A 57,148-nucleotide genomic window follows, 5' to 3' on the forward strand; every position below is an offset into this window, starting at 1 on the left:
GCCTCCTGAAGTCGCACTCTGCGTCGCCTGAACTATCGCGCGCTTAGAAGCCAAAGCAAAAGCAGAGCAAGAGCAAGAGCAAGAGCAAGAGCAAGCATTGCATCTGTATGACATTTGACGTCTCCCTCGCCCCGTGCTCTCCTTACGCCTTGCGTCAGGTGCCCCCAAACGGGGGTGAAACGGGAAATCGGTGCGTCGCAGGCCCTCCAGGGCCGGGCAAATCCGGTGCTGCCCCCGCAACGGTAAGCGAGCGAAGCGTCCAGACCACTGTGCCACGCAGTCCGGCATGGGAAGGTGATGCTTTTCAAGGAGCCCCGCTCCTCCTCGCAAGCCCGGAGACCGGCCTGTCGTCCATGAACACCCCGCGGTGGGCGGGCGCTGTCGCATTTTCCTCGGGCGCCTTGCCCCCGGAATTGCCGCGCCTGTCCGTTGCCCTTACAAAAAAGCAGAGGATCGCGTCATGCCCATCACCAGCGCCAAACATAGCATCGCCACCCCCGTCACCCTCAGCCAGCGTGTGGTCATTGCCATCGGTGCCAGCCTGCTCGGCTTGTGCCTGGTCTACTTCGCCGGGTTCTCGCACATCGAAGCCGTGCACAACGCCGCGCACGACACACGCCATAGCGCCGCCTTCCCCTGCCACTGAGGCTGCCATGATCAAGCGCATTGCCCGCACAGCCGGGTTCAGCGGCCTGCTCGCCGCTCTGTTGCTGACCCTGCTGCAAAGCTTCTGGGTCGCACCGCTGATCCTCGAGGCGGAAACCTATGAATCGGCCAGCCCGGCAGCCGCACACCACAGCCACGACGAAAAAGCTGGCGCTGGCCACACCCATGGCGAAGAAGCCTGGTCGCCAGAAGATGGCTGGCAGCGCACCCTCTCGACCACAGGCGGCAATCTGGTGGTTGCCGTCGGCTTCGCCCTGATCCTCGCCGCCCTCTACAGCCTGCGTGAGCCAGGCCGCACCAGCACCGGCGCGCTGTGGGGGCTGGCCGGTTTTGCCGTGTTCTGCCTCGCGCCTACCCTGGGTTTGCCACCCGAACTGCCAGGCACTGCCGCCGCCGATCTCGGTCAGCGCCAGAGCTGGTGGGTCGGCACCGCCGCCGCGACGGCACTGGGCCTGGCCCTGCTGGTGTTCGCACGCCATGGCCTGCTCAAGGCCCTGGGTGCAGCCTTGCTGGTGGTACCGCACGTGATCGGCGCGCCGCAGCCGGAGGTCCACGAAAGCCTGGCACCACAGGCCTTGGAGACCCGGTTCATGATCGCTTCATGGCTGACCAACGCGGCCTTCTGGGTGGCCTTGGGCCTGCTCAGCGCCTGGCTGTATCGCCGCACCAGCCACACCTGATGAGCGCCCCGCCAATGCCGGTGCTGTACGCCGGCTTCGGTTGCCGCCGGGGCTGTCCGGTCGACGTGCTCGAAGCGCTGCTGCAAGCAGTGTTGGAGCATCATGGCCTGAAGATCACAGCACTTCGTGGCTTGGCCAGCATCGCTGGCAAGGCCGACGAGCCAGGCTTGCAGCAACTTGCCGCACGTCACGCCTTGCCATTGGTGGTTTTCGCTGCCGGCCAGCTGCAGAGGTTCGAACCACAGCTCAGCCACCGCTCCGCCGTGGCCTTCGCGCACAGCGGCTGTTGGGGTGTCGCCGAGAGCACCGCCTTGGCCCTGGCGAGCCTCAATCACCCCAGCGTCACGCTCAAGGTGGCCCGCCAGGTCCACGGCCCCGCTACCCTGGCGCTGGCCTGCGCCGGATAATTGCTTCTTTTTTCAAGGATTCGCCATGACGGTCTACTTCATCGGCGCCGGCCCCGGCGACCCGGAACTGATCACGGTCAAGGGCCAACGCCTGATCCGCCAGTGCCCTGTGATCATCTATGCCGGCTCGCTGGTACCCGCTGCGGTACTCGAAGGCCACCAGGCCGAGAAGGTCATCAACAGTGCCGAACTGCACCTCGAACAAATCATCGACGCCATTCGCGCCGCACACGCCAACGGCCAGGACGTGGCCCGGGTGCACAGTGGCGACCCCAGTCTGTATGGCGCCATCGGCGAGCAGATTCGTCATCTGCGCGAACTGGGCATCGGTTACCAGATCATCCCCGGGGTCACGGCCACCGCCGCCAGCGCGGCGCTGCTCGGCTGCGAACTGACCCTGCCACAGGTGGCGCAGACCGTCATACTCACCCGATACGGCGACAGTTCACCGATGCCCGCAGGCGAACAGCTCGGCGACCTGGCCCGGCACGGCAGCACATTGGCCATTCACCTGGGGGTCAAGCATCTGCCGCGCATCGTCGAAGAATTGCTTCCGCACTACGGCCCCGACTGCCCGGCCGCCGTCGTTCATCGTGCCACCTGGCCAGACCAGGACGCCGTGCGCGGCACCCTGGCCGATATCGTCGAACAGGTCGCCAGCAAAGGTTTCAGACGCACCGCTCTGATCCTCGTCGGCCATGTACTCGGCGACGCACCCTTCAGCGAGTCAGCGTTGTACCGCGCCGGCCACGCGCACCTGTACCGCCCCGGCGACTAGCATTGCCAAGCCGGCGAAGGGCGGAGCAGACTGCGCTTTCCACCACCGGAGGACTGTCCATGCTGGAGCTGCGCCCTAATTGTGAATGCTGCGATGCCGATCTGCCGGGTGATAGCCCTGACGCCATGATCTGCTCGTTCGAATGTACCTTCTGCCGCCGCTGCGCTGACCTGCGTTTGCAGGGCCGTTGCCCGAATTGCGGCGGCCAGTTGCTGGCCCGCCCGACGCGGGTGGGCCAGGCCTTGAACAACAACCCCGCCTCGACCCAGCGTGTGCTCAAGCCTCACCCGACCTGCGCCTGACCCTCGGCCGTTACAGGCCTCGCCGCTTGCGACAAGGCTTGTAACGGCATTTTTGTAGGAACTTTCTACAATACCGGCTCACTTGTTCAACACATCTATACTCGCCATTACCACGGATCCGGAATGGTCGTATCGTGCTGCACAGCAGAAAAAGCTTGCAGACGTATCCCCTGATTACTTCAGGCAGCCGACCACATTCCGACAGGAGTTAATGACATGACAACCGTGCTGATCGTTGATGATCACGCCATCGTTCGTTTTTCCCTGCGCATCCTGCTTGAGCGCGAGCGCTTTCGTATCGTCGGCGAACTGGACAACGGCAGCGAAGTGGCACAGAAGGTGCGCGAATTACGCCCGGATGTAGTGGTGCTGGACATAGGGCTTCCCGGGCTGGATGGCATGGAAGTCATCAAGCGCCTGCAACAACAGGAACCGGCACCGAAAATCATGGTGCTGACCGGGCAAGCCACCGATCTTTATGTGCGCCGCTGCCTGGATGCCGGTATTGGTGCCTTCGTCACCAAGGGCGAAGACCTGGAGGCCGTGGTCTTTGCCCTCAAAGCGCTGATCAAGGGCTACTCGACCTTCCCCCAGATGGCGGTGAACAGCAATACCCTGGAGAGCGAGCCCGCCCGCCTGGGCAGCCTGTCCAACCGAGAGATGGAAGTACTGCGGCGCCTGAGCCGTGGTGAGAACAACAAGAACATCGGCGCTTGCATGAACCTCAGTGCCAAGACCATCAGCACCTACCGTGGCCGGATCATGGAGAAGCTCAAGACCGAGTCCTTGGTGGAGATGGTCGATCTCGCCAAACGCAACCACGTCAACTGAGCGCACGGCGCGCATGAAACCTGTCCTGGCTGGCCTGATCCTGTTCGTCGCCCTGCTGGCCTGCCCGCTCCTGTCGCTCGCCGACGGTGAACCGCGGCAGTTGCTGGCACGCGCCACCAGCGCCGCACAACCGCTGCAATTGAACGATGCCGACCGCCAGTGGCTGCAGCGGCGCGGTGCATTGCTACTGGGTACTTCACGGCCGGATTATCCGCCCTTCGAAATCAACGTCAGCCTGGACGCTTACGAAGGGCTCAGTGCCGACTATGCCGGGCTGATTGCCGAACAACTGGGGGTACCGGTGGAAGTCAGGCGTTATGCCAGCCGCCACGAGGCGATCGCCGCTCTGCGTGCTGGCACGATCGACCTGCTGGGCAGTTCCAACAGCTTTGAGGCCGCCGATGCCATGCTCAGCCTCAGCCTGCCCTATGCCGAAGACCTGCCCGTCATTGCGACACGCAAGGATGCCCCGCTGAGGCAAGACAAGGGGCTGGCCGGCTTGCGCCTGGCGATGGTCGATCACTACTTGCCGGGCGAGGCCGTCCGGGCGCGCTATCCAGAAGTGCAACTGAGCCTGTATCGCTCCACACTGGCGGGCCTGGCAGCGGTCGACCTGGGTGAAGTCGACGCTTATCTGGGCGATGCCATCAGCACCGACTACCAGATTGGCAAAAGCTACCAGGGCACAGTGAAGATCGACCACTTTTCCCAGATGGCATCCGGCACCTTTGCCTTCGCCTTCGCCAATGACAACCTGCGGCTGCGCCGCCTGGTCGATAGCGCCCTGGCCAGGATCTCCGAAAGCGAGCGCCTGAACATCCTGCGCCGGTGGAGCAGCGGCAATGCCAGTTTGTTGCTGGAGCGTCACCTGTCAGCGCTGACCGAGGAAGAAGAAAACTGGATCGCCCAGCATCCGACCGTGACCGTCCTGGTCGACACGGCCTTGGCCCCGCTGACGTTCAATGACGCCCAGCAGCATGTCAGCGGAATCACTGTCGATCTGCTCAAGCAAATCACCCTGCGCACCGGCTTGCAGTTCAAGTTCATCGAACAGGACACCGTGCAGCAGATGGTTGAAAAAGTCACCCACGGCAAGGCACAGATGATCGGCGCACTGGGTTATGGCACAGAGCGCGCGGCGCAGCTGCGCTACACCCGCCCCTATCTGGTCAGCCCCAGGGTGTGGGTGACGCGCAACCAGGAGCCCTCGCCATTGCAAGCCAGAAACCTCGACGGGCAGCGCATCGCGCTCCTGCATGGCTCGCACCTGCGGGCTGAGGTCCTTCGGCGCTTTCCACAGGCGAAACTGGTGAAGGTCAACAACCCCCTTGGCCTGATGGAAGCCGTGGTCAATGGTGAAGCAGACGCTGCCTATAGCAGCTATATCAATGCCTCCTACTACATCAACCAAGTGTTCAAGGGGCAGTTGCGTATCGCCAGTGTCATGGACGACGAGCCGGCCGTCGCCGCATTTGCCGTGGCCCCTGACCAGCCGCAGCTGCAAGCTATCCTCGACAAGGCACTGATAAGCATTCCCCCCGATGAGCTGGACCAGCTGTTGAACCGCTGGCACACCAGCACCTTGGTCAGCGACAGCCCTTGGCGCGACTATCGCACGCTGGCCCTGCAGGTGCTGGTGCTCTCTGCCCTGCTGCTGGCGGGGGTAGTGTTCTGGAACAGCTATTTGCGCAAGCTGATCCAGCAGCGCACCGAAGCGCAACGGGCGCTGCAGACGCAACTGGCATTCAGCCGGGGGCTGCTGGAGCAACTGCGCCAGGCCAAGGACGAAGCCGAACAGGCCAGCAAGACCAAAAGCGCGTTCCTGGCAACCATGAGCCACGAGATCCGCACGCCCATGAACGCGGTCATCGGCCTGCTGGAGCTGGCACTGGAAGACAACCGTACCAGTCGCTGCGACACCCAGACCCTGCAGACCGCTCACGACTCCGCCATCGGCTTGCTCGGGCTGATCGGCGACATTCTGGACATCTCGCGCATCGAATCCGGGCAGATGACGTTGCAGCCGGTGGCAACCGACCTGCTGGAGCTGGTCCGCAGTACCTTGCGCGTGTTCGAAGGCAATGCGCGGATCAAGGGCCTTCACCTGCGAGGCGAGCTGCCTGAAGGGCAACTCTGGGTCCTGGCTGACCCACTGCGGATCAAGCAGATCCTCTCCAACCTGTTGAGCAACGCGATCAAGTTCACCGATCGTGGCGAGGTCTTGGCCCAGGTCAAGTTCAACGCCCCGGCGGCAGGCGATAGCGCAATGGTCGAACTGGCGGTGAGTGATACCGGCATCGGCATAGCCGCAGAGGACCAGGCTCGGCTCTTCAATACCTTCACTCAGGTCTCAGGCCCAAGGGCCAGCCAAGGGGCAGGCCTGGGTCTGGTGATCAGCCGGACCATGGCCGAACTGATGGGGGGCAGGCTCGACCTGCAAAGCGTTGAAAGCGTCGGCACCCGCGTGCGGGTGCAGTTGCCGCTGCCGCTAAGCGAACAACCCCTACCCGTGGAGCACAACGCAGCCGACGACGAAACCGACGTCAGGCGATTGAAGGTGCTGGTGGTCGATGACTATCCGGCCAACCTGCTGTTACTGGAAAAACAGCTCAACAACCTCGGCCACCAGGTGACCCTGGCCGAGCATGGCGAAGCGGCGCTGGCCTTGTGGCAAGCGCACACTTTCGACCTGGTCATCACGGACTGCAGCATGCCGGTCATGGACGGCCATGAACTGGCCCGCAGGATTCGCCAGCTGGAGCAACAACGCGGGCAGCCCGCCTGCAGCATTCTCGGGGTGACCGCCAATGCCCAGGCCGAAGAGCGTCAACGCTGCCGGGAAAGTGGCATGGACGATTGCCTGTTCAAGCCGATCGGGCTGCGAACCCTGAAGGCTTACCTGCCGCACGTACGGGTCACCGCACCGCACCCGACGCCCAGGGTCAGCGGGTTCAACCTGGACGAACTGCGCCACCTTACCCAGGATGACCCACAGTTGACCCGGCGCCTGCTTGAGCAACTGACGCAAAGTGCCCGCGAAGACCTCAACGCCTTGCAAGCCCTTGATGAATCCAGCGACCGCGAGGCATTGCGCGCCCTTGCTCACCGCATCAAAGGGGGGGCCAAGATGCTGCGCGTACGCGAGGTGGTGAAGGATTGCGAAGCCATCGAACAGGCACATGCCCAAGGGCTACCTACCGGCACACTGCATCTGCAGCTGGAGGCAAGCCTGCAGGCCTTGCTGCGTGAACTGGGTGATACGCTCAGTGCAATTGCAGCGTCGAGTTGATCTGGCTGATGGCATCGACCACATGCCGGGAGCCTTGCTGGATCTCCATGATCACCGTCCCCGCCTCGTTGGCCAGGGCAACGCCACGCCCGGTGCGTGACAGGCTCGACTGCATGCTGGCCACGGCGGTCAGCGACAGGTCATGGTTCTGCCGCACCACATCGACAATCTCCAGTGTCGCCTTGCTGGTGCGTGCCGCCAGGCTGCGCACCTCGTCGGCCACCACGGCAAAGCCGCGGCCATGTTCACCGGCCCGGGCCGCCTCGATGGCCGCGTTCAGCGCCAGCAGGTTGGTCTGGTCAGCAATGCCGCGGATGGTCAGCACGATCTGCCCGATCACATCCGACTGCTTGCTGACCGCATCGATGCTGCGCGCAGCATCATTGAGCTCCTGGGAGATCTGCTCGATGACCGCTACGGTCTGCTGGACGACTTCGGTGCCTTTACGCGCGCAGGCATCGGTCTGCACCGAACTGGCATGGGCTGCATCGGCAGCACTCTGCTGGGTACTGACCTGCGCCGTGATGTCGCTGGCGAACTTGACGACTTTGTACAAGCGGCCTTTGTTGTCGAAGATAGGGTTATACGAAGCCTCCAGGTAAACCGTCTGGCCTTGCTTGTTGATGCGTTCGAAGCGGTGCGAGTGATACTCACCACGATTGAGCGAGGCCCAGAACTCGCGGTATGCGCCCGATTCACGTTCATGGGGCAGGCAGAACAGTCCATGATGACGCCCCACGACTTCCTCCAGGCGGTAGCCCATGGTCGCCAGGAAGTTCGGGTTGGCCTTGATCACCCGGCCTTGCGGCGTGAATTCGACCACTGCCATGGAGCGTCCGATTGCCTTTAGCAGGCTTTCGCTTTCGTGTTCGTCCTTCACCCGCTGACTGATATCGGCCGCTACCTTGATCACACTGGTCACCTGCTGGTGCTCGTCGAGCACCGGCATGTAGCTGGCCTCCAGCCATACCTCGCGCCCCGCCTTGTCGACACGCTCGAAGGTACCGCTGATGGCCTTGCCCTGCCCCAGTTCACGCCACAACTGCTGGTATTCGGTGCTTTTGGCGTAGGTCGGGTCGCAGAACAGGCGGTGATGCTTACCACGCAATTCGTCGGCACTGTAGCCCATGGCCTGGCAGAACTGGGCATTGGCATCAACAATGGTTCCGTCGGGGGCGAACTCGATCATCGCCATGCAGCGGCTTATCGCCGCGAGCTTGGCCTGGGCTTCGGCCAGGGCCTTGCGGGTGCGCTGAATCTCGATCAGATCAGATTTGCGGTGGAAGTCGAACATGGCGCCAGGATCCTTGATGCCCAGTGTTTTCTGAGCATAGATCGGCTTTGATAGCGTGCAAGCCACTTGATATCACGTTGTGATTAGCCAGTTAGCGACGTTTCCTCAGGCATTTCATGAGCTCTCGCGCACCATCAGTTCAAAGCCCAAGTCCTGCTGTTCGGTCGCTACCCGTTTGCCATCGAGCAGCGCCAAGAGAGCCTGGGCAGCGCCCCGACCAACGGCAGCCCTTGGGGTGCGAATGGAGGTCAGGCGCGGCACCATGTGCGCCGACGCCGGCAAATCGTTGAAACCGACCATGGCCACCTGCCGCGGCACTTCGATCCCTTGCCGCAATGCCTGCAATACCGCGCCCTGGGCAAGGTCGTCGTTGCAGAAGAAGATCCCATCCACATCCGGCGCCTGTGCCAACAACTGGCTGAACAGTTCGCTGCCCAGTGCAATGGATGACGGTTGCGGCGCCAGAATCTCCAGCTCGGTGGCCTGCATGCCGGCTTCGGCCAGGGCCTGGCGAAAGCCTTCGGCGCGTTGCATCACCCGTGGGTCGAGCTGCGCGGCAATGAACGCCAGGCGCCGTCGGCCGCGCTCGATCAGGTGCGTTGCCGCAGCCCGCCCGGCCTGCTGCTGGGAAAAGCCCACCGACAACGCGCCAGCCGCTCCACCCAGCTCCATCATATGCACGCAGGGTACGCCGCTGGCTGCCAACATCTGCCGCGCGGCATCGCTGCGATCGAAGCCGGTCAGCAGCATGCCGCACGGCTGATAGGCCAGGTAGTTGCGGATCAGGTTTTCTTCTTCGTCGAGATCGTAGTGATAGTTACCAATCAGCACCTCTAGCCCACGGGGGCGCATCACCTCGTGGATGGCTTCCAGGGTGTCGATGAACAACTGGTTGGACAACGAGGGAATCAGCACCACCACCGACTGGCTGCGCGCCGATGCCAGCGCCCGCGCCGCCGGGTTGGCGACATAGCCCAGGGAGGCGGCGGCCGCCATGACCTTTTCCACCAGCTCAGGGGCAACCGTGCTGACCCCGCGCAGTGCACGCGAAGCAGTGATCGGGGAAACCCCGGAAAGCCTGGCAACTTCAGCCAGTGTGGGACGTCCTGTGGTGCGAGAGCCTGTGCGAGACATGGATGTTGTAATTTTACTACTTGCAGGAATAGGGAACGGCCACTAAGGTAGCGCTGTCTCAGGACGCAGGCAATGTAATCTTTGGTAGTGGCCACTGCAGCATGCTGCCAAGCGTCCATACTGCGTAAGGACAAGATCAATAACACCGGGGAGCTGGCGCTTCGTTTGCAACGGGACAGCGCTATCTCACCCCGCAGGAGGTACTGATGAATTCTCCCCTGTCCGCCATCGTGGTGATGGGTGTGGCCGGCTGCGGCAAAAGCTGCGTCGGCGATGCAATTGCCAAGCGAAGCGGCGGTCGCCTGATCGAAGGCGACGCGTTCCACCCTGCCGAAAACATCCGCAAGATGAGCGCCGGCATCCCGCTGGACGATGACGACCGTGCCGGTTGGCTGGTGCGCCTGGGCCAGGAACTGCAAGCGACGGTGCAAGCTGGCGAACGGCCGATTCTCACCTGCTCCGCCCTCAAGCGTCGTTACCGTGACACCTTGCGCGCGGCAATGCCCGAGCTGGTGTTCGTGTTCCTCGAACTCACGCCCGCCGAGGCGGAAAAACGCGTGCTCGCCCGCCCAGGCCACTTCATGCCGGCCAGCCTGATCGACAGTCAGTTCGCCGCCCTCGAGTCACCCCGTGGCGAGCCCCTGACCCTGCCGCTGGATGCCACTCAGCCGATTGCGGTACTCGCCGAAACGGTCGACGCCTGGCTAAAGCCCTGCGGTGAGCGGAATCTGGCGCGTACTGCCTGACCCGGCGGTTATCCAGCCCACCAAAGATAGCGCTGTCTCTGAAATTCACTCGCTACGCCCAAAACAACGATAAGACCGAGGCATCAAAACCATGTTCGGACTGGCTACAGATACCTACCTGCTGCTCGACGCGCTGGTCACCATCGTCGGGCTGATCCTGCTGATCACCCATTTCAAGGTCCACCCCTTCGTCGCCCTGACCCTGGCGGCCGGTTTCCTCGGCCTGACTTCCGGCATGCCGGTGGCCAAGGTCATGAAGTCGTTCCAGGACGGTTTCGGTGGCGTGCTCGGCTTCGTCGGCATCGTCCTCGCCCTGGGGACGATGCTCGGCAAGCTGATGGCCGACTCCGGTGGCGCCGACCAGATCGCCCAGACCCTGATCCGCGCCTTCGGCAAGAAGAACGTGCACTGGGCCATGATGTTCGCCGCCTTCCTGGTGGGCATCCCGCTGTTCTTCGAGATCGGCTTCGTGCTGCTGATTCCCCTGGTATTCATCGTCGCCCGGCGCTCGGGGGTGTCGCTGATCAAGATCGGCATTCCGCTGTTGGCCGGCCTTTCGGTGGTCCATGGCCTGGTCCCGCCACACCCGGGCCCGCTGCTGGCGATCGGCATCTTCCATGCCGACATCGGCAAGACCATCTTCTATGGCCTGCTGGTGGCGCTGCCCACGGCGATCATCGCCGGCCCGCTGTTCGGCAACTTCATTGCCCGCTACATTCCGGGCAGCCCGTCACAGGAGCTGATGGACCAGATCGCCAAGGAGTCGGACCAGAACAACCTGCCAAGCTTCAGTGTCACCCTGATCACCGTGCTGCTGCCGGTAGTACTGATGCTGCTCAAGACCTTGGCTGACGTGGTACTGCCGGCCGAGCACATCGTCCGCCAGTGGATGGACCTGATCGGCCACCCGATCACCGCGCTGCTCGCCGCCCTGTTACTGGCGTTCTACACCTTCGGCTCGGCCCGTGGCTTCAACCGTCAGCAGATCATGAAAATGCTCGACCAGAGCCTGGCACCGACCGCGGCCATCGTGCTGATCGTCGGCGCCGGTGGCGGCTTCAAGCAGATGCTGGTGGATACCGGCGTGGGCAACGTCATCGGGCAGATGGCCGTGCAGGCGCAGATCTCGCCGATCCTGCTGGCATGGCTGGTGGCAGCGGTAATCCGCATCGCCACAGGTTCTGCGACCGTGGCCACCATCACCGGCGCCGGCATCGTCGCCCCGGTGATCGACCTGGTGCCGGGGGTCAACCGGGAATTGCTGGTGCTCGCTACCGGCGCTGGCTCGCTGATCCTGTCCCACGTCAACGATGCCGGGTTCTGGCTGGTGAAGCAGTACTTCAACATGACCGTGGCAGAAACCTTCAAGACCTGGAGCATGATGGAGACGATCCTGTCCATCGTCGGCATCATCTTCATCATGGCGCTGTCGACGGTGGTGTGACCGCTGATCGGGGGAATGGCACCTGAGCAGCCCGGGTAGGGCCTAACGCAAGTATGCGCCCTACCCTACGCAAAGGAGCTTGCCATGCCCCGTTCAACCCTGCTGCTGGTTGCCCTGCTCACTTCACCGCTGGCCCTGGCGGTCGGTACAGGGCCAACCTACCCTGATGATCCGCACAACCCGGCGCCGCAGCCGGGTGTCGACAGCACCCTCAACCCGATCGAAAAGCCCATGCCCCGGGATACCGACCCGCGCATCCAGGGCAATGACCCGGAAAGCCCGCCGGCCAGGCAGAATGACAACCGCGACCTGCCGGGGATGGATGGCAGTGGCTCCGAGGGGACTGGGCGACAAGGTGGAAACAATTCAGGCGGTAGTCAGCAATAAAGTCCCGCAGAGTCATCTTTCGTTTGGGGCTGCTTTGCAGCCCCAGCCCCAGCCTCACCACTGACGCTTGTCAGGCCGGGTAAGCCCAAGCTTCTCGATGCGGTAACGCAGCATGTCCCGCGACAGGCCCAGCATCCGCGCCGACTTGGTGACGTTCCAGTCAGTCCGATCCAGGGTCTTGCACACCAGGTCGCGTTCCATGTCCGGCAGGCTGGTGCCAGGCTCCGGTTCATGGCGCGGCAATTCGTACACGGTCGCCGTGGGTTGGGCCACCAGCGGCTCATCGATCAAGGTCAGGCACAGGTTCAGCTGATGCGCCTGTATCACTTCATTGGGCGCCAGCAACACGGTCTGCTCCAGCATGTTGCGCAACTCACGCACGTTGCCCGGCCAGCTGTAGCTCAACATCAAGGCTTCGGCCTCGGCACTGAAGCGTAAGTTCGGCTTGCCATAGCGGCGCCCGTGATGCGCCAGGAAATGCCGGGCCAGCAGCAACACATCCTGGCCGCGGGCATACAGCCTCGGCACTTTCAGGGCGATGATGCGCAGGCGGAAGAACAGGTCACGGCGGAACTTGCCTTGCTGCACCATCTGTTCCAGGTTGCAGTTGGTGGCACTGATCACCCGCAGGTCAACCTTGCGCTCCTTGACCGCGCCGATGCGGCGGATGCTGCGATCCTCCAGCAGCTTGAGCAGTTTGGCCTGCAGCACCAGGTCCATCTCGCCGATCTCGTCGAGGAACAGCGTACCGCCATCGGCCGCTTCCACCAGGCCCACACGACGCTCCTTGGCGTCTGTGAACGCGCCCTTCTCATGGCCGAACAGCTCGGCCTCGAGCAGATTGGCCGGGATCGACGCGCAGTTGAACTCGATGAACGGCCCCTTGCTGCGCGAACCGTCGAAATGCAACGCGCGGGCGACCAGCTCCTTGCCGGTCCCGGTCTCGCCTTCGATCAACACGGGCGGCAGGTCGTCACTGGCCATGCGCCGCTCGGCGTCCAGCACCTGATGCAAAGTGTGCTTGAGGGTGAGCATCGCCGGCGATTCGCCGATCAGCGCCTGGAACCCGGACTTCTGCGCCTCGCGTTCCTGGTAGAACGACAAGGTGCGCTCCATGCGCTCGGCGGCCAGGGCCTTTTCCAGGGTCAACTTGAGCTCGGCCAGCACCACCGGTTTGGTCAGGTAGTGGAATGCGCCCTCTTTCATGGCCTGCACGGCGTCTTCGACGTTGCCGTACCCGGTCATCATGATCACCTTGAGTTCCGGCGCCTGCTCCACCAGGGTGCGTAGCAGGTCGTGCCCGCTCATGCCCGGCAAAGAATTGTCGGTCAATACCGCATCGGGCTGGGCCCGCTTGATCTGTTCCAGCGCCAGCTCGGCACTGTTGCAGAGCGTCACCTCAAAGCCCTTGAGGCTCAGGTAGGTGCGAATGTTGTCGCCGAGGATTTCGTCATCCTCAACCACCAGGATGCTGTGCTCCATGGTCTTCTCCCGCTGCGATATTGAAAGTGAGGCTAACGCGGGTTCCTTCCTCTTCACGGCTGCTCAGGCTGACCGAGCCGCCAAACCGTTCCATGATCCGCTTGACCAGGGCCAGGCCGACACCGAGACCGCCCTGCTTGGTCGTGAAGAATGGCTTGAACACCATTCGTTCCTGCTGCTGGCTCATGCCCTTGCCGGTGTCGCTGAGCAGCAATTGCGCACGCTGCCCCTCCTGCACGCTGACCTGCGCATGCAGGACGCCGCCCTTGGGCATGGCTTCCAGGGCATTGGAAAACAGGCTGTTGAGAATCTGCGTCAATTGCAGTGGCTGGCTGACCACCCATTGCACGGGCGGCCCTTCGAAGCTGAAACGCACACCGTTGCGCTCGATCTGCTGGGCGAAGGCCTGGTGGGTATCTTCGATGGCTGCCACCAGGTCCACCGCCTCGGCGGTATCGCTGGCCGGTCGCAGCGACACCAGCAACTCGCGCACCCAGCGCGACATGCGGTCGACCTGGCAGATGATGTCAGTGATGTTCTTTTGCGCCAGCGGGCTGGCTATGCCCTCCGCCAGCTCGGCGCTGGAGCGGATATTGGCCAGCGGATTGCGCAAGCTATGGGCCACTGCGCTGGACATCTCGCCGAGCGCTACGTAGGTTTCGCTGGCCACCAGCCGGTCCTGCTGCTGATGCAGCATGAATGCAGCGCGGCGCACGATCCAGAACAGGCCGAAATAGATCAGTGCCCCACCCACCAATGTCGAGGCCCAGATCAGCACGTAACCGCGCTGGATGCGCCGTACCAGGTCCTGCGGCTCCTTGTAGATCTCGACCATCGCCAGGACCTGATCGCCCTGGCTATCGAACAAGGGGATGTAGTTTTCGATGAACAGGTACTTGGGTTCACGGAGGAATTTCTGCTCTTCACGGCCGCCCTGAACCCTGTGGTAGCTGGCAGATACCGCCTTGCGCGAGCTGAATGCGCGGTTCAGGCCACCATCGTCTTCGATACGCTTGCCGATCAGCTCGGGGTTGGTGGACCAGATGATGGTGCGGTCTCGGGCATAGGCATTGGCCAGCAAGGTATCTGGCAAGTGCTCGACGTGGTCGAGGAACTCCGCCCGGGTCGCCGCGACAAGTCCTGGGTTGATCTGCAGGTGCTGCTGGTCCAGTTGCGGGTTGAGCAGTTCGCCCATGGTGGCACCCGGAGGGAGCTGCGAATGACGCACTTCGGCCACCGCCAGGGACTGGATGAACTGGGCGGTAAGCATGGCATCCCGCTCGACGCTGTCGCGCACCACGAAGCGGGTCGACACGTAGCCCAGCCCGCCAGCGACCGAAGCGATGATCAACAGGCTGATCAGCGAAAACCAGCGCAGCAGGTTGAACTCGCGAAGCGGTACGGCCAGGCCAGTGCTGCCGGGCAGTCCAGCGGGCTTCACGGGAACATCTTCATCCAGCATCTGCATCGCGTCGTTCCCGTACAGGGAGTCCGTTCAGAAGGTGGTCACCGCATTGCTACCGATAGTAGCAAATTGATGCCATCCCGCCCGGGCAGCTATGGCTGCCAATGTCGCGCGTTACCTGTTGCGAGAACCTGCAAGAACTTCGCCACGCCCCCTAACCAATCGTCACATCTTTATAAATCAACAAGTTAAGCCGCATTAGCGATTTAGTTTCGAGGTTTATCCCCCACATTTGGGTAACGTATACCCACAAACCTTTAAGCGCTTACAAATCAATAGGTTACACGCTTTTCTTGATATCAGTTATCACAAGCGCGCCAAACGGAAGCTGAGCGAGACCCGCGTGCCATGGCCTTGGCTGCTGCTCAGGCGGACCGAGCCGCCAAAGCGCTCCATGATGCGCTTGACCAGTACCAGCCCCACACCCAGCCCCCCTTGCTTGGTGCTGAAAAACGGCCGGAACGCCAAACGCTGCTGCTGCTCGCTCATGCCTTTGCCGGTATCGGCAAGGCGCAAGGTCAGGCTGCGCCGGTCACGTTTGACCACCTCGATGCGCAACAGCCCACCGCTCTCCATCGCCTCGAGGGCATTGGCGATCAGGCTGTTGAAGATCTGCGCGAGCAACGCCGGGTGGCCAAGCACCTGCACCGACGGTAGCGGTCGCAGGTCCAGGGTCACCCCGCTGCGGTCCAGCTGCACGGCGAAGCTCTGCAGGCTTTCCTGCAGGACCTGGGGCAAATCGACCGGCACCGCTTCGTCATTCAGCGGCCGCAAGGATTGCAGCAACTGACGAATCCACTGCGACATGCGATCGACCTGGCTGATGATGTCGTTGATGTTGCGTTGCGCCGGCCCTTCATCGAAGGCCTGGGCCAGCTCGGCGCTGGAACGGATGCTGGCCAGTGGGTTGCGCAGGCTGTGGGCCACCGCCGAGGACACCTCGCCGAGCGCCACGAAGGTCTCGCTGTTGATCAAGCGTTTCTGCTGCACCGCCATCACCCGCGCGGCGCGGCGCATGATGCCGTACAGGCCGATATAGACCAGTGCAGCGCCGACGGTGATGGCCAGCCAGATGAGAATCAGCCCGTGCTCGATGCGCACGATCAGGTCCCGGGGTTCCTTGTAGATTTCCACCATCGCCGTGACGGTATCGCCGTCGGCATCGAACAGCGGGATGTAGTTTTCGATCAACAGCTGTTCCGGCGGGGTCACGAACTTCTGTTCGGCACGGGCCTGCTCGAAATTGTGGTAACTGGCCGAGACCCGCATCTTGTATTCGAAGGCACGGTCCAGGTCGCCATCGCCTTCGATCAGCTTGCCCACCAGCGCCGGGTTGGTCGACCAGATCACCGTCCGGTCCGGGGCATAGATATTGGCCAGCAGCGTGTCTGGCAGGTGGGCGATATGATCCAGGAACTCACCACGAGCCTTGCGCCGCGCTTCGGGGTCGACATCGGGCATCGCCGCGCGGTCGGTGCGGGGGTCAAGCAGTTCGCCCATGGTGCGCACATTGGGGATCGCCACATGGCGCACCTCGGCGTCGGCGATCGAGGTGATGAACTGCGCGGTGAGCAAGGCGTCGCGCTCGATGCTTTCGTCGATGATGAAGCGACTGGAAATCAGCCCCAGGCCAGCGGCCACAGACAGGATGACCGCCAAACTGACCCAGGCGTACCAGCGCAACAGGTTGAATGACCGGTGCGGGGCAGCGGCTTCGGTGCCCGCAGGCGCCTCGAGTACTTCGGAACGGGGGGCGATGACCATGACGGACTCCACTGCCGGGCACCTTTGAAAGGTTATAGCCCAGAGTTGGGTAACCATGGCATTGGTTGAGGACGAGTTGCGCCACTTTCGCGACGCAAGGCCGATTCAGAGTGGCGAATCATCAGCCAGCCCCTGCAGCTTGCGGTATTCGCGCAAGACGGTTGGCACGTAACGGCGGGTCTCGGCGTACGGCGGGACCGCGCCACGCCGCCGCACGGCATCGGGGCCAGCGTTGTAGGCGGCCACGGCCAGGGTAATGTCATTGTCGAACAGGGTCAGCATGCGCTTGAGGTAGCGCGCCCCGCCCTGCACGTTGTCTTCGGGGTCCAGCAGGTCTTCCACGCCCATCTCCCTGGCCGTATCCGGCATCAGTTGCATCAACCCCACCGCCCCGGCCGCCGAGCGGGCTTTCGGGTTGTAGCCTGACTCGGCCTTGATCAGGGCATGCAGCAGCGCCAGCGGCACATCGTAATCACGGGCCGCCGCCGCCACCAGTTCGGCATAGGGCCGCCCGGTGATCATCTGCGCGTCGACCGGGCCCGCCTGGGCAAGCGATTCACTGATCACCCGTTCGTAATGGCGTCCTGGCCGGTGAACGTTGCTCAGCACATAGCCACCGTTGGCATCGATGGAAATGTACATGTCGGCCTGGGCGCTTGCCGCCACCAGCCAGGTCACTACCAGGATCACCACGCGCATGTCGGTTACCTCCCTGCCGTGCTCCCCCGATGTGGGGGAAATGCCCCGGAAAACCCGGGCTTTTCTGCTACGACGCAAGCACCGTGCCGCCTGCCATGGCGCATGGCGCAAGGCCCCGAGGCAGACGTGCACGGCTGTTGCATGGGGCTGGGCAACCTGTGTCCCCATGCAGCGGAGGGCTTCACCATGCAGCGCAAATCCATCCCCCAACGTGGCTTCACCCTGCTTGAGCTCCTGGTGGTGCTGGTGGTGCTCGGTTTGTTGGCCGGTATCGTCGCGCCCAAGTACTTCAGCCAGCTCGGTCGCTCGGAAGCCAAGGTGGCGAAGGCGCAGATCGAAGGCCTGGGCAAGGCCCTGGACCTGTATCGCCTGGAGGTGGGCCACTACCCCAGCAGTGAGCAAGGCCTGCAGGCGCTGGTCACCGCACCCAGTGGCGAGGCGCACTGGTCGGGGCCCTACCTGCAGAAGGCCGTGCCGCAGGACCCTTGGGGCCGCGCTTACATCTACCGCCAACCCGGGGAAAACGGCGGCGAATACGACCTGCTGTCGATGGGCAAGGACGGCCAGCCCGGCGGCGATGGTGAAAACGCCGAAATCACCAGCTGGCAATGAGGAGAACCGCCATGCGCTATAGCCTCAAGGCCCTCGGCAGGCAGGGCATTGTGCAATTGCAGATCGACGCCGAGGATGCCGAGCACGCACGTCGCCAGGCCGAGAATCAGGGTCTGCGCGTGGTCAGCGTGCGCGGCCAGGGCAAAGCCCTGGGCGGCCTGGCCTGGCGCCGTGCGGCGGCGTTCGACCTGGTGCTCTTCAGTCAGGAACTGACCACCCTGCTGAACGCTGGCCTGCCGCTGATCGATGCGCTGGAAAGCCTGGCGGAAAAATCCCCCGTCGGCGCTACGCGCAAGGTCCTGACCGAGCTGGTACGCCAGCTCTATGAAGGCCACTCGCTGTCGCAGTCGTTGGCCAGGCAACCGCGGGTATTCCCAACCTTGTATGTGGCGCTGGTGCAATCCAGCGAGCGTACCGGCGCGCTGGGCGACGCCCTGGCCCGTTACATCGGCTATCGCCAGCGCCTGGACCTGGTTCGGCAGAAGCTGGTAGGGGCTTCGGTCTACCCGTTGCTGCTCTTACTGGTGGGCGGAGGTGTGGTGCTGTTCCTGCTCGGCTATGTGGTGCCGCGCTTCAGCCTGGTGTTCGAGGGCATGGGCAGCGAACTGCCCTGGTTGTCCCGGGTGCTGATGGATGTCGGCCTGTTCCTGCATGCCCAACAGATGCCGCTGGCAATGGCGGTTGCCGGCGGTATCGGGACCTTGGTGATACTGCGCCGCAATCCCTTGGTGCGCCGCTGTGCGGCCCGACAACTGCGGCGCTTGCCAGCCCTGCATCAACGCCTGCTGATGTATGAACTGGCGCGCTTCTACCGCTCGCTGGGCATTCTGCTGCAGGGCGGCATCCCGATCCTTACCGCCATGGGCATGGCCCACGGGCTGCTCGGCAGCGCTTCGGCGCAAGGCCTGGAGCAGGCCAGCCGACGCGTCGGTGAAGGGCTGCCGCTGTCGGACGCGCTCGAGGCCGGACAGTTGGTCACCCCGGTGTCACTGCGTTTACTGCGGGCCGGGGAACAATCGGGGAACCTGGGGGAAATGCTCGAACGCTGCGCGGATTTCCATGATCAGGAGATCGGCCGCTGGGTGGAGTGGTTCGTGAAACTGTTCGAGCCGCTGCTGATGACCTTCATCGGCCTGTTGATCGGCGGGATCGTGATCCTGATGTACATGCCGATCTTCGACCTGGCTTCGAGTATTCACTAGCTTGTAGCGGCCTCAGTAGTCGAACCGGTCCACCGCACGCCGCCGCTCGTTGTCATCACGCCGGTCATACGCGGCCGTGGTCTGGATGTTGGCATGGTGCGCAAGCTTCTGCGCGATCGACAGGTCATGCTCCTCGATCACCCGGGTGATGAACGCGCGGCGAAAATCATGGGGCATGATTTTCACCCCGACCTGGGCACCTCGCTGGCGGGCGATGTAGTAGATCGCATGCTTGGTGATGCGTGCACGGGTGATGTGGTTGCCACGGCGGATGCGGTTGAACAGGAACGGGTCATCCGAGGCCCCTTCGGGCAGCGCCTGCCGACGCAGGTCCAGCCATGCCTGCAGCTTTTCGAAAGCCCAGGCCGGGGCATACTTGATCAGCTGCCGGTTACCTTTGCCGGTCACCTGCAGGCTGCGCGCCTCGAAGTCGACCTGACTGAGATCGATATCCACCGATTCCGACTTGCGCATGCCGGTGCCATAGAGCAAGGCGATGATCGCCGCATCGCGCACGCCCTGGGGCCGGGGGTCAGCCTCGCACAGGTCCATCAGTTCGCGGATCAGGCTGCGACGCAGGTTGCGCCCGGGCGGCAGGCGGCTGCCGGACGCCGGCTTGACCTCACGGATACGCAACAGCTGTTCATGGTCGATCAGGCCCTGGCGCCACGCCTCGTTCATCACCCCGCGTACCGCGTTGACATACAGCGAGGAACTGTTCGGCGCATACCCATCGGCGCGCAATGCCGCCACCAGCGCAATCACATGGCCAGGCTCAAGCCGGTGCCACGGCACGTCTGCCAGGTTGCAGTCAACGAAACCAAGCCGGTCGGCAGCATCCTGCAGGATGTAACGCATGGTCTGCTGGCTGGACGGTGCCAGCCGGGCCAGGTATTGCAGCAGTGGATTTTGCGAAAGGTCGGACAAAACGTGAATCCTGAAGCGAATCGAAGCAACGGCGCGCAATGGTACCGTAAACCAGGCGACTTGATCGAACCCTCGCCTTGCCAGGTGATCTGTGGTCTAGAGTTCAGCCCAAGCCCCCACCTGCGAGCCCTCATGGTATTCCACCGCCTGACCCGTACTCACCCGCGCCTGAGCATCGCCGCACTGGTCGGCCTGCTCGGCGCCTGGCTGATCCCGGCCGACGATATCGTCCAGCGCATCCTTGCTGGCTGGAACCTGGGCGTCTGGCTGTACCTGTCGCTGGTGCTGTGGCTGACCTGCCGCGCCACCCCTGACAAGGTGCGCAAAGTCGCCCGGGTCGAAGACGAAAACGCCGGCCTGGTGCTGTTCACCGTGTGCATCGCCGCCATCGCCAGCCTGGCCGCCGTGACCCTGCAACTGGTTTCCAGCCGCGGCCTGCAAGGCAGCGCGCAAGCCCTGCACTACCTGTACACCGGGCTGACCGTGGCCGGTTCATGGCTGCTGATCGGTTGCATCTTCAGCCTGCACTACGCCCGCCTGTTCTACACCGGCGAGCGCGATGCGCCGGCGCTGCGCTTCCCCGACGGCGAGTGCAACCCGGATTACTGGGACTTCCACTACTTCTCGTTCACCATCAGCGTTGCCGTGCAGACCTCCGACGTCGGCGTCGGCGGGCGCGGCATGCGCCGGGTGGTGCTGGCGCATTCACTGGTGGGCTTTGTGTTCAACACGGCGATTCTCGGCTTCACCATCAATATTGCGGCAGGCCTGCTTGGATAAAACGGCTACATGTAATTGGAGACCTGATAATTCTGCCAGTTGTTCGACAATACCTCACTCTTGATAATCATGGCATGATGATAGACGGAGGCTGCCACGATGCCCAACACACTTAAATCATGCGAAACATTTCAACGCGCTCAGGAAAACCTACAAAACACCGCGCATTCAAATCGTTGCTATTCGGCTTACGGCTTTCATGGATACTCCGCACTTTCTACAGGTCTAGCTTTCACAGGCCAGTTTCCGGACATGAAATCGGGCTGCTATTTACTGGGTAACGGATATCGTGCTTACAGCCCTCGGCGGTTGCGGTTTAACCAGCCAGATGAAGCGTCGCCCTTCGGTCGGGGAGGGCTAAATACATATATGTACTGTCAGGGTGACCCCATCAATCGTATCGATCCAACGGGCCGTTTCGGCGAATGGTTCATGAATATGCTTGATGCTAGCTTCCGACGCACCCGGACCGGGCGCCCGACAGTACTCGTTAGGCAGAGAAGCCAGCAGACGCGAACTAATCCAGAATTCTCAGGGGTTCGTCGCAGAGACCATACAATCATTGAGATGCCAATAGAACAAGATAGTTTTCAGCGAGTTAATGCCCAGCCGCAGCCTTCGGTAATTTTCAATGAACTGACTTCCCCTCGGACATTGGATCGCCTTGGTCTGCCTGCACTGGATCGACTAAATGCAATAAGCACTTCCACTATGTCGCTATGGCTTAACAGCCCGTTCGGACCTTCGCTATTTATGGGAAGTTCAGTAATAGGCACTCTAGCCTTGGAACCGCTCATCGGCTCACTGCCAGCAATTTTAGCTGCCAACACTGTAAGCTTTGGCGCCGCTATCTTGACAACTCCTCTGGGTACTGAACTGATCCAACGACCTGCACAGACCTTGCAGCTCATCAGGCAACATCCCTCGAGAGCGCTTAACCTGATGTATCGCTAAGCATCGCATGTGTTTCGCTGGGCTGAATGAACGGTAGCCGGCGTTCGAGGCCATTCGTCCGAAACAAAAGCGGCCGGCGATGCTGTGAAACCAGCGCGGTTTCACACATCCTCCGTCAGAGAGCGTCAGCCACGGCGCTCTGCTTGCCGACGACACCCTTGCTCACCCTGTGATCACCGTCATGCATTAGCACATTTGTCATGATTTACACGGAACATGCGCTGTGGCAGGTGCTATGGTTACCTTCCCGGCAGCCACGCAAGGTTGCCCATCACCCTGACCAGGCAAGGACAAGGAGGCTGGCATGAACAAGATGACGTTCCCCAACGCCTGTCAGGTGATGCGCTGGCACTTCCATCCGCTGGGCTTCGAAGCCACCATGGATGCCCCGCGCAGCATGGTTGCACGGCTGTTCGACCGGGCCACGGGCGAGACCCTGCTGGCCATTGCCGGTATCCCCTGCACGGCCATCATGGCCGCAGCGGATGTCGAACGCATCATCGAAGCCGTGGAAGTCGAGATGGATGCGTTTGCACCGGCGTTCGCCTTGCGTGACGCAGGCTAGACAGCCGCGACGCTTTCCTCGCGCAATGTTTGCAACCTTGCCATGAACTGCTCGGCCGGCACCGGCTGGCCCAGCAGATAGCCCTGCAACGAATCACAGCCCAGGCGGGTCAGGAAGTCCTGCTGGCGGTCGGTTTCCACGCCTTCAGCCACGATGCGCAAGCCCAGTGCCTGGCCCAATGCCACGATCGCCGACACAATCGCGGCGTCGTCGCTGTCCTGCTCCAGGTCACGCACGAAGCCACGGTCGATCTTCAGCTCGTTGGCCGGCAAGCGTTTGAGGTACATCAGGCTCGAATAACCGGTGCCGAAGTCATCGATGGACAGGTCCACGCCCATGTCGGAAAGCCGTTGCAGCACGGCCAGGCTGGCATCGGCGTCGTGCATGGCAGTGGTTTCGGTGATCTCCAGGGTCAAGCGGTTGGCCGGCAGGCCGTTTTCCTGCAGGGCGCGGGCGACACTGTCGACCAGGCCTACATGGCAGAACTGGATGGCCGACAGATTGACCGCCATGCGCCATTCGCTGTGGCCTTGCTCGAGCCACTGGCGCATCTGCCGGCAGGCTTCATTCAGCACCCACTCGCCGATCGGAATGATCAGGCCGGTTTTTTCCGCCAGGCCAATGAAACGGTCCGGGAGCATCAGGCCGTGCTGTGGGTGTTCCCAACGCAGCAAGGCTTCGGCACCGATCGGCAGGCAGGCCTGGGCGGCGAACTTGGGCTGGTAGTGCAGGCGGAACTGGCCCTGCTCCAGGGCCGTGCGCAAGTCCTGCAGCAACTGCAACTGCTGGCGGGCGTTACTGTTCATCGAGGCGTCGAAGAAGCTGTAGCCGTTCTTGCCGGCGCTCTTGGCGTGGTACATGGCGGCGTCGGCATTGCGCAGCAGTTCAAGCTGGTCCTGGCCGTTGCCGGGGTACAACACGATCCCCAGGCTGGCGGTCAGCTGCAGGTCATGCTCGGCAACGCGGAATACGCGCGACACCAGGTTGACCTGCTTGGCCGCCACGTCCATGGCGTCCTCAGGCTCCTGTAGCTCTACCAGCAGCACGAATTCGTCACCGCCGATCCGCGCCAGCGTGTCCTGGCTGTGCAGATGGCCACGCAGACGGGCCGCGACGGCCTTGAGCAGCAGATCGCCGACATGGTGGCCAAAGGCGTCGTTGACCGGTTTGAAGCCATCCAGGTCGATGAACATCAGCGCAAAGCAGCCGCCCTGCTCCGCCACCTTGCCAATCGCTTGCTCGATGCGGTCGGACAATAGCGTGCGGTTGGGCAAGCCGGTCAAGGTGTCGTGCAAGGCCAGCTGGGTCAGCTCCTGGTTGGCCAGTGTCAGCGAATGGGCCAGCGCTGCCGTTCGGGCTTCAAGGCGTGCATCGAGCACCGAGGTGAGCAGCACCACAGCCAGCACCGCCAGGGTAGTGATCAGCACCAGATAGACCAGGCCATCGCCCTGCAGGCCATCGGCCAACGCACCACAGAAGCTGCCCTCGGGAAAGTTCGCTGCCGCCATGCCGGTGTAGTGCATGCCGACGATGGCGACACCCATCACCATCGCCGCCAGGCCGCGGATCTGGCGCACGTATGGGGTGTGCTGACGCAGGCGAAAGGCAATCCACAGAGCGGCCGCCGAGGCACCTACTGCGATGGCCAGCGAGGCGCCGAACAAGGCCGGGTCATAATCGATGCCGGGCAGCATGCGCAGCGCCGCCATGCCGACGTAGTGCATGCAGGCGATGCCGGTACCCATGATCAGGGCGCCAAACGCCAGCTGCACCCGGGGCATGCTGGGCTGGCTGACCAGCCACAGGGCGAAACCGGAAGACAGTACGGCAATCAGCAGGGAGAACGCGGTCAGGCCGATGTCGTAGCCCAGGTCGACGGGCAGGCTGAAAGCGAGCATGCCGATGAAGTGCATCGACCAGACGCCGATGCCCATGGCCAACGCGCCGCCGCCCATCCACAGATGCACGGCACGGCCCTTGGCCGTGGCGATACGGCCAGTCAGGTCGAGGGCAGTGTAAGAAGCAAGGATGGCTACGCAGAGTGAGATCAGCACCAGCGCAGAGGAATAACTACCGGTCAGCATCGGAAAATCCAGCTCGGGACAGGGGGCCCGAAAAAACTGACGATTGTACTCAAGCTTTGGCGAAACGCACGGGGTTTGTGCGAATGGGAATGGATCCAACGGCTACAGGCAGGTACTGTATCGCCTATACTAGAGCGCTTTCAGGGCCAAATAAAGGCACATTGCCACTGGTCGACTTGGCCGCTGGCAGGAGTGCTCGCCTACTGTGGTAGATTCTGTCTTGCTCAATTTCTAGAATCTAGCGCGCTCCCACAGAGGCGCTCTGCGCGCCCTATTCCTGCTGGGCAAACGCCTGCTCGGCATCCCAACCGCCGCCCAGCGCGGCAATCAGCTGCACGCTGGCCACCAGGCGCCCTTCCAGCAAGGTCAATGCACTGCGCTCGTTACTCAGCGCAGTGGTCTGCACGTTGACCACATCGAGGTAACCGATAAGGCCAGCGCGGTACTGGTTCTCGGTCAGGCGCAGCGACTCGCGGGCCGCCTCCAGCGCTTCCTGACGTACCACGGCTTCGTCGGCATACACCTTCAACTGCACCAGGAAGTTTTCCACCTCCTTGAAGCCGTCGAGTACGGTCTGGCGGTACTGCGCCACGGTCTGGTCATACACCGCCCGGGTGCGATCAACTTCGGCGCCGCGCTTGCCGGCGTCGAACAACGTCATCGCCAGTTGCGGCCCCACCGACCAGTAGCGGTTGGGCAGTTCGATCCAATTACTGAAGCTGCTGCTGGAATACCCGCCGCTCATGCTCAGGCTCAAGTCCGGGAAGTAGGCGGCGCGGGCCACGCCGATATTGGCATTGGCGGCCATCACGTTGCGCTCGGCCGAGGCGATGTCCGGGCGGCGCTCGAGCAGTTGCGACGGGAGCGTCACCGGGATCTGCGGCAGCGCAGGAATGCGCTTGCTGTCAGCCAGGGAGAATTCGGCCGGGGCCTTGCCCAGCAGCACGGCGATGGCGTTCTCGAACTGTGCACGCTGCCAGACCAGGTCGATCAGGTCCGCTTGCGTGGACTTCAGCTGGGTACGCGCCTGGGCCACCGCGTCCGGGCCGGCGACGCCAGCGCGGTACTGGTTTTCGTTCATCCGCAGTGAGCGTTCGTAGGTCGCGACTGTGGCCTCGAGCAGGCGCTTCTGTTCGTCGATCACCCGCAATTGCAAGTAGTTCTGTACCAGTTCGGACTGCTGGCTGAGGCGAATAGCCGCCAGGTCGGCGAAGCTGGCTTCGGCGCTGGCCTCGTTGGCGTTCAAGGTCTCGCGCAGTTTGCCCCACAGGTCGACTTCCCAACTGACGCCGAGCTGCGCGTTGTAGGTGTTGCGGATACCGCTGCTGTTGTTGGACAGGCTCGAACTGGAACTGCCGGTGCCTTGTGCCGAGCGGTTCTTGCTGGCACTCAGGTCCAGGCTGGGGAACAGCGATGCCCGGCTGCTGCGCACCAGGGCCTGGGCCTGACGATACTGGGCTTCCGACTGCGCGACGGTCTGGTTGCTGCGGTTGAGCTCCTCGACCAGCTCGTTCAACCCGGCGTCGCCGTAGATTTCCCACCAGGCGCCACGGGCAATGGCATCGGACGGATTGGCCTGGGTCCAGCCTTCGGCCTGCTTGTACTGCGCCGGGGTGCTCAGCTGCGGGCGGTGGTAGTCCGGGCTCAGGGTACAGGCGCTGAGCATGGCCACGCACAGACTGGCGCCGGCCAGTCGAGAGCCCCGCCCACGGGTCAACAACTGCAAGGCACGGTGGAGTCGGGTCTGGGCGAAGTTCATAGCGGTGTGTCCAGGGCGGCGTCGGTGCGTACACCGCGCCAATGGTTGAATCGGTGACGCAAGCGGTCCAGATACAGGTAGACCACAGGCGTCGTGTAAAGGGTCAGCAGCTGGCTGACGACCAGCCCGCCAATGATGGTCAGGCCCAGCGGCTGGCGCATCTCCGCGCCTTCGGCTCGGCTGATCAGCAGCGGCAAGGCGCCCAGGATGGCCGCCAGGGTGGTCATCAGGATCGGCCGCAGGCGCAGCAGGCAGGCGCGGCGGATCGATTCCTCCGGGCTCATGCCCTGGTGGCGCTCCAACTGCAGCGCCAGGTCGATCATCAGGATGGCGTTCTTCTTCACCACGCCGATCAGCAGGAACAGGCCCAGCAACGAGATCAGGCTGAACTCGCCGCCGGTGGCGTACAGGGCGAGCAAGGCACCGACGCCGGCCGAGGGCAAGGTCGACAGGATGGTCAGCGGGTGGATGTAGCTTTCATAGAGGATGCCCAGCACCAGGTACACCAGCACAAGGGCGCCGAGGATCATGAACGGCTGCCCTTCCTGGGTCTTGGCGAAGGCACTGGCCGTGCCGCCGAGCTTGGCAATCACTTCCTCGGGCAAGCCCAGCTTGGCGACCTCCCGCTCCACGGCAGCCATGGCCTGGTCGGGGCTGTAACCTTCGGCAACGTCGAAGGCAATGTCTTCGGAGGCGAACTGGCCTTCATGGCTGACCCGATCGTTGGCCAGGCTGTTTTCGTAACGGGCAATGGTCGACAGCGGCACCCGCGCACCGTCACTGGTGATGACCTGCACCTGTTCCAGCGTGCTCGGGTCCCAGGCGTATTTCGGGTTGATCTCCAGCACCACCTGGTACTGGTTGAGGCTGTCGTAGATGGTCGAGATCTGCCGCTGGCTGTAGGCGTTGTTCAGCACGGCGGTGACCATGTCCATGTCGATGCCCAGGCGCTTGGCCTGGTCACGGTCGACCACCAGGGTCACCTGCTGGGTGCCGGAACCGTCGCGGGCATCGATGGCGGTCAGCTCGGGCAATGCGCGCAGCGCCGCAACCACCTTCGGGAACCACTGGCGCAGGGCCGCCAGGTCGCCACTCTGCAGGGTATACAGGTACTGCGAGGAGGTCTGGTCGCGGCCGCCGCCGCCCAGCTGCAGGTCCTGGTCGGCCATCAGGAACAGCCGCCCACCCGGTACCTTGGGCATCTCCTTGCGCAGGCGCTCGATGATTTTCTGCGCGTCGAGCTTGCGCTCGCTGATCGGTTTCAGCCGCACCAGCACCATGGCGTTGTTGGTACCGCTGTTGCCACCGATGAAACCGGCCACGCTTTCCACTGCCGGGTCAGCGAGCAAGGCACGGCGGTAGATTTCCATCTTCGGTTGCATCACGTTGAACGACAGGCCGTCGTCGCCACGGATGAAGCCGATCAGCTGGCCGGTGTCCTGTTGCGGTATCAAGGTCTTGGGCACCACCACGTACAGGGCAATGTTCAAGCCGATGGTCGCCAACAGGCTGATCAGGGTCAGGCGCCTGTGACGCAAGGCCCAGCCAAGGCTTCGGTCGTAGACATCGACCATGCGCTGGTGCGCCTTGTCGCTCCAGCGCTGCAGGCGTGTCGGCTCGGCGCGGTGAGGCTTGAGCCAACGGGCGCAAAGCATCGGCGTGAGGGTCAGTGAGACCACCAGCGAGACGATGATCGCCGCCGCCAGGGTGACCGAGAACTCCTGGAACAGGTTGCGCACGATGCCGCCCATGAACAGGATCGAAACGAATACCGCCACCAGAGATACGTTCATCGACAGCAAGGTGAAACCGACCTCCCTGGCGCCCAGGAACGCCGCACGCATCGGCGGCTGGCCGTCCTCGATGTGCCGGGAGATGTTCTCCAGTACCACGATGGCATCGTCGACCACCAGGCCGGTGGCAAGGATCAGCGCCATCAGCGACAGGTTGTTCAGCGAAAAACCGCACATGTACATCACCGCGAAGGTGCCCACCAGCGACACCGGCACCGCCAGGCTGGGGATCAGTGAGGCGCGCACGCTGCCGAGGAACAGGTAGACCACCAGGATCACCAGCACCACGGCAATCAGCAGCGTGTGCTCGGCTTCCTTGAGGGTTGCCTTGATCACTGGCGAGCGGTCCATGGCCACGTTCAATTGCACACTGGCCGGCAGCAACGACTGCAGGGCCGGCAGTTGCGCCTTGATCTGGTCAACGGTTTCGATGATGTTGGCGCCGCTCTGGCGGTTGACCACCAGCAGCACGGCGCTCTGGTCGTTGAAGAAACCGCTGTTGTAGCGGTTCTCCACGCCGTCGGTAATGGTGGCCACGTCTGAGAGTCGCAGGATGGTGCCATTCGACTGGCGTATAACGATCGGCTCGTAGTCCTTGGCCGTTTCCAGCTGGTCGTTGGCCCGTACCTGCCAGTTGCGTTCGGCATCCTCGACAAAGCCCATGGGCCGGCGCTGGTTGGCGTTGGCCACCGCCGTGCGCACCTCGTCCAGCGACAGGCTGTACTGGTTGAGCAGCTGCGGCTCCACGGCGATGCGCACCGCTGGCAGCGAGCTGCCACCGATCTGCACTTCGCCGACCCCGCTGACCTGCGCCAGGCTCTGCGACAGGATGGTATCGGCCAGGTCGTACAGCTGGCCCTTCTGCAGCACGCTGGAGGTCAGCGAGAGCACCATGATCGGCGCCTGCGACGGGTTGATCTTCTTGTAGGTGGGCATGCTGCGCATGCCGCTGGGCAACAGGTTGCGCGTGGCATTGATCGCCGCCTGCACCTCACGTGCGGCACCGTCGATGTCGCGCCCCATCTCGAAACCGATGATCACCCGGGTCGAGCCCTGGTTGGAGCTGCTGGTCAGGGTGGTGACGCCGGCAATGCTGCCAAGCTTGCGTTCCAGCGGCGTGGCCACGGTGGCGGCCATGACCTCCGGGCTGGCCCCGGACAGGTTGGCTTGCACGACGATCACCGGGAAGTCCATCTGCGGCAGTGGCGCCACCGGCAGCAAGCCGAAGCTGACACCCCCGAGCAGCATGATCGCCAGGCTCAGCAGCATGGTCGCCACGGGCCGGCGAATGAACGGTGCGGACAGGTTCATGCCTCGGCCTGCTGCGCGTCAGCGGCCGGGCGCCAGCGGCGGGCCAGCCGGTCGAAGTACAGATAGATGACCGGTGTGGTGAACAGTGTCAGCACCTGGCTGACCAACAGGCCGCCAACCATCACCAGGCCCAGCGGCTGGCGCAGCTCGGCCCCGGAACCGGTGGCCAGCATCAGCGGCACGGCGCCGAACAACGCCGCCAGGGTGGTCATCAGGATCGGCCGGAAGCGCAGCAGCGCCGCCTGGTAGATCGCATCGCGCGGGCTCATGCCCTGGTTGCGCTCGGCCTCCAGGGCAAAGTCGATCATCATGATCGCGTTCTTCTTGACGATGCCGATCAGCAGAATGATGCCGATGATGGCGATCATGCCGAGGTCGTTGCCGCTGAGGATCAGTGCCAGCAAGGCGCCGACCGCCGCCGACGGCAAGGTCGAGAGGATGGTCACCGGGTGGATGTAGCTCTCGTAGAGCACGCCCAGCACGATGTACATGGTCACCACGGCCGCCAGGATCAGCAGCAAGGTGCTCGACAGCGAGGCCTGGAAGGCTTCGGCGGCGCCCTGGAAGCGGGTCTGCACACCGAGCGGCATGCCGATGTCCTGCTGCACCTGCTCGATCACCTTGACCGCCTCGCCCAGCGAGGCCCCCTGGGCCAGGTTGAACGACAGGGTCACTGCGGGGAACTGGCCGATGTGCGAGATGGCCAGCTGCGCCTGGCGCTGCTCGATCCGCGCCAGTGCCGACAGCCGCACCTGGCCGCCATCGGTGGCCTTGACGTGGATCGATTCCAGCGCCTGCGGGCCGATGACTGCCGCGTCCTGCGACTGCAGCACCACGCGGTACTGGCTGGCCTGGGTGTAGATGGTGGAAATCTGCCGCTGGCCGAAGGCATCGTACAGGGCGTTGGTGATCTGCGACACGCTGATGCCCAGGCGGCTGGCCATGTCACGGTCGATCACCAGGTACACCTGCAGGCCCTTGTCCTGCAGGTCACTGGCCACATCCTGCAACTCCGGGCGCTGCTGCAGGGCGTGCACCAGCTTGCCGCTCCACTGCGCCAGCAAGTCGGCGTCCGGTGAAGACAGGCTGAACTGGTACTGGGTGCGGCTGACCCGGTCCTCGATGCTCAGGTCCTGCACCGGTTGCATGAACAGGCGGATACCGACCAGCTTGTCGAGCTGCGGTTGCAGGCGGCTGATCACTTCCCCGGCGCTGACATCACGCTCGCCGTGGGGCTTGAGGTTGATCAGCATGCGGCCACTGTTGAGTGTGGCGTTGTCGCCGTCGACACCGATGTAGGACGACAGGCTCTGCACCGCCGGGTCTTGCAGGATGACCTTGCTCAGCGCCTGTTGGCGCTCGCTCATGGCGGCGAACGAGGTGGATTGCGGCGCTTCGGAAATACCCTGGATCACCCCGGTGTCCTGCGCCGGGAAGAAGCCCTTGGGCACCACCATGTACAGCAGCACGGTGAGTGCCAGGGTCGCCACGGCCACCAGCAAGGTCAGCGGCTGATGCTTGAGCACCCACTGCAGGCCACGGCCGTAATGTTCGATCATCCAGTCGATCCAGGCACCGCTGGCGCGGTAGAAGCGGCCCTGCTCTTCCTCCTTGGGCTCGCGCTTGAGCAGGCGCGCGCACATCATCGGCGTCAAGGTCAGCGATACCACCAGGGAAATCAGGATAGCCACCGCCAGGGTGATGGCGAATTCGCGGAACAACCGGCCGACCACATCGGCCATGAACAGCAGCGGGATCAATACGGCGATCAACGAGAAGGTCAGCGAAATCAGGGTGAAGCCGATCTGCCTGGCCCCCTTGAGTGCCGCCTGCAGCGGCGTTTCGCCTTCCTCGATGTGGCGCGAGATGTTCTCGAGCATGACGATGGCGTCGTCGACCACGAAACCGGTGGCAATGGTCAGGGCCATGAGCGTCAGGTTGTTCACCGAGAAGCCGGCCAGGTACATCACGCCGAAAGTGCCGATCAGCGACAGCGGTACGGCAATCGAGGGAATGATCGTGGCGCTGAAGCGGCGCAGGAACACGAAAGTGACCATCACCACCAGCACGATGGCGATCAGCAGCTCATGCTGCACATCCTTGACTGCGGCGCGGATGGTTTGCGTGCGATCGGTGAGTACCGACACATCGAGGCCGGCCGGCAGGTTGTCGGTGACCGATGGCAGCAGTTCCTTGATGCGGTCGACCACATCGATGACGTTGGCGCCTGGCTGACGCTGGATGTTCAGCAGCACGGCCTGGTTCTGGTTGGCCCAGGCGGCCAGGCGTTCGTTCTCGGCGCCATCGACGATCTCGGAGACGTCCTTCAGACGCAGCGGCGCACCATTGTTGTAGGCGAGGATGAGGTTGGCGTATTCCTCAGGCGAACGCAGCTGGTCGTTGGCATCGAGCATCGACACCCGGGTCGGGCCGTCGAAGTTGCCCTTGGGCTGGTTGACGTTGGACGCGCCGATCAGGGTGCGCACATCGTCGAGGTTGAGGCCGTTGGCGGCCAGAGCGTCGACGTTGACCTTGATCCGCACCGCCTGGCGCTGGCCGCCGGCGATGCTGACCATGCCCACGCCGCTGATCTGCGCGAGCTTCTGCGCCACCCGGGTGTCGACCAGGTCGTTGAGCTTGGGCAGCGGCATGGTCTTGCTGGAAATGGCCAGGGTCAGCACCGGGGTGTCGGCCGGGTTGACCTTGTTGTATACCGGCGGCGCAGGCAGGTCGCTGGGCAACAGGTTGCTGGCGGCGTTGATCGCGGCCTGCACCTGTTGCTCGGCGACGTCCATGTTCATGTCCAGGCTGAAGCGCAGGGTCAGCACCGAGGCCCCGCCGGAGCTGGTCGAGGCCATCTGCTCAAGGCCCGGCATCTGGCCGAACTGGCGTTCCAGCGGTGCGGTGACCGCACTGGTCATCACCTGCGGGCTGGCGCCGGGGTACAGGGTCATGACCCGGATGGTCGGGTAGTCGACCTGGGGCAAGGCGGAAACGGGCAAGAGCTTGTAGGCGATCAGCCCGGCCAGGACGATGGCCAGCATGGTCAGCGTGGTGGCGACCGGGCGCAGGATGAACAGGCGTGACAGGTTCATGCGCCCGCCTTGGCTGCCGCTTTGCCGGAAGGCGCTTCATCGGCCTGGGCCGAACCCTTGGCGTCCTGCCCCTGCAGGTGCTGGCCGGGGGTGGTCGGCACTTGCGAGCTGTCTTGGACCACCTCGACCTTGGTCCCTTCACGCAGGCGGTCGGTGCCTTCCAGCACCAGGCGCTCACCGGCCTTGAGGCCTTCGAGGATGACACTGTTCTGGCCATCGCTGGCGCCAACCTTGAGCTTGCGGATGTTGACCGTGCTCTGGTCATTGACCACATAGGCGAAGGTGCCGTCGTTGCCGAACTGCACGGCCGCAGCCGGCGCCATCACCACCTGCTTGAGGGTGTCGGCCAGCAGCCGCACGTTGACGAACTGATTGGGGAACAGGGCCAGGTCCTTGTTCTCGAAGCGGCCTTTGAACTTCAGGGTACCGGTGGTGGTGTCGATCTGGTTGTCGATGCTGCCCAGCACGCCGGTCGACTGCAGTTTGCTGTCGGTACGGTCCCAGGCCTCCACCGGCAGGCTGGCGCCGCTGCGGTAACGGTCGAGCACGGTGCTCAGCTCGGTTTCCGGCAGGGTGAAGGCGACGCTGATCGGCTCGGTCTGGGTGATCACCACCAGCGCGGTGGTGTCGTTGGCCGCCACCAGGTTGCCCAGGTCGAGCTGGCGCAGGCCCACGCGGCCGTTGATGGGCGCGCGGATCTGGGTGAAATCGAGGTTCAGGCGGGCATCGTTGACCTGGGCCTGGTTGGTCTTGACCAGCCCCTGGAACTGCGCAACCTGGGCTTCTGCGGTATCGAGGGTCTGCTTGGCGATGCTGTCCTGGGCATACAGGCCCTTGTAACGCGCCAGGTCGACCTGGGCGTTTTTCAGTTGCGCCTGGTTCTGCGCCAGGGTGCCTTCGGCCTGCTGCAAGGCAATGCGGTAAGGGCGCGGGTCGATTTCCGCGAGCAGGTCGCCAGCCTTGACCTGCTGGCCCTCCTTGAACAGGATTTTCACCAGCTCGCCCGCAACCCGGCTGCGCACATTCACCGTGTTGGTCGCCGTGACGGTGCCCAGGGCCTTGTAGTAGAGCGGGAAGTCACCCACTCGCACCGGCTCGACACGCACCGGTACCGGGTCGGTGGAGCCGCCGAAGCCCGGCCGGCCCATGCCCATCCCCATGCCTTTGCCGCCGCGCCCTGCGCTGGCCGCTTTGTGGGCAGGCGTTGCCGCAGGCCACAGCCACCATGCCAGCAGGGCCACCAGCAGCAGGATCAGCAGGCCGACGAGCCAGCGACGAGGGGATCGGGAATTGGACACTTGCATGGGTTGAACGAACCTTGTTCAGAAATGGCGGCTTGGGAAGGTTGAACGATAAGCACTGGCTCTGTTTTAGCAAAGGCCCTTTACCAGAGGTTTACCTTTGCCTGACGTTGCCAAAAGGCTGAACTTTAAACGAAAACGGCCCGGAAAGCGTTCCGGGCCGTTACGGGGTGTTGCTTGGAGAGAGGCCAGGTAAAAGAGTTCCTTGGCCCTCCCCCAGGCAATCCTTACTTCAGTACAGCCAAGGCTGCTTCGTAGTTTGGCTCGTCGGCGATCTCGCCAACCAGCTCGCTGTGCAGCACCTTGTCGTTCTCATCCAGTACGACCACAGCACGGGCAGCCAGGCCGGCCAGCGGGCCGTCGGCGATGGCAACGCCATAGTTGTTCAGGAATTCAACGCCACGCAGGGTCGACAGGTTCTTCACGTTGTCCAGACCTTCGGCGCCGCAGAAGCGCGCCTGGGCGAACGGCAGGTCGGCCGAGATGCACAGCACGACGGTGTTGGCCACGTCGTTGGCCTGTGCGTTGAACTTGCGAACCGACGTGGCGCAGGTCGGGGTGTCGACGCTCGGGAAGATGTTCAGCACCTTGCGCTTGCCGGCGAAGTCCTTCAGCGACTTGTCAGCCAGGCCTTCACCGACCAGCGAGAAAGCCGGAGCCTGGGCACCGACCTGTGGCAGGTTGCCGTTGACCTGAACCGGGTTGCCTTTGAGGGTCACTTGAGCCATGACGAAATCCTTATGCGGGGTTTGAAAAGGACACTGAGTTAATCATGAAGGCGGCCGGGTGCCTATGGGTGCAGTGAAATTGTTCTATTTCCAGACAGTATCTGTGGACAAAAAAAAGCCCGGATGGCGACAACCCCCCGGGCTTTTCCGATTCAAGGAGGGAATCAGCTGATCAGGCTGTACACCACGGAGGTCAGCGCAACCAGGCCGACCACCACCACGAACACGTTCGACAGCGCACCACTGTACTTGCGCATCGACGGCACGCGACGGATGGCGTACATCGGCATCAGGAACAACAGCACAGCGAGGATCGGGCCGCCAAGCGATTCGATCATGCCGAGGATGCTCGGATTGAGGGTGGCGACGATCCAGCAGACCACCAGCATCAGCGCGGCGACCACGCGGTCCAGGGTCTTGGCGCCCGGGCGAGCACCGGCCTTGGCGATGATGCCCTTGAGGCCTTCACTGGCACCGATGTAGTGGCCCAGGAATGACTTGGCAATGGCGACGAAGGCAATCAGTGGCGCGGCAAAGGCAATGGTCGGATTGCTGAAGTGGTTGGCCAGGTACGACAGGATCGACAGGTTCTGCGCCTTGGCTTCAGCCAGCTGGGCGCTGCTCAGGGTGAGCACGCAGCTGAACACGAAGAACAGTACCATCACCACCATCAGCAGGTGGGCACGGCGCAGGATCTGGCCGCTGCGCTCGTCGGCGTGCTCGCCATAGCTGCGCTTCTGGTCGACGGCAAAGGCCGAGATGATCGGCGAATGGTTGAACGAGAACACCATCACCGGAATGGCCAGCCACAGGGTGTGCAGGAAGGCCGAGCCCGACGGCACCTGGGCGGCGCTGTCGAGGATGCCACCGGTCCAGTGGGGAATCAGGTACAGGCCCAGCAGCCCCAGCGCAACGATGAACGGGTACACCAGCAGGCTCATGACCTTGACCGTGGCCTGCTCGCCGCAGCGCACGATCGCCAGCAGGCCGAGGATCAGCACGAATGACAGCACCACCCGTGGTGGCGGCGCGATGTGCAGTTGGTGCTCCATGAAGCTGCTGACGGTGTTGGTCAGCGCCACGCTATAGATAAGCAGGATCGGGAAGATGGCGAAGAAGTACAGCACGGTGATCAGCGCACCGGCCTTGATGCCGAAATGCTCTTCGACCACTTCGGTGATGTCGCCGCCGCTGCGCCCGGACAGCACGAAGCGGGTCAGGCCACGGTGCGAGAAATAGGTCATCGGGAAGGCCAGCGCGGCCAGGATCAGCAGCGGCCAGAAGCCGCCCAGGCCGGCGTTGATCGGCAGGAACAAGGTGCCTGCGCCGATGGCTGTGCCGAACAGGCCCAGCATCCAGGTGGTGTCGTTACGCGACCAGCTGCCAAGGGTGGCGGGGGTCGATTCTGCAAAGCGTTGTTCAACGCTTGGGGCCTGCTCATTCATTCCGGGTGAAGCTCCACTCGCAAGACTGCAACAGGCTGAGAATGGCGAAATTGCGTGATCGCCCAACTCAACCGGGAAAGAGGGGCGCGATTGTGCACCGAAAGGTTGCACTTGCGAAGCCCCTTTCCGAGAGGCGGTTGCACTTGTCTTTACAAGCAGGTTGTGCCGGGGGGCTGCGCTGCAGCCCCCGGCAGCATTACTTCTGTACCGCGGCGAAGGCTTCGGCAACCCGCTGCAGGTTGGCTGGGCGCAGGCCGGACATGCACACCCGGCCGCTGTCGATCAGGTACACGCCGAACTCGTCACGCAGGCGACGCACCTGCTCGACGCTGAAGCCGGTGTAGCTGAACATGCCGCGCTGGCGCAGGAAGAACTGGAAATCCTGGCCTGGCAGCAGCACCGCCAGGGCATCGACCAGCGCCTGGCGCATGTCGAGGATGCGCTTGCGCATCACTTCCACTTCTGCGGCCCACTGGGCATTGAGTGCGGCATCGCCGAGCACGCCTGCCACCAGTTGGGCACCGAAGTTGGGCGGGCTGGAGTAGTTGCGACGTACGGTGGCCTTGAGCTGGCCGAGCACGCTCTGGGTAGTGGCTTCGTCGTCGCAGACCACCGACAGGCCCCCTACCCGCTCGCCGTACAGCGAGAAGATCTTGGAGAACGAGTTGCTGACCAGGCACGGCACGCCGGCACGGGCCATTTCGCGGATGGCGTAGGCGTCTTCCACCAGCCCTGCGCCGAAGCCTTGGTAGGCGATGTCGAGGAACGGGATCAGCTGGCGCGCCTTGACCACTTCCACCACCTGCTGCCACTGGACAGGCTCGAGGTCGGCACCGGTCGGGTTGTGGCAGCACGGGTGCAGCAGCACGATGCTGTTGGCCGGCAAGCCTTGCAGGGCCTGCAGCATGCCGTCGAAGTCGACGCCACGGCTGGCCTGGTCGAAGTACGGGTAAGTGTGCACCTTGAACCCGGCACCTTCGAAGATGGCGCGGTGGTTGTCCCAGGTCGGGTTGCTGACCCAGACTTCCGACTGCGGGAAGTAGCGCTTGAGGAAGTCGGCACCGACTTTCAGCGCGCCGGAGCCGCCGACGGTCTGCACGGTGGCCACGCGCTTGCCGGTCACGGCCGGGTGGTCAGCACCGAACAGCAGCGCCTGGATCGCCTGGCGGTAGCTGGCCAGGCCTTCCATCGGCAGGTACAGCGAGGCTTCATGGGCCTGGCCGGCAATGCGTTTTTCCACCGCATCCACCGCTTCCAGCTGCGGCACCACACCGGCCTCATCGTAATACAGGCCGATGCTCAGGTTGACCTTGTCGGCGCGCGGGTCGGCCTTGAAGGTTTCCATCAACGAGAGGATCGGGTCGCCGGCATAGGCATCGACATGTTTGAACACAGCGTGCAGCTCCTTGGATCAGGACAGTTCGGAAAGACTGCCCTGAGGATACCCGGAGTCAGGCCCAAGGAACATCACATAAGTGCAAGGTTGTCTATGCAACTTTGCACAGCTGGGGATTTATGCTGGATTCTTCGCGGGCATGCCCGCGAAAGGGCCGGATCAGCCAAGCAATTCTTTCAGTCCTTGCAACTCTTGTTCAGTCACCGCCACCCCTTCCCGCTCGGCCTGCTCCCGCTCGCGGTAGCGACGCTCGCCTGGCATGCGCGACAACCCGGCGGCTTGCATGTGCTCGACCAGTTCGCGGCTGCGCTGGGCAAACCGCTCACCTTCGGCCTTGCTTGGGTCGATGACGATGATCAGTTGCCCCGTCCACGGCGTTTTCGCGCCTGGGTGCCCCGACCAGTCGAACTCCCAGGAGAAATGCCCGCCGGTCAGCGCCGCTGCCAGCAACTCGACCATCATCGACAGCGCCGAGCCCTTGTGCCCGCCAAACGGCAGCAACGCGCCGCCTTCGAGAATGGCCTTGGGGTCGGTGGTCGGCTGGCCCTGGGCATCCACGCCCATGCCCTCGGGCAATGCCTGGCCGGCCCGCGCCGCGATCTGCACGTCGCCATGGGCCATGGCGCTGGTGGCCATGTCGAAAACGATCGGGTCATGCCCCGTGCATGGCGCGGCGAAGGCGATCGGGTTGGTGCCGAACAGCGGTTTGCGCGCACCGTGCGGCACCACGCAGGTCATGCTGTTGACCACGCTCAGCGCCACCAGGCCCTCATCGGCAAAGGGCTCGACATCCGGCCACAGTGCAGCGAAATGGTGCGAGTTGTGGATCGCCAGCACGGCAATGCCGGCGCTGCGGGCCTTTTCCACCAGCAACCCACGCGCCGCGGCCAGGGCGGGCTGGGCGAAACCACCGGCGGCATCCACGCGCACGTAGCCTGGCGCCAGGTCGGTTACCTGTGGGATGGCACGCCCGTCGACCCAGCCACTGGCCAGGGTCGAAACGTAACCGGGGATACGGAACACGCCATGGCTGTGGGCGCCATCGCGCTGGGCACTGGCACAGTTGTGGGCCAGCACGTCGGCCACCGCCTCGCTGCAACCGTGCTGCTGGAGGATCCCTTGCAACAGCCCCTGCAGCTCGGCGAAGGGCAGGCGCACGAGCGGGCTGGTGGAAGGTGCGGACATCTGTAGCTCCTTTCTTGGAATTGGAATGGCAACAGCGTATGCAACGACAAAAACTTTCCGATAAGTGACAGCTATCTGTCAAATGTTGACGCGATGACAGAAAACAGCCATTTTCTATTCCACGCCTCACCTGGAGCCGCAGCATGAGCCAACCGATCAAGCAACGCCTGGAAAACAGCCTGAAAGGGGCCGCAGCCTCGGGCCGCAAGATCGCCAGCTACATGCTCGCCAACCTGCACGAACTGCCGTTCCAGACCTCGGCCAGCATCGCCGCCAAGCTGGGTGTCAGCGAGTCCAGCGTCGGGCGTTTCTGCCGCTCCCTCGGTTATGCCCATCTCAAGGCGCTCAAGCAAGACCTGCAGAGCGACCTCGGCGACGGCCCCTGGCTGATGGGCGATCGCCTGCAAGAATACCGCCAGAAACAGGATGACCGCGACAACGCCGGCAGCCTGGAGCGGGAAATCGCGGCCCTGGTGCGCGTGCACGAATACCGCCAGAGCGACGCCTGGCACGCCGTGGCCCAGCGCCTGGCCGAAAAGCCACGGGTGTGCATCGCGGGCTTCCAGACCGAACGCGGCATCGCCATGTGCATGAGTCACCTGCTGCAATACCTGCGCGATGGCGTGCAGCTGGTCGATGGTAGCGCCGGGCACTTCGGCGAGGTGCTGCTCGGCCGCAGCGAGGACACTGCGCTGGTGGTGTTCGAGGCCCGCCGCTATTCGCGCCATGCCCTGCAGCTGTGCCAGAAGGCACGCGCCGCCGGCATCCCGGTCACGCTGGTGACCGATACCTTCTGCGACTGGGCCGAGGCCCATGCCGACGAAGTGTTCCGCATCCCCACCGAATTCAACCTGTTCTGGGAATCCACCGCGACCATGCTGTCGTGGGTGCACCTGATGGTCAACGAGGTCTGCAAGAAGCTCGGGCCTGATGTTGAAAAACGCTTGGAAGCAACTGCCGCTCTACATAACGAGTTCGTCGGCTACACCTCGTGGCCCGCGGGCAAACAACAATAGCAAGAGTGCAAGAGGTGCGAGATGAACAAGACCATGGCTATGCTGGGTGCGTGTGCCCTGCTGCTGGGCGTTAACGCCAGTGCCGAGACCCTGCGCTTCGCCACTGAAGGTGCCTATCCACCCTTCAACTATGTCGACGCCGATAATCAGCTGCACGGCTTCGACATCGACATCACCCATGCCCTGTGCGAGCAGATGAAAGTCCAATGCACCCTGGTTGCCCAGGACTGGGAAGGCATCATTCCTGCCTTGATGGCGCGCAAGTACGATGCGGTGGTGGCCTCGATGATCGATACCGAGGAACGGCGCAAGAAAATCGCCTTCACCGACCACTACTACCGCACCCCGCTGACCGTTGCCGTGGCCAAGGACAGCAAGATCAGCGACGCGCAGACCACGTTTGACGGTTTCACCGTCGGCGCCCAGTCGTCCTCGACCCAGGCCATCTATGCCGAAGACGTGTACGCCAAGGCCGGGGCCGAGGTGAAGCTGTACCCGACCATGGACGAGGCCAACGCCGACCTCGCCGCCGGCCGCCTGGACGGAGTGATCGCCGACAAGTTCCCGCTGCACGAGTGGATGAACAAGAACGGCGGCGACTGCTGCAAGATCCTTGGCGATGTAGCCAACACCAAGGCCGACGCCGCGATTGCCGTGCGCAAGGATGATGACGCGCTGCGCCAGCGGCTGAACACCGCACTGGCCGAAATCGTTGCCAACGGCACCTACCAGAAGATCGCCAGCAAGTACTTTGCCTTCGATATCTACAACTGATCTTCGGAAAACTACGCAGCTTTTGTAGGCGCGGCACAAGGCCGCGCCGACACAAAGGCCGCCAAGGGGCTCGTCATGCTCGATCAATTGTCCTTGCTGTCCTTCGCCAGTGGCGGCTGGGGCCAGGCGCTGCTGGCCGGCGCGCTGGTTACCGTGTCGCTGGCCCTCGCCTGCCTGCCCATCGGCCTGCCGCTGGGCCTGGCCGTCGCCCTGGCGGCGCGCTCGCGCAAACGCCTGGCCCGAGCCTGGGCCACCAGCTTTTCCACGGTGTTCCGCGGGCTGCCCGAGTTATTGACCTTGCTGATCATCTATTACGGCTGCCAGATCGCTGCACAAAAGCTGCTGGCGGCCATGGGTTATGAAGGCGAGTTCCTGATCAACACCTTCCTGGCCGCCATGATCGCCTTCAGCCTGGTATTCGCGGCGTTCTCCAGCGAAATCTGGTTGGCAGCGTTCAAGACCCTGCCCAAGGGCCAGCTGGAGGCCTGCTCGGCGCTGGGCCTGAGCAAGCGCACCGGGTTCTTCAAGGTGGTGCTGCCGCAGCTGACGCGCATCGCCCTGCCGGGCCTGTCGAACAACTGGCTGTCGTTGCTCAAGGACACGTCGCTGGTGTCGACCATCTCGCTGGTCGACCTGATGCGCCAGACCAACCTTGCAGTCAGCGTGACCAAGGAGCCGATGTTCTTCTATGGCGTCGCCTGCCTGGCTTACCTGCTGTTCTCGGCCGCCTCGGGACGGGTGTTCGCCTATATCGAGCGCCGCAGCAACCGCCACCTGCAAGGAGCACGCGCATGAGTACCGAACAACTGCTGGGCCTGGTACTGGACCCGGACCTGCTGGAGCGCTATGGCCCGCGCTTCGTCGATGGCCTGCTGGTGACCGCCAAGCTGGTCGCAATCTCCTTCAGCCTGGGTGCCGTGCTCGGCCTGCTGCTGGCCCTGGCGCGCCTGTCGCGCCACATGCTGCTGCAACGCTTGGCGGCCGGCTACATCTACTTCTTCCGCGGCTCGCCGCTGCTGGCCCAGCTGTTCCTGTTGTATTACGGCCTGGGCTCGCTCAAAGGCTTCTGGCAGGACCTCGGCCTCTGGTGGTTCTTCCGTGAAGCCTGGTTCTGCACATTGTTGGCGTTCACCCTCAACACCGCTGCCTACCAGGCCGAGATCTTCCGCGGCAGCCTGATGGCCGTGGCGCCGGGGCAGTACGAAGCGGCACGGGCACTGAACCTCAAGCGTTCGACCACCTTCTTCAAGGTCATCCTGCCGCAATCGTTGCTGGTGGCCATCGGGCCGCTGGGCAACGAGCTGATCCTGATGATCAAGGCCAGCGCCATCGCCTCGCTGGTGACCCTCTACGACTTGATGGGCGTGACTAAGCTGGCGTTCTCGCGCAGTTTCGACTTCCAGATCTACCTCTGGGCCGCGGTGCTCTACCTGGTGATCGTCGAACTGGTCCGACGCGTGCTCAAACACCTGGAAGCCCGCCTGGGCCGCCACCTGAACTGACCGAAGGATACATCCATGCATTGCCAGACCCTTGTCCTCGGCGCCGGCATCGTCGGTGTCAGTACCGCGCTGCACCTGCAGGCCCGCGGGCGCCAGGTGATCCTGCTCGACCGCGACGACCCCGGCAGCGGCACCAGCCATGGCAACGCCGGGCTGATCGAGCGTTCCAGCGTGATCCCCTATGCCTTCCCGCGGCATTTCGGCGCCTTGCTGCGCTATGGCCTGAACCGCCAGCCCGATGTGCGCTACAGCGTGCTGCACTTGCCCAAGGCGGCGCCGTGGCTGCTGCGCTACTGGCAACAGTCGGCGCCCGGGCGCCTGGCCGGGGCGGCGGCCGACATGCTGCCGCTGGTCCAGCGCAGCGTCGAGGAACATGATGCACTGGTCCAGGCGGCCGGCCTTGAAGGGCTGATCCAGGCCAAGGGCTGGATCGAGGTCTATCGCGACCCGGCGCTGTTCGAGCGGGCCAAGGCCGAGCTCAAGGGCCTGGCCCGTTACGGCCTGCAGTACGAAATCCTCGAACGCGGCCAGCTGCAGGCCCGCGAGCACCAGCTCGACAGCACAGTGGTCGGCGGCATCCACTGGCTCGATCCGAAGACCGTCACCAACCCCGGCGCCCTCACCCGTGGCTATGCCGCGCTGTTCGTGCAGCGCGGCGGGCAGTTCGTCCACGGCGATGCGCGCAGCCTGCGCCAGGTCGACGGCCTGTGGCAGGTCGACAGCCAACGGGGGCTGATCAGCGCCGACGAAGTGGTGGCCTGCCTCGGGCCGCAGTCGGGCGACCTGTTCGAGCGCCTGGGCTACCGCATTCCACTGGGCATCAAGCGTGGCTACCACATGCACTACGGCACCCGCGAGGGAGCGCAGCTGCTGCATGCGATCTGCGACACCCAGGGTGGCTATGTACTGGCCCCGATGGCCCGCGGCGTGCGCCTGACCACCGGTATCGAGTTCGCCGCCAGTGACGCACCGGGCAACGAGATCCAGCTCAAGCGCTGCGAAGCGCTGGCTCGCAAGCTGTTTCCGGCGCTGGGAGAGCGCCTTGACGACAAGCCCTGGCTCGGCCGCCGACCCTGCCTGCCCGACATGCGCCCGGTCATCGGCCCTGCGCCGCGGCACAAAGGCCTTTGGTTCAATTTCGGCCACGCCCACCACGGCCTCACCCTCGGCCCGGTCAGCGGCCGCCTGGTGGCCGAGCTGCTCACAGGCGAGCACCCTTTCACTGACCCTGCGCCTTACAGCGCAGCACGTTTCGACTGACACCCAGCGGGAGAACAACAACATGACCGCCCCCTTGAGCGTTGCCAGCCTTGCCCCCGAAACTGACCCTCGTCCGGAGCTGATCCGCATCGAGGGCCTGAACAAGCACTATGGCGCCTTCCACGTGCTGCGCGACATCAACCTGCAGGTGCGTGAAGGTGAGCGCATTGTCCTGTGTGGCCCGTCCGGTTCGGGCAAATCGACGCTGATCCGTTGCATCAACCGCCTGGAAATCGCCCAGCAGGGCAGCATCCGGGTGGCCGGCACCGACCTGGCCGCCAACACCCGCCAGGCGGCCCGGGTGCGCAGCGAGATCGGCATGGTGTTCCAGCACTTCAACCTGTTCCCGCACATGAGCGTGCTGGACAACTGCCTGCTCGCCCCCACCAGCGTCCGCGGCCTGTCGCGCAAGGACGCCGAGGAACGGGCGCGCATGTACCTGAGCAAGGTAGGTATCGAGAGCCAGGCGCACAAATACCCCAGCCAGTTGTCCGGCGGCCAGCAGCAGCGCGTGGCCATCGCCCGGGCGCTGTGCATGAAGCCGCGGATCATGCTGTTCGACGAGCCGACCTCGGCGCTCGACCCTGAGATGGTCGCCGAGGTGCTGGACGTACTGGTGCAACTGGCCGGCACCGGCATGACCATGCTGTGCGTCACCCATGAAATGGGCTTTGCCCGCCAGGTGGCGGAGCGGGTGCTGTTCCTCGAGGGCGGGCAGATCATCGAGGACAGCCCGCCCCAGGTGTTCTTCAACCAGCCGCGCACTGCACGGGCCAAGGCTTTCCTGGCGCAGATACTGCACTGAGCGGTCAATCATTGCAGCGCTGCAATGAACCGACTGCGTCGTTAAATATAATTGACCATACCCCCTGCCAAACCCTTGCCGGCTCAGGCTCGCAAGGGTTATGCCCCCGTAATTCGGCGCCTCTACCGCTTTTTGCTCGTTTGACATATCGAACGGCTCTGGCAAGCTATCTACAAGCCCCGACCGGAATCGTCCAGTGACGAGCCGGCAGTGCTCGGGACTTCAGGTAGCACATCAAGGCCACGGGCCGTGCACCTGCACAACAACGACAGGCAGAGCCCTGTCATAAGGTGACATATGTCCAACAGCAACATTGGCAACAAGCAACCTTCCCTGCGCAAACCCGTCGTCCTGATGACCATGGGCAGCCAAGAGCGCAAAGGCCATGACTATCAGGTCATGACCCACAAATACATCACCCCGCTGGTCGACTTCGCCGATTGCGTCCCGGTACTGGTGCCCACCTGCTGTGGCATCGATGACCTGGAGACCTATCTGGACATGGCCGACGGCGTATACCTGACCGGTGCCGGCAGCAACATCGACCCGACCCTGTACGGCCAGGAAAACGAAACCCCTGGCAAAGGCCAGGACAAGAACCGCGACCTGTTCGACATCCCCCTGGTCAAGGCAGCGCTCAAGCGCGGCCTGCCGATTTTCGGCATCTGCCGCGGCATGCAGGAAATCAACGTTGCCCTGGGCGGCGACATCTACCAGAAGGTCTACGCCGAGCCTGGCTTCAACGACCACCGGGAGAATCCGGAAGACCCGGTCGATGTGCAATACGCCCAGGTGCATGGCGTGAAGATCAAGCCGGACAGCTGGCTGCGGGAAACCCTGGGCACCGACGAGATCCGCGTCAACTCGCTGCACGGCCAGGGCCTGCGCAACCTCGGCGCCGGCATCGAGCCGATCGCCCACGCCGAAGATGGCCTGGTCGAGGCGATCCACGCCCCAAGCATCTCGCCGTTCCTGTTTGCCGTGCAGTGGCACCCGGAATGGCAAGCAGCGAAGAACCCTGACTCGATCAAGATCTTCCAGGCCTTCGGCGATGCCTGCCGCGCTCAGGTGCGCAAGAGTCAGATCAAGCGCCAACAGGCGGCCTGACACCCGGTTTCAGCTTCGTTAGCTTTGATCGCGGGGCGGCGCAAGGTCGCCCCCGCTTCCCCGGTCACCCTCTGCTGGTCCCAGAACACTTTCCGTGGAAGCGGGCGGCGGGCTTGTGCCTGTCTCCGCGATCGTTTTTTTCCTCCCTCCTCAAGAGATACGATGACTGCCGAGTGGTTGTCGTTAGATCCTCTGCGCTTGTGAGATCGAGCGCCGCGCGGGCGGCGCTCGATTTCTGCACCAACACAAACCTTGAACCAATCACATGTGCGCCTCAAAAAATTTTCTGCAAGGGGACTAGTCATCGTACATGTTGTACGATAACTTACCTCCAACGCAGAACACACCCTACACCCAAGCGCCACAGGATGCCTACAACAATGAATCCACAAGAACTGAAATCCATCCTCTCCCACGGCCTGCTGTCTTTCCCGGTCACCGACTTCAACGCCCAGGGCGACTTCAACCAGGCTGGCTACATCAAGCGCCTGGAGTGGCTCGCCCCTTATGGCGCCAGCGCCCTGTTCGCCGCCGGTGGCACCGGTGAGTTCTTCTCCCTGGCCGCCAGCGAGTACAGCCAGGTGATCAAGACAGCGGTCGACACCTGCGCCAAGTCGGTGCCGATCCTCGCCGGCGTCGGTGGTTCAACCCGCCAGGCCATCGAATACGCACAAGAAGCCGAGCGCCTGGGCGCCAAGGGCCTGCTGCTGCTGCCGCACTACCTCACCGAAGCCAGCCAGGACGGCGTTGCCGCTCACGTCGAAGCGGTATGCAAATCGGTCAACATCGGTGTGGTGGTGTACAACCGTAATGTCTGCCGCCTGAATGCCAACCTGCTGGAACAACTGGCCGAGCGCTGCCCGAACCTGATTGGCTACAAGGATGGCCTGGGCGATATCGAACTGATGGTGTCGATCCGTCGTCGCCTGGGTGACCGTTTCAGCTACCTGGGTGGCCTGCCCACAGCCGAGGTATATGCTGCGGCCTACAAGGCACTGGGTGTGCCGGTGTACTCATCGGCAGTGTTCAACTTCATTCCGAAGACCGCGATGGACTTCTACCACGCCATTGCCCGTGACGATCACGCCACCGTGGCCAAGCTGATCGACGATTTCTTCCTGCCGTACCTGGACATCCGTAACCGCAAGGCCGGCTACGCCGTGAGCATCGTCAAGGCAGGCGCCAGGATCGCCGGTTACGATGCAGGCCCGGTACGCACCCCGCTGACCGACCTGAGCGCCGAAGAGTACGAACTGCTCGCAGCCCTGATGGACAAGATGGGTCCGCAATAAGCGCACCCTAGCGGCCTGCCATTGCCGCCTCCGGAGTGGGCCTGCCCCACTCCGGCTACAACGCGTGAGCCCGCACAAAAATAACTAGTGGGAGTGTTTACAGCATGCAAGCGACTAAAAAGACGCATGTGCGCTACCTGATCCTGTTCATGCTGTTCCTGGTGACCACGATCAACTACGCAGACCGAGCAACCATCGCTATCGCAGGCTCCAGCCTGCAGAAAGACCTCGGCATGGACGCCGTTACCCTGGGTTATATTTTCTCCGCCTTCGGCTGGGCTTACGTGGCCGGCCAGATCCCCGGTGGCTGGCTGCTGGACCGCTTCGGCTCGAAGAATGTCTACGCCTTCAGCATCTTCACCTGGTCGCTGTTCACCCTGCTGCAGGGTTTTGTCGGCGGCCTGCCGGTGGCCTGGGCGGTGGTGACCCTGTTCACCCTGCGCTTCCTCGTCGGCTTCGCCGAAGCCCCGTCGTTCCCGGGTAATGCCCGTATCGTCGCGGCCTGGTTCCCGACCCAGGAACGCGGCACCGCCTCGGCGATCTTCAACTCGGCGCAGTACTTCGCCACCGCACTGTTCGCCCCGATCATGGGCTGGATCGTGTTCAGCTTCGGCTGGGAGCACGTGTTCGTGGTCATGGGCGCACTGGGCATCGTGTTCTCCATGGTGTGGCTGAAGACCATTTACAACCCACGTCAGCACCCGCGCATCAGCAAGGGCGAACTCGAGCACATCGAGCACAACGGCGGGCTGGTCGACATGGACCAGAAGCGTGGCAACGACGGCCCGAAATGGGGCTACATCAAGCAACTGCTGACCAGCCGCATGCTGCTGGGCGTGTACCTGGGCCAGTATTGCATCAACGCCATCACTTACTTCTTCCTCACCTGGTTCCCGGTGTACCTGGTGCAGGAACGTGGCATGACCATCCTCAAGGCCGGCTTCATCGCCTCGTTGCCAGCAGTGTGCGGCTTCATTGGTGGTGTATTGGGTGGGGTGATCTCGGACTGGCTGCTGCGCCGCGGCAATTCGCTGACATTCTCGCGCAAGCTGCCGATCGTCTGCGGCCTGTTGCTGTCGACCACCATGGTCTTCTGCAACTATGTCGACGCCGAGTGGATGGTGGTCGGTTTCATGACCCTGGCGTTCTTCGGCAAAGGCATCGGCGCATTGGGCTGGGCGGTGGTGGCAGACACCTCGCCCAAGCAGATCGCAGGGCTGTCCGGTGGCCTGTTCAACACCTTTGGCAACATCGCCTCGATCACCACTCCAATCGTCATCGGCTACATCATCAGCGCCACCGGCTCGTTCAAGTGGGCCCTGGTGTACGTGGGCGCCAACGCCCTGGTGGCGGTATTCAGCTACCTGGTGATCGTCGGCCCGATCAAGCGTATCGAGTTGCGCGACGATGCCCCGCAGCCACAGCCTGAGAACCTGAAAAGTAGGGCCCAAACATGCAGTTGATCGAACATTCCGACTCGCCCCGCTACGTCCGCCTGCACGATGACGACAATGTCGTGGTGGTGGTCAACGACGGCGGCCTGGGTGAAGGTGCCCGCTTCGCCGATGGCCTGACCCTGGTCGAAGGCGTGCCACAGAGCCACAAGGTGGCTACCGTGCCGATCGCCAAGGGCGAGCCGGTGCGCCGTTACGGGCAGATCATCGGCTATGCGCTGAAAGACCTGCGCCAGGGCAGCTGGGTGCAGGAAAGCCAGCTGGCCATGCCAGCCGCCCCCGAACTGGACAGCCTGCCGCGCTGCGATGCAGTGCCCGATGCCCTGCCACCGCTGGACGGCTTCACCTTCGAAGGCTACCGCAATGCCGACGGCACCGTCGGCACTCGCAACATCCTCGGCATCACCACCACCGTGCAGTGCGTGACCGGCGTGCTGGAGCACGCGGTCAAACGCATCCGCGCCGAACTGTTGCCCAAATACCCCAATGTCGATGACGTGGTCGCCCTGACCCACAGCTATGGCTGCGGCGTGGCGATCAACGCCCGTGACGCCTATATCCCGATCCGCACCGTGCGCAACCTGGCGCGCAACCCCAACCTCGGTGGCGAGGCGCTGGTGATCAGCCTGGGTTGCGAAAAGCTCCAGGCCGGCCAGGTGATGCATGACAACGACCCGTCGGTGGACCTCAGCGAGCCTTGGCTGTATCGGCTGCAGGACGCCAGCCTCGGCTTCGGCGAAATGATCGAACAGATCATGGGCCTGGCCGAAACCCGCCTGAAGAAACTCGACCAGCGCCGCCGCGAGACGGTGCCGGCCAGTGAGCTGATCCTCGGCATGCAGTGCGGCGGCAGCGACGCTTTCTCGGGCATCACCGCCAACCCGGCGCTCGGCTTTGCCGCCGACCTGCTGGTGCGCGCTGGGGCCACCGTGCTGTTCTCGGAAGTGACCGAAGTGCGCGATGCCATCTACATGCTCACCTCCCGCGCCGAAAACCAGGAAGTCGCCAGTGCCCTCGTACGCGAGATGGACTGGTACGACCGCTACCTGCAGCAAGGTGCAGCAGACCGCAGCGCCAACACCACGCCGGGTAACAAGAAAGGCGGCCTGTCGAACATCGTCGAGAAGTCCCTCGGTTCGATCGTCAAGTCCGGCAGCGGCGCCATTCAGGGCGTGCTTGGCCCGGGCGAGCGGGTCAATCGCAAGGGCCTGATCTTCTGCGCCACCCCGGCCAGCGATTTTGTCTGCGGCACGTTGCAACTGGCTGCCGGCATGAACCTGCACGTGTTCACCACCGGCCGTGGCACGCCGTATGGCCTGGCCATGGCGCCGGTGGTCAAGGTCTGTACCCGCACCGAGCTGGCCCAGCGCTGGCCGGACCTGATCGACATCGACGCCGGGCGCATCGCCAGTGGCCGCACGACCATCGAAGCGCTGGGCTGGGAACTGTTCCACTACTATCTCGACGTGGCCAGCGGCCGCAAACAGACCTGGGCCGAAAAGCACCGCCTGCACAACGACATCACCCTGTTTAACCCGGCACCGATTACCTGATGCCAAAGGCTTGCCCGATTTTCAAGCGTGTCGCAATGCCTGTGGGAGCGGGTTCGCCCGCTCCCACAGGGGCCCAGCGAGCCTGCCCAAATAGCATTCATCCTTCAGCTACTTCACCAGGAGCATCCCATGCCTGAGATCCTCGGCCACAACTTCATCGCCGGCCAGCGCAGCGCCGCTGGTTCGCAACGCCTGCAGAGCCTGGACGCCACCACCGGCGAGGCCCTGCCCTACAGCTTCGCCCAGGCCACCGAGGCCGAAGTGGACCAGGCCGCCAAGGCTGCTGCCGCTGCATTCGTCGAATTCCGCAGCCTGAAACCTGCGCGCCGCGCCGAGTTCCTCGACGCCATCGCTGCCGAACTGGACGAACTGGACGACGCCTTCGTCGCCATCGTCTGCCGCGAAACCGCCCTGCCCGCCGCCCGTATCCAGGGCGAGCGCGGCCGCACCAGCGGCCAGATGCGCCTGTTCGCCCAGCTGCTGCGCCGGGGCGATTTCCTCGGTGCACGGATCGACCTGGCCCTGCCCGAGCGCCAGCCACTGCCGCGGGTCGATCTGCGCCAGATGCGCATTGGCGTCGGGCCGGTCGCCGTGTTTGGTGCCAGCAACTTCCCGCTGGCCTTCTCCACCGCCGGTGGTGACACCGCTGCCGCCCTGGCCGCCGGTTGCCCGGTGGTGTTCAAGGCGCACAGTGGCCACATGGCCACCGCCGACCTGGTCGGCTGTGCCATCCAGCGCGCCGCCGAGCGCACCGGCATGCCCAAGGGTGTGTTCAACATGGTGTTCGGCGCTGGTGTCGGCGAGCCGCTGGTCAAGCACCCGGCCATCCAGGCCGTCGGCTTCACCGGTTCGCTGAAGGGCGGCGACGCCCTGTGCCGCATGGCTGCCGAGCGCGCGCAACCGATCCCGGTGTTCGCCGAGATGTCCAGCATCAACCCGGTGATCGTCCTCCCGGGTGCCCTGGCCAAGCGTGGCGAGGCTATCGCCCGCGAGCTGGCCGGCTCCGTGTGCATGGGTGCCGGGCAGTTCTGCACCAACCCGGGCCTGGTGATCGGCCTGCAGTCAGCGCAGTACAGCCAGCTGCTCAGCGACCTTGGCCAGCACCTGGACCAGCAGGCCGGGCAGACCATGCTCAATGCGGGTGGCCTTCGCAGCTACGTTGACGGCCTGGAGCACTTGCGCGCCCATGCCGGTATCGAACATCTGGCCGGCCAGCCCCAGGAAGGCAGCCAGGCCCGTGCCCAGCTGTTCAAGGCCGATGTCCGCCTGCTGGTAGAAGCCGACCCGCTGCTGCAGGAAGAAGTGTTCGGCCCGACCACCGTGGCGGTTGAGGTCAAGGACATTGCGCAACTGCGTGATGCCCTGCTTGGCCTGCGCGGCCAGTTGACCGCGACGCTGATCGGCGAGCCTGAGGATTTCGAGGCCTTCGCCTGGCTGGTGCCGCTGCTGGAAGAGAAAGTCGGGCGGATCCTGGTCAATGGCTACCCGACCGGTGTCGAAGTGTGCGACGCGATGGTCCACGGCGGGCCGTATCCGGCCACTTCCGATGCTCGTGGTACCTCCGTCGGCACCCTGGCCATCGACCGCTTCCTGCGCCCGGTGTGCTACCAGAACTACCCGCAGGCGCTGTTGCCGGAGGCGCTGCGTGACGGCAACCCACTGGGGCTGCGTCGCCTGGTCAATGGGCAGTGGAGCGATGGCACGATCTGAGTGCCTTGAAACACGAAAGCCCCGCACATGCGGGGCTTTTCTTTATTGCCTGTCCCGGCCTCTTCGCGGGTGAACCCGCGAAGAGGCCGGGACAGGTTATGGAAGGCTCAGGCCCCCTGCGCCTCGGCTTCTTCATGGGCCTGGCGCAGTCGTTCGCGGCTGTTGCTCAGGTGCATGCGCATGGCCATCTTCGCCCCTTCGCTGTCGCGCCGGGCGATGGCTTCGTAGATGGCTTCGTGCTCGTGCATCAGGCGGCTCATGTAATGCGCCTGGTCATCATGGGCCAACCGCGCCGAATTCAACCGGGTACGCGGGATGATGCTGGTACCGAGGTGGTTGATGATATCGGCAAAGTAGTGGTTGCCGCTGGCCTGGGCAATGCGCAGGTGGAACTGGAAGTCCGCCGACACTGCATCGGTGGCATGTGCCGCACCTTCATTGAGCTCGTCCAGGGCTGCACGCATGCCAGCCAGTTCCTCGTCGCTGCGCCGTTGCGCCGCCAGGCCCGCCGCCTCGATTTCCAGGGCGATACGCAGTTCCAGCACCGCCAGCACCTCGCGCAAGGTCACCACGGTCGCCGGGTCGATACGGAAGCCACCGGTCGCCGGCTGGTCCAGCACGAAAGTGCCGATGCCATGGCGCGTCTCGACCTGCCCGGCCGCCTGCAGCCGGGAAATCGCCTCACGCACCACGGTGCGGCTGACGCCCTCCTCGGCCATAATCTGCGATTCGGTCGGCAGCTTGTCGCCGCGCTTGAGCTGGCCGCTGCGAATGCGCTCGGTCAGCACCGTGACCAGTTCCTGGGCCAGACTGCGCGGCTTGCGCCGGGTCCTTGCCTGTACCTGCTGCTCTGTCATGCCCTGTATTTCACCTTGAAAGACAGCCGCCATGATAGCGCAAGCAGTTGTACGATCACATACACCCGACGCGGTATTTCATCAAAGCGCTGCGCCATCTGCACGCTTGAGCACTGGTACACTGCCAAACGGCGCATTTGACCGGACTCACCGAAGGCATGAACGAAACGCGATACACCGTGGTGGCCAAAGACTTGATGAAAGGCATCGCCAGTGGCCGATACCCAGTGGGCAGCCTGTTGCCGACCGAATTTGAATTGTGCGATCTGTATGGGGTGAGCCGGCATACGGTGCGGGCGGCGATCAATCAACTGCTCAACGAAGGGCTGGTGTCACGCCGCAAGCGGGTCGGCACCCGGGTCGAGGCCAGCAGCCCGCGTGGTGGCTACTCCCAGACGGTGGCGACAGTGGCCGACCTTGCGCAGCTGACGCAAACCCAGCAACGCATCGTCCAGCAAAAGCGCCACTTCGTCGCCAACCTGAGTGAAGCAGAGCGCCTGGGACTGGTGCCGGGAGAACACTACTTCTGCGTGTCGAGCATCCGCGTCGACCGCCAGCACAATGCCGCGCCGCTGTGCTGGACCGATGTCTATGCCCAGCGCGACTACGCCGACGTCATCGAACTGGCCCATGAGCACCCCGACCAGTTGATCGCAGCGTTGATCGAACAGCACTATGGCCGGGCGATCGCCGTCGTCGACCAGCAGGTACGGGCCGTGTTGCTGACAGCAGATATGGCGCGTGAACTGAAGGCCGAGGCGGGTTCGCCGGGGCTGAAGATCATCCGCCATTACCGCGAGAAAAACGGCGACCTGATGGCAGTTTCCGAGACGGTGCACCCGGATGATCGATTTACCTTGGTGACCCAGATGCGCCGGGACACGCAGGGCTGAAACCGCTACAGTAGGTGCTTTCCATGGAAGGAAGTCCCGCATGAAAGCGCTCGACCGCGCACTGCTCACCTGTGGCCTGCTCATCCCGTTCTGGTTGCTGATCGGCGTCTGGTTCACCGCCAAGGGCTACCCCGGCTACGACCACCTGCAACAGGCCATGAGCCAGCTCGGCGCCCAAGGCTCCCCGACTCGGCACTGGTCGCCCTTGGTCAACAACTTCCCCCTTGCCTTGCTATTCGCCCTGTTTGCCTGGGGCCTTGCACGGCGTTGGCGCGCCTCGAAACTTGCGCTGCTGAGCGCTGCCCTGGTCCTGTTGCATGGCCTGGGCAGCCTCGGCGCTGGCCTGTTTCCGTGCGACCGGGGCTGTGCACCTGCCGAGCCGTCCAGCTCGCAACAGCTGCACAACCTCAGTGGCCTGCTGATGTTCCTCTCGTTGACCCTGGCCAGCGCGCTGTGGGCCTGGCTTGGCAAGCGCATGGCCGGCTCGAGGGCTCTGGGCTGGTTTTCCCTGGCGTGCCTGATTACTGCGGTGATCACCGTTGTGCTCATGGCTCAGGCCGCCAGGAGCGGCCAGCTGTTCGGGCTGTATCAGCGGCTGAACTACGGCGTGTCGGTGATATGGATCGCAGGCCTGGCGCTGACCAGCCTGCGCCCCACACTGGCAAATCGCATTCGTATCGCCACTACCTGATGGGAAAATGCTGGCCCCCAGGCATCTTTAGCCAAGGCAAACTCCTTTGATCTTCAGATGCTTAGGAAAGCAACATGCGAGTATTTCTAGCAACGATGGCCGGCTGCCTGCTGGCCACTGCCAGCTTCGGCGCCCAGGCCAAAGCGCTTAGCCAGAACGACCGCGAAACCTGTGGATGGGGCTCGCAGATCGCCGCCGAGGCGCAGCAGGCCAAGCTCTCCGGCGTCACCTTGTACGCCACGCGCAAGAAGCTGCAAGTGCGCCGGTTTGCCAAACCCTGGATGCGCATGACCGCCATGGGCATTACCGAACAGACCTACAACAGCCGTTCACGACTCAAGCCAGCGGCGATCAAGCAGACCTACTACGAACAGTGTATCCAGCACACGCTTGCGAGAAGATAATCCATTAATATCAATCAGTTATTGAATAAAGCTAACCTGATTTATTTAAGAATTCAGGTTTAATAGACTGGCTCTACGGCCGAGGCGTCGAACATCGGTAGTGGAGCCCAGGCCGCGTGGACGGTGTATTGCATCATTCGAACCTCCTTGTTCGATTGATCGGGTGATGTCAGCAGCCGCTGAGCGCCACCGGGCGACGTTCGCCGGCAAAGAACAGCGGGCGCAGGCGCACGCCGATCAGGTTGCCGGCATAGGCGGCGATCAGCCAAAGCCAACCGTGCACGCTACCCGAAGCGATACCGCTGAAGTAGGCGCCGATGTTACAGCCATACGCCAGGCGCGAACCATAGCCCAGCAACAGGCCACCGATGACTGCGGCAATCAACGATGGCAGCGGGATCTTCAGGTTTGGCGCGAAGCGTCCAGCCAGGCCTGCCGCCAGCAGTGCACCAAGCACGATGCCGATGTCCATCACCGTGGTGATGTCCTGCCACAGCGGCGCAGCCAGTGCCTTGGCATTGGCGGGGGCCTGCCAGAACACCCAGCTGCCGACATCCACACCGAAGCTGGACAAGGTCTTGGCGCCCCACAGCGCAAAGGCCGAGGTGATGCCCCACGGGCGCCCGGCCAGGGCCAGGGTGGCGTAGTTGAGCAAGGCCAGGGCAATCGCCCCCCACAGCAGCGGCCACGGGCCACGCAGGAAGCGGCGCAGCCCCTGGTACTCACTGCTCACCGGGGCTTCCAGGGCGCCATGACGACGCTTCTCCATCACCACCGTGCCCCAGGCGATCAGCGCGAACACTGCAACGCTGACCAGCAGCGCTGGCGCCACGCCCCAGGCCTGGACGATCGAGGTGGCCGGGAACGACGGCAGCGCAAACCACCAGTCGGCATGGTGCGTGGCGCCGACCGAGCCAATGATGAAGAACAGCAGGGTTACCAGCATCCGCGCATTGCCGCCACCGACCGTGAACAGCGTGCCCGAGGCACAGCCGCCGCCCAACTGCATGCCGATGCCGAAAATGAACGCACCGAACACCACCGACACGCCAGCTGGCGCGACCAGGCCGGTGACCGGGGTGCCGAACAGGCTGCCGGCCGACAGCGCCGGGAAGAACAGCAGCACGGCCAGGGTCAGCATGACCATCTGGGCACGCAGGCCGGCGCCGCGGCGTTCGTTGATGAACACGCGCCAGGCCGAGGTGAAGCCGAAAGCGGCGTGATAGAGCGTCAGGCCCAAGGCGGCGCCGACCATCAGCAGCAGCATCTGTTTCAAGCCGGCATTGAGGTTGAGAAAACAGGCGCCGGCCAGCAACAGGGCCAGGGAGATCAAGGGCGCGCCGAGGCGGCGCGGTTCGGGTGTGGCGGTTGCGGAAAGACCCATCGAAATACTCGGATTACAGTGAAACGGGGGGCGAGTATAACCCTCCTGGGAGCCTTGTGGTGTCTGCACTGGCCTTTTCGCGGGCTTGCCCGCTCCCACTCCTCAAGGCCCGGGGTTACCTGTGGGAGCGGGCAAGCCCGGGAAGGGGCTGGCACATCTGTTAGGCTGATAATCACCTGCCAAAGCCAACCGAAGCATTCGCCCCATGGATGAACTGCGCAAGATCGACCTCAATCTGCTGCTTACCCTGCACGCCCTGCTCAGTGAAAAGCACGTAACCCGCGCTGCCCTGCGCCTGCACCGCAGCCAACCCGCCGTCAGCCATGCCCTGGCGCAGCTGCGCGCACACTTCGACGACCCCTTGCTGATCCGGCAACACGGCAGGATGGCCCTGACCGCCCGCGGCCAATCCCTGGCCAAACCGCTGCAGGACGCCCTCGGCAGCCTCAACGGCCTGCTGGCTGCGCCTCAGTTCGATCCGGCCCAGGCGCGGCGCCGCTTCCGCTTGTCACTGTCGGACTATTCCTCGCGCATCATCCTGCCGCCTTTGGTCCGCCACCTGCGTCAGATCGCTCCCGGTGTCGACCTGGCCATCAGCCAGGCCAGCCGCGAAACCATGCTCGCGCAGTTGCTCGATGGCGAACTCGACCTGGCCCTGGGCATCTTCCCGGAACTGCCAGCCGACATCACCGCCCAGACCTTGTTCAATGACAGCTTCATCAGCGTCGCCGATCGCCAGGTGCTCCCGGCCAAGGGCGGGCTTACGCTTGAGGACTGGCTGACGCGGCCGCACGTGCTCATGGCCATGCACCCGGATGCCCACGATGAGATCGAGCGGGCCCTGGCCGAACAAGGCTTGCGTCGGCATATTGCGTTGGCGCTGCCGCATTGGAGCGCCGCAGTCGACGTGCTGGCCGGCACCGACCTGATCCTCACCGTGGCCAGGCGAGCGGTTGGCCCGATGCGCCAGCACCCGTCACTGCGCCAGTTCACGCCCCCCTTGCCGATCCCCGCCCTCGCCTATCAACAGGCCTGGCATGCCAGGAAGGACAGCGACCCCGGCCATCGCTGGCTGCGCGAAGCCGTATGGGCCTGCAGCCAGCCCGGGCAGTGATCAGCGCTCGACCACCGCCTGGCCAGACGTTGGCGTCGAGGTCCAGCCGCCCTGCACCAGCAACACGCCACCGAGGATCAGCAGCACGCCGGCCACCCGGGCCAAGCTCACCGGCTTGCTGGCAATGCCCATCAGCCCGAAGTGATCGACGATCACCGAGGTGAGGATCTGCCCCGCCACTACCAGCACCAGAAACCCCGCCGTACCCAGCTTGGGTGTCAATGCCGCAGCGCCGGCCACATACAGCGCACCCAGCACGCCGCCGATCCACAGCCACCAGGGGCCTTGCAACGCCTTGCCCAGGTCAGGCATGGGCACCCGCAGGATCAGCAAAGCCGTGATGATCACCACCGAACTGACCGTCAACGAGGTGAAGGCGCCCCACAGCCAGTGCCCCAGCGCACGGCCGACAGCCGCGTTGCTGGCAGCCTGATAGGGCAGCACGAAGCCCGCCAGCAGGGCCATCATCACGGGAAGGATTGCAAGTAACAGGGTCTTGTAGGTCATGAAAGGTCTCAACTGAAAACAAGATGAGACCATGATGAATAAATCGATCGCAGTTATGGAAATCAAAAAGATGCACGTGGTGTATTCGTCTTGTGCATGCAGCCAGATGCGGGCCTACCGAAGCGTGCCCGCTGCCCGACCTCAACGCCAGGTATCGACCCGCAGCACTTCGGTGTAGATCGCATCCACGGTCTGGCCGACCTTGAGGTTCTTCATGCGCGCCTGCAGGTCAGGGTTCTCGACCTTGACCACCTGCAGCTTGCCTTCCGGCGGCAGCAGGCTGACCTCATGTTTCTTCAGGTCGATCTTCTTGATCTGCG

The 57,148-nt window shown here is 63.5% G+C and carries 50 protein-coding genes, 1 pseudogene and 1 riboswitch (1 of these 52 cut by a window edge); of the genes and pseudogenes, 30 read left to right on the forward strand and 21 right to left on the reverse strand.

Going from position 1 to position 57,148, the window contains the following annotated elements; all coding sequences use genetic code 11:
* Positions 1–139 precede the first annotated feature (139 nt).
* Positions 140–362, forward strand: a riboswitch (cobalamin riboswitch).
* Between the two features lie 98 nt (positions 363–460).
* The 7 genes from ACQKPS_RS25065 to ACQKPS_RS25095 all read left to right on the forward strand — a co-directional run bounded on the left by ACQKPS_RS25065 (position 461) and on the right by ACQKPS_RS25095 (position 6,953).
* Positions 461–646, forward strand: coding sequence for a CbtB domain-containing protein (locus ACQKPS_RS25065; RefSeq protein ID WP_254480021.1), 186 nt, complete (start codon positions 461–463; stop codon positions 644–646).
* A 7-nt stretch (positions 647–653) separates the two neighbouring features.
* The gene (locus ACQKPS_RS25070) at positions 654–1,346 is read left to right on the forward strand and encodes a CbtA family protein (protein WP_427605883.1); all 693 of its coding nucleotides are present in this window, start codon (positions 654–656) and stop codon (positions 1,344–1,346) included.
* 14 nt (positions 1,347–1,360) lie between these two features.
* The gene (locus ACQKPS_RS25075; protein ID WP_427605974.1) at positions 1,361–1,753 is read left to right on the forward strand and encodes a cobalamin biosynthesis protein; all 393 of its coding nucleotides are present in this window, start codon (positions 1,361–1,363) and stop codon (positions 1,751–1,753) included.
* A 25-nt stretch (positions 1,754–1,778) separates the two neighbouring features.
* Positions 1,779–2,531, forward strand: a complete 753-nt coding sequence (gene cobM, locus ACQKPS_RS25080) for a precorrin-4 C(11)-methyltransferase (RefSeq protein WP_427605885.1) — start codon at positions 1,779–1,781, stop codon at positions 2,529–2,531.
* Between the two features lie 59 nt (positions 2,532–2,590).
* Positions 2,591–2,833, forward strand: a complete 243-nt coding sequence (locus tag ACQKPS_RS25085; protein WP_427605887.1) for a DUF1272 domain-containing protein — start codon at positions 2,591–2,593, stop codon at positions 2,831–2,833.
* A 216-nt stretch (positions 2,834–3,049) separates the two neighbouring features.
* The gene (locus tag ACQKPS_RS25090) at positions 3,050–3,664 is read left to right on the forward strand and encodes a response regulator transcription factor (RefSeq protein ID WP_254480025.1); all 615 of its coding nucleotides are present in this window, start codon (positions 3,050–3,052) and stop codon (positions 3,662–3,664) included.
* 13 nt (positions 3,665–3,677) lie between these two features.
* Entirely contained in the window at positions 3,678–6,953 is a 3,276-nt protein-coding gene (locus tag ACQKPS_RS25095) for a transporter substrate-binding domain-containing protein (protein WP_427605889.1), read from the forward strand.
* Here ACQKPS_RS25095 and ACQKPS_RS25100 read toward each other — a convergent pair.
* The 3 genes and pseudogenes from ACQKPS_RS25100 to ACQKPS_RS25110 form a co-directional block, all read right to left on the reverse strand.
* Positions 6,928–7,422, reverse strand: coding sequence for a methyl-accepting chemotaxis protein (locus ACQKPS_RS25100; protein ID WP_371263259.1), 495 nt, complete (start codon positions 7,420–7,422; stop codon positions 6,928–6,930). The genes ACQKPS_RS25095 and ACQKPS_RS25100 overlap by 26 nt on opposite strands.
* A gap of 42 nt (positions 7,423–7,464) precedes the next feature.
* Positions 7,465–8,247: pseudogene (locus tag ACQKPS_RS25105) on the reverse strand (PAS domain-containing protein); the annotation flags it as partial.
* Positions 8,248–8,361: 114 nt separating this feature from the next.
* A complete protein-coding gene (locus ACQKPS_RS25110; protein WP_254480028.1) occupies positions 8,362–9,381 on the reverse strand; it encodes a LacI family DNA-binding transcriptional regulator in 1,020 nt (339 codons plus the stop codon).
* A 206-nt stretch (positions 9,382–9,587) separates the two neighbouring features.
* Here ACQKPS_RS25110 and ACQKPS_RS25115 point away from each other — a divergent pair, with 206 nt between their 5' ends.
* The 3 genes from ACQKPS_RS25115 (at position 9,588) to ACQKPS_RS25125 (ending at position 11,958) form a co-directional block, all read left to right on the forward strand.
* A complete protein-coding gene (locus tag ACQKPS_RS25115; protein ID WP_110638060.1) occupies positions 9,588–10,127 on the forward strand; it encodes a gluconokinase in 540 nt (179 codons plus the stop codon).
* Between the two features lie 91 nt (positions 10,128–10,218).
* The gene (locus ACQKPS_RS25120; RefSeq protein WP_054886576.1) at positions 10,219–11,571 is read left to right on the forward strand and encodes a GntP family permease; all 1,353 of its coding nucleotides are present in this window, start codon (positions 10,219–10,221) and stop codon (positions 11,569–11,571) included.
* Between the two features lie 84 nt (positions 11,572–11,655).
* Entirely contained in the window at positions 11,656–11,958 is a 303-nt protein-coding gene (locus ACQKPS_RS25125; protein WP_254480030.1) for a hypothetical protein, read from the forward strand.
* A 54-nt stretch (positions 11,959–12,012) separates the two neighbouring features.
* Here ACQKPS_RS25125 and ACQKPS_RS25130 read toward each other — a convergent pair whose 3' ends face one another.
* From ACQKPS_RS25130 to ACQKPS_RS25145, 4 genes are all read right to left on the reverse strand, one after another.
* The gene (locus ACQKPS_RS25130) at positions 12,013–13,440 is read right to left on the reverse strand and encodes a sigma-54-dependent transcriptional regulator (RefSeq protein ID WP_427605892.1); all 1,428 of its coding nucleotides are present in this window, start codon (positions 13,438–13,440) and stop codon (positions 12,013–12,015) included.
* Entirely contained in the window at positions 13,415–14,908 is a 1,494-nt protein-coding gene (locus ACQKPS_RS25135; protein WP_427605894.1) for a sensor histidine kinase, read from the reverse strand. Before ACQKPS_RS25135 ends, ACQKPS_RS25130 begins: the two co-directional genes overlap by 26 nt.
* A gap of 303 nt (positions 14,909–15,211) precedes the next feature.
* The gene (locus ACQKPS_RS25140) at positions 15,212–16,669 is read right to left on the reverse strand and encodes a sensor histidine kinase (protein WP_427605896.1); all 1,458 of its coding nucleotides are present in this window, start codon (positions 16,667–16,669) and stop codon (positions 15,212–15,214) included.
* Positions 16,670–16,774: 105 nt separating this feature from the next.
* The gene (locus ACQKPS_RS25145) at positions 16,775–17,368 is read right to left on the reverse strand and encodes a lytic transglycosylase domain-containing protein (protein WP_186602536.1); all 594 of its coding nucleotides are present in this window, start codon (positions 17,366–17,368) and stop codon (positions 16,775–16,777) included.
* A gap of 186 nt (positions 17,369–17,554) precedes the next feature.
* On the opposite strand from ACQKPS_RS25145, the gene gspG reads away from it, so the two are divergent.
* Together gspG and ACQKPS_RS25155 are read left to right on the forward strand one after the other, a co-directional pair.
* Positions 17,555–17,980 (forward strand): type II secretion system major pseudopilin GspG, encoded by a 426-nt coding sequence (gene gspG, locus ACQKPS_RS25150; protein ID WP_427605899.1) that lies wholly within the window; start codon positions 17,555–17,557, stop codon positions 17,978–17,980.
* A gap of 11 nt (positions 17,981–17,991) precedes the next feature.
* On the forward strand, positions 17,992–19,182 hold the full coding sequence (locus ACQKPS_RS25155) for a type II secretion system F family protein (protein ID WP_254480034.1): 1,191 nt from the start codon (positions 17,992–17,994) through the stop codon (positions 19,180–19,182).
* Positions 19,183–19,194: 12 nt separating this feature from the next.
* On the opposite strand, the gene ACQKPS_RS25160 is transcribed toward ACQKPS_RS25155, so the two are convergent.
* Positions 19,195–20,109 (reverse strand): site-specific integrase, encoded by a 915-nt coding sequence (locus tag ACQKPS_RS25160; RefSeq protein ID WP_254480035.1) that lies wholly within the window; start codon positions 20,107–20,109, stop codon positions 19,195–19,197.
* A gap of 132 nt (positions 20,110–20,241) precedes the next feature.
* Between ACQKPS_RS25160 and ACQKPS_RS25165 the strand changes: the two genes are divergently transcribed.
* The 3 genes from ACQKPS_RS25165 (at position 20,242) to ACQKPS_RS25175 (ending at position 22,408) form a co-directional block, all read left to right on the forward strand.
* Positions 20,242–20,889 carry a DUF1345 domain-containing protein gene (locus ACQKPS_RS25165; RefSeq protein ID WP_427605902.1) on the forward strand — a complete coding sequence of 216 codons (648 nt, stop codon included), beginning with the start codon at positions 20,242–20,244 and terminating at the stop codon, positions 20,887–20,889.
* A gap of 99 nt (positions 20,890–20,988) precedes the next feature.
* Positions 20,989–21,843, forward strand: coding sequence for an RHS repeat-associated core domain-containing protein (locus tag ACQKPS_RS25170; protein ID WP_427605904.1), 855 nt, complete (start codon positions 20,989–20,991; stop codon positions 21,841–21,843).
* Positions 21,844–22,147: 304 nt separating this feature from the next.
* Positions 22,148–22,408, forward strand: coding sequence for a DUF1652 domain-containing protein (locus ACQKPS_RS25175; RefSeq protein ID WP_427605906.1), 261 nt, complete (start codon positions 22,148–22,150; stop codon positions 22,406–22,408).
* On the opposite strand, the gene ACQKPS_RS25180 is transcribed toward ACQKPS_RS25175, so the two are convergent.
* From ACQKPS_RS25180 to ACQKPS_RS25220, 9 genes are all read right to left on the reverse strand, one after another.
* Positions 22,405–24,492, reverse strand: coding sequence for a putative bifunctional diguanylate cyclase/phosphodiesterase (locus tag ACQKPS_RS25180; RefSeq protein ID WP_254480036.1), 2,088 nt, complete (start codon positions 24,490–24,492; stop codon positions 22,405–22,407). The genes ACQKPS_RS25175 and ACQKPS_RS25180 overlap by 4 nt on opposite strands.
* Positions 24,493–24,763: 271 nt before the next feature.
* On the reverse strand, positions 24,764–26,251 hold the full coding sequence (locus ACQKPS_RS25185; protein ID WP_427605908.1) for an efflux transporter outer membrane subunit: 1,488 nt from the start codon (positions 26,249–26,251) through the stop codon (positions 24,764–24,766).
* Positions 26,248–29,355 carry an efflux RND transporter permease subunit gene (locus ACQKPS_RS25190; RefSeq protein ID WP_427605910.1) on the reverse strand — a complete coding sequence of 1,036 codons (3,108 nt, stop codon included), beginning with the start codon at positions 29,353–29,355 and terminating at the stop codon, positions 26,248–26,250. The genes ACQKPS_RS25185 and ACQKPS_RS25190 overlap by 4 nt, the downstream gene beginning before the upstream one ends.
* Entirely contained in the window at positions 29,352–32,450 is a 3,099-nt protein-coding gene (locus ACQKPS_RS25195) for an MdtB/MuxB family multidrug efflux RND transporter permease subunit (protein ID WP_427605912.1), read from the reverse strand. Before ACQKPS_RS25195 ends, ACQKPS_RS25190 begins: the two co-directional genes overlap by 4 nt.
* Entirely contained in the window at positions 32,447–33,754 is a 1,308-nt protein-coding gene (locus tag ACQKPS_RS25200) for an MdtA/MuxA family multidrug efflux RND transporter periplasmic adaptor subunit (protein WP_427605914.1), read from the reverse strand. Before ACQKPS_RS25200 ends, ACQKPS_RS25195 begins: the two co-directional genes overlap by 4 nt.
* A gap of 224 nt (positions 33,755–33,978) precedes the next feature.
* A complete protein-coding gene (gene tpx / locus ACQKPS_RS25205) occupies positions 33,979–34,479 on the reverse strand; it encodes a thiol peroxidase (RefSeq protein WP_427605916.1) in 501 nt (166 codons plus the stop codon).
* A gap of 164 nt (positions 34,480–34,643) precedes the next feature.
* Positions 34,644–35,924 (reverse strand): serine/threonine transporter, encoded by a 1,281-nt coding sequence (locus ACQKPS_RS25210; RefSeq protein WP_427605918.1) that lies wholly within the window; start codon positions 35,922–35,924, stop codon positions 34,644–34,646.
* Positions 35,925–36,120: 196 nt separating this feature from the next.
* Positions 36,121–37,317, reverse strand: coding sequence for an aromatic amino acid transaminase (locus ACQKPS_RS25215; protein ID WP_254480043.1), 1,197 nt, complete (start codon positions 37,315–37,317; stop codon positions 36,121–36,123).
* A 162-nt stretch (positions 37,318–37,479) separates the two neighbouring features.
* Positions 37,480–38,505, reverse strand: coding sequence for an Ldh family oxidoreductase (locus ACQKPS_RS25220; RefSeq protein ID WP_427605919.1), 1,026 nt, complete (start codon positions 38,503–38,505; stop codon positions 37,480–37,482).
* Positions 38,506–38,648: 143 nt separating this feature from the next.
* On the opposite strand from ACQKPS_RS25220, the gene ACQKPS_RS25225 reads away from it, so the two are divergent.
* The 11 genes from ACQKPS_RS25225 to ACQKPS_RS25275 all read left to right on the forward strand — a co-directional run bounded on the left by ACQKPS_RS25225 (position 38,649) and on the right by ACQKPS_RS25275 (position 50,978).
* Positions 38,649–39,521, forward strand: coding sequence for a MurR/RpiR family transcriptional regulator (locus tag ACQKPS_RS25225; protein ID WP_254480045.1), 873 nt, complete (start codon positions 38,649–38,651; stop codon positions 39,519–39,521).
* Positions 39,522–39,542: 21 nt separating this feature from the next.
* Positions 39,543–40,295, forward strand: a complete 753-nt coding sequence (locus tag ACQKPS_RS25230; protein WP_427605921.1) for a transporter substrate-binding domain-containing protein — start codon at positions 39,543–39,545, stop codon at positions 40,293–40,295.
* A 75-nt stretch (positions 40,296–40,370) separates the two neighbouring features.
* Positions 40,371–41,090, forward strand: a complete 720-nt coding sequence (locus tag ACQKPS_RS25235; protein ID WP_254480047.1) for an ABC transporter permease — start codon at positions 40,371–40,373, stop codon at positions 41,088–41,090.
* Positions 41,087–41,797, forward strand: coding sequence for an ABC transporter permease (locus tag ACQKPS_RS25240; RefSeq protein WP_254480048.1), 711 nt, complete (start codon positions 41,087–41,089; stop codon positions 41,795–41,797). Before ACQKPS_RS25235 ends, ACQKPS_RS25240 begins: the two co-directional genes overlap by 4 nt.
* A gap of 15 nt (positions 41,798–41,812) precedes the next feature.
* On the forward strand, positions 41,813–43,057 hold the full coding sequence (locus tag ACQKPS_RS25245) for an NAD(P)/FAD-dependent oxidoreductase (RefSeq protein WP_427605924.1): 1,245 nt from the start codon (positions 41,813–41,815) through the stop codon (positions 43,055–43,057).
* Between the two features lie 22 nt (positions 43,058–43,079).
* Positions 43,080–43,862, forward strand: a complete 783-nt coding sequence (locus tag ACQKPS_RS25250; protein ID WP_302329818.1) for an amino acid ABC transporter ATP-binding protein — start codon at positions 43,080–43,082, stop codon at positions 43,860–43,862.
* A 297-nt stretch (positions 43,863–44,159) separates the two neighbouring features.
* The gene (locus tag ACQKPS_RS25255; protein WP_054886601.1) at positions 44,160–44,969 is read left to right on the forward strand and encodes a gamma-glutamyl-gamma-aminobutyrate hydrolase family protein; all 810 of its coding nucleotides are present in this window, start codon (positions 44,160–44,162) and stop codon (positions 44,967–44,969) included.
* A 380-nt stretch (positions 44,970–45,349) separates the two neighbouring features.
* Positions 45,350–46,261: a 5-dehydro-4-deoxyglucarate dehydratase gene (gene kdgD / locus ACQKPS_RS25260; protein ID WP_254480051.1), complete on the forward strand. Its 912-nt coding sequence runs from the start codon at positions 45,350–45,352 to the stop codon at positions 46,259–46,261.
* A 104-nt stretch (positions 46,262–46,365) separates the two neighbouring features.
* On the forward strand, positions 46,366–47,724 hold the full coding sequence (locus ACQKPS_RS25265; RefSeq protein ID WP_427605927.1) for an MFS transporter: 1,359 nt from the start codon (positions 46,366–46,368) through the stop codon (positions 47,722–47,724).
* Positions 47,715–49,268, forward strand: coding sequence for a galactarate dehydratase (garD, locus tag ACQKPS_RS25270; protein WP_254480053.1), 1,554 nt, complete (start codon positions 47,715–47,717; stop codon positions 49,266–49,268). Before ACQKPS_RS25265 ends, garD begins: the two co-directional genes overlap by 10 nt.
* 129 nt (positions 49,269–49,397) lie before the next feature.
* Positions 49,398–50,978 (forward strand): aldehyde dehydrogenase (NADP(+)), encoded by a 1,581-nt coding sequence (locus ACQKPS_RS25275; RefSeq protein ID WP_427605929.1) that lies wholly within the window; start codon positions 49,398–49,400, stop codon positions 50,976–50,978.
* A gap of 107 nt (positions 50,979–51,085) precedes the next feature.
* Here the strand turns inward: ACQKPS_RS25275 and ACQKPS_RS25280 are convergent, their stop codons facing one another.
* The gene (locus ACQKPS_RS25280) at positions 51,086–51,835 is read right to left on the reverse strand and encodes a FadR/GntR family transcriptional regulator (RefSeq protein ID WP_254480055.1); all 750 of its coding nucleotides are present in this window, start codon (positions 51,833–51,835) and stop codon (positions 51,086–51,088) included.
* A 158-nt stretch (positions 51,836–51,993) separates the two neighbouring features.
* Here ACQKPS_RS25280 and ACQKPS_RS25285 point away from each other — a divergent pair, with 158 nt between their 5' ends.
* The 3 genes from ACQKPS_RS25285 (at position 51,994) to ACQKPS_RS25295 (ending at position 53,823) form a co-directional block, all read left to right on the forward strand.
* Positions 51,994–52,728, forward strand: coding sequence for a GntR family transcriptional regulator (locus tag ACQKPS_RS25285; protein WP_254480056.1), 735 nt, complete (start codon positions 51,994–51,996; stop codon positions 52,726–52,728).
* Positions 52,729–52,768: 40 nt separating this feature from the next.
* Complete coding sequence (locus ACQKPS_RS25290; RefSeq protein WP_427605932.1) at positions 52,769–53,419, forward strand: DUF998 domain-containing protein; 651 nt, start codon at positions 52,769–52,771, stop codon at positions 53,417–53,419.
* A gap of 74 nt (positions 53,420–53,493) precedes the next feature.
* A complete protein-coding gene (locus ACQKPS_RS25295; protein ID WP_254480058.1) occupies positions 53,494–53,823 on the forward strand; it encodes a hypothetical protein in 330 nt (109 codons plus the stop codon).
* Between the two features lie 169 nt (positions 53,824–53,992).
* Here the strand turns inward: ACQKPS_RS25295 and ACQKPS_RS25300 are convergent, their stop codons facing one another.
* Positions 53,993–55,207, reverse strand: coding sequence for a YeeE/YedE family protein (locus tag ACQKPS_RS25300; protein WP_427605934.1), 1,215 nt, complete (start codon positions 55,205–55,207; stop codon positions 53,993–53,995).
* A 205-nt stretch (positions 55,208–55,412) separates the two neighbouring features.
* Between ACQKPS_RS25300 and ACQKPS_RS25305 the strand changes: the two genes are divergently transcribed.
* The gene (locus tag ACQKPS_RS25305; protein ID WP_427605936.1) at positions 55,413–56,321 is read left to right on the forward strand and encodes a LysR family transcriptional regulator; all 909 of its coding nucleotides are present in this window, start codon (positions 55,413–55,415) and stop codon (positions 56,319–56,321) included.
* On the opposite strand, the gene ACQKPS_RS25310 is transcribed toward ACQKPS_RS25305, so the two are convergent.
* Positions 56,322–56,828 carry a DMT family transporter gene (locus ACQKPS_RS25310; RefSeq protein WP_427605938.1) on the reverse strand — a complete coding sequence of 169 codons (507 nt, stop codon included), beginning with the start codon at positions 56,826–56,828 and terminating at the stop codon, positions 56,322–56,324.
* 141 nt (positions 56,829–56,969) lie between these two features.
* Positions 56,970–57,148 carry the end of a hypothetical protein gene (locus tag ACQKPS_RS25315; RefSeq protein ID WP_283725512.1) on the reverse strand. Its footprint extends 400 nt past the window's final position, so 179 of the gene's 579 nt are visible here — the last part of the coding sequence; its start codon lies beyond the right edge, outside the window; its stop codon occupies positions 56,970–56,972.

Source organism: Pseudomonas sp. NPDC086566 (assembly GCF_050280885.1).
Lineage (GTDB): Bacteria > Pseudomonadota > Gammaproteobacteria > Pseudomonadales > Pseudomonadaceae > Aquipseudomonas > Aquipseudomonas vlassakiae.

Bases quoted from the DNA above. Each gene is read 5' to 3' on its own strand.
- ACQKPS_RS25065 (WP_254480021.1), top strand. From the start codon at position 461: ATGCCCATCACCAGCGCCAAACATAGCATCGCCACCCCCGTCACCCTC.
- ACQKPS_RS25070 (WP_427605883.1), top strand. From the start codon at position 654: ATGATCAAGCGCATTGCCCGCACAGCCGGGTTCAGCGGCCTGCTCGCC.
- ACQKPS_RS25075 (WP_427605974.1), top strand. From the start codon at position 1,361: ATGCCGGTGCTGTACGCCGGCTTCGGTTGCCGCCGGGGCTGTCCGGTC.
- cobM (WP_427605885.1), top strand. From the start codon at position 1,779: ATGACGGTCTACTTCATCGGCGCCGGCCCCGGCGACCCGGAACTGATC.
- ACQKPS_RS25085 (WP_427605887.1), top strand. From the start codon at position 2,591: ATGCTGGAGCTGCGCCCTAATTGTGAATGCTGCGATGCCGATCTGCCG.
- ACQKPS_RS25090 (WP_254480025.1), top strand. From the start codon at position 3,050: ATGACAACCGTGCTGATCGTTGATGATCACGCCATCGTTCGTTTTTCC.
- ACQKPS_RS25095 (WP_427605889.1), top strand. From the start codon at position 3,678: ATGAAACCTGTCCTGGCTGGCCTGATCCTGTTCGTCGCCCTGCTGGCC.
- ACQKPS_RS25110 (WP_254480028.1), bottom strand. From the start codon at position 9,381: ATGTCTCGCACAGGCTCTCGCACCACAGGACGTCCCACACTGGCTGAA.
- ACQKPS_RS25115 (WP_110638060.1), top strand. From the start codon at position 9,588: ATGAATTCTCCCCTGTCCGCCATCGTGGTGATGGGTGTGGCCGGCTGC.
- ACQKPS_RS25120 (WP_054886576.1), top strand. From the start codon at position 10,219: ATGTTCGGACTGGCTACAGATACCTACCTGCTGCTCGACGCGCTGGTC.
- ACQKPS_RS25125 (WP_254480030.1), top strand. From the start codon at position 11,656: ATGCCCCGTTCAACCCTGCTGCTGGTTGCCCTGCTCACTTCACCGCTG.
- ACQKPS_RS25130 (WP_427605892.1), bottom strand. From the start codon at position 13,440: ATGGAGCACAGCATCCTGGTGGTTGAGGATGACGAAATCCTCGGCGAC.
- ACQKPS_RS25135 (WP_427605894.1), bottom strand. From the start codon at position 14,908: ATGCAGATGCTGGATGAAGATGTTCCCGTGAAGCCCGCTGGACTGCCC.
- ACQKPS_RS25140 (WP_427605896.1), bottom strand. From the start codon at position 16,669: ATGGTCATCGCCCCCCGTTCCGAAGTACTCGAGGCGCCTGCGGGCACC.
- ACQKPS_RS25145 (WP_186602536.1), bottom strand. From the start codon at position 17,368: ATGCGCGTGGTGATCCTGGTAGTGACCTGGCTGGTGGCGGCAAGCGCC.
- gspG (WP_427605899.1), top strand. From the start codon at position 17,555: ATGCAGCGCAAATCCATCCCCCAACGTGGCTTCACCCTGCTTGAGCTC.
- ACQKPS_RS25155 (WP_254480034.1), top strand. From the start codon at position 17,992: ATGCGCTATAGCCTCAAGGCCCTCGGCAGGCAGGGCATTGTGCAATTG.
- ACQKPS_RS25165 (WP_427605902.1), top strand. From the start codon at position 20,242: ATGGTATTCCACCGCCTGACCCGTACTCACCCGCGCCTGAGCATCGCC.
- ACQKPS_RS25170 (WP_427605904.1), top strand. From the start codon at position 20,989: ATGCCCAACACACTTAAATCATGCGAAACATTTCAACGCGCTCAGGAA.
- ACQKPS_RS25175 (WP_427605906.1), top strand. From the start codon at position 22,148: ATGAACAAGATGACGTTCCCCAACGCCTGTCAGGTGATGCGCTGGCAC.
- ACQKPS_RS25180 (WP_254480036.1), bottom strand. From the start codon at position 24,492: ATGCTGACCGGTAGTTATTCCTCTGCGCTGGTGCTGATCTCACTCTGC.
- ACQKPS_RS25185 (WP_427605908.1), bottom strand. From the start codon at position 26,251: ATGAACTTCGCCCAGACCCGACTCCACCGTGCCTTGCAGTTGTTGACC.
- ACQKPS_RS25190 (WP_427605910.1), bottom strand. From the start codon at position 29,355: ATGAACCTGTCCGCACCGTTCATTCGCCGGCCCGTGGCGACCATGCTG.
- ACQKPS_RS25195 (WP_427605912.1), bottom strand. From the start codon at position 32,450: ATGAACCTGTCACGCCTGTTCATCCTGCGCCCGGTCGCCACCACGCTG.
- ACQKPS_RS25200 (WP_427605914.1), bottom strand. From the start codon at position 33,754: ATGCAAGTGTCCAATTCCCGATCCCCTCGTCGCTGGCTCGTCGGCCTG.
- tpx (WP_427605916.1), bottom strand. From the start codon at position 34,479: ATGGCTCAAGTGACCCTCAAAGGCAACCCGGTTCAGGTCAACGGCAAC.
- ACQKPS_RS25210 (WP_427605918.1), bottom strand. From the start codon at position 35,924: ATGAATGAGCAGGCCCCAAGCGTTGAACAACGCTTTGCAGAATCGACC.
- ACQKPS_RS25220 (WP_427605919.1), bottom strand. From the start codon at position 38,505: ATGTCCGCACCTTCCACCAGCCCGCTCGTGCGCCTGCCCTTCGCCGAG.
- ACQKPS_RS25225 (WP_254480045.1), top strand. From the start codon at position 38,649: ATGAGCCAACCGATCAAGCAACGCCTGGAAAACAGCCTGAAAGGGGCC.
- ACQKPS_RS25230 (WP_427605921.1), top strand. From the start codon at position 39,543: ATGAACAAGACCATGGCTATGCTGGGTGCGTGTGCCCTGCTGCTGGGC.
- ACQKPS_RS25235 (WP_254480047.1), top strand. From the start codon at position 40,371: ATGCTCGATCAATTGTCCTTGCTGTCCTTCGCCAGTGGCGGCTGGGGC.
- ACQKPS_RS25240 (WP_254480048.1), top strand. From the start codon at position 41,087: ATGAGTACCGAACAACTGCTGGGCCTGGTACTGGACCCGGACCTGCTG.
- ACQKPS_RS25245 (WP_427605924.1), top strand. From the start codon at position 41,813: ATGCATTGCCAGACCCTTGTCCTCGGCGCCGGCATCGTCGGTGTCAGT.
- ACQKPS_RS25250 (WP_302329818.1), top strand. From the start codon at position 43,080: ATGACCGCCCCCTTGAGCGTTGCCAGCCTTGCCCCCGAAACTGACCCT.
- ACQKPS_RS25255 (WP_054886601.1), top strand. From the start codon at position 44,160: ATGTCCAACAGCAACATTGGCAACAAGCAACCTTCCCTGCGCAAACCC.
- kdgD (WP_254480051.1), top strand. From the start codon at position 45,350: ATGAATCCACAAGAACTGAAATCCATCCTCTCCCACGGCCTGCTGTCT.
- ACQKPS_RS25265 (WP_427605927.1), top strand. From the start codon at position 46,366: ATGCAAGCGACTAAAAAGACGCATGTGCGCTACCTGATCCTGTTCATG.
- garD (WP_254480053.1), top strand. From the start codon at position 47,715: ATGCAGTTGATCGAACATTCCGACTCGCCCCGCTACGTCCGCCTGCAC.
- ACQKPS_RS25275 (WP_427605929.1), top strand. From the start codon at position 49,398: ATGCCTGAGATCCTCGGCCACAACTTCATCGCCGGCCAGCGCAGCGCC.
- ACQKPS_RS25280 (WP_254480055.1), bottom strand. From the start codon at position 51,835: ATGACAGAGCAGCAGGTACAGGCAAGGACCCGGCGCAAGCCGCGCAGT.
- ACQKPS_RS25285 (WP_254480056.1), top strand. From the start codon at position 51,994: ATGAACGAAACGCGATACACCGTGGTGGCCAAAGACTTGATGAAAGGC.
- ACQKPS_RS25290 (WP_427605932.1), top strand. From the start codon at position 52,769: ATGAAAGCGCTCGACCGCGCACTGCTCACCTGTGGCCTGCTCATCCCG.
- ACQKPS_RS25295 (WP_254480058.1), top strand. From the start codon at position 53,494: ATGCGAGTATTTCTAGCAACGATGGCCGGCTGCCTGCTGGCCACTGCC.
- ACQKPS_RS25300 (WP_427605934.1), bottom strand. From the start codon at position 55,207: ATGGGTCTTTCCGCAACCGCCACACCCGAACCGCGCCGCCTCGGCGCG.
- ACQKPS_RS25305 (WP_427605936.1), top strand. From the start codon at position 55,413: ATGGATGAACTGCGCAAGATCGACCTCAATCTGCTGCTTACCCTGCAC.
- ACQKPS_RS25310 (WP_427605938.1), bottom strand. From the start codon at position 56,828: ATGACCTACAAGACCCTGTTACTTGCAATCCTTCCCGTGATGATGGCC.